At 37.9% G+C, this 56,586-nt stretch carries 68 protein-coding genes, 1 tRNA gene and 5 pseudogenes (2 of these 74 only partly in view); 58 read left to right on the top strand and 16 right to left on the bottom strand.

What is annotated here, in order from left to right:
• Positions 1 to 971: the 5' portion of a PAS domain S-box protein gene (locus MKP09_RS15700; protein WP_240830947.1), read on the bottom strand. The gene continues 340 nt to the left of window position 1, outside the view; 971 of the gene's 1,311 nt are visible here — the first part of the coding sequence; it begins with the start codon at positions 969 to 971; the stop codon falls past the left edge of the window.
• 148 nt (positions 972 to 1,119) lie between these two features.
• Here MKP09_RS15700 and prfB point away from each other — a divergent pair.
• From prfB to tssO, 38 genes and pseudogenes are all read left to right on the top strand, one after another.
• Positions 1,120 to 2,210, top strand: a pseudogene (gene prfB / locus MKP09_RS15695) (peptide chain release factor 2).
• Between the two features lie 111 nt (positions 2,211 to 2,321).
• Complete coding sequence (locus MKP09_RS26360) at positions 2,322 to 3,065, top strand: aldehyde dehydrogenase family protein (protein WP_262915432.1); 744 nt, start codon at positions 2,322 to 2,324, stop codon at positions 3,063 to 3,065.
• Positions 2,951 to 3,952: an aldehyde dehydrogenase family protein gene (locus MKP09_RS15690; protein WP_262915431.1), complete on the top strand. Its 1,002-nt coding sequence runs from the start codon at positions 2,951 to 2,953 to the stop codon at positions 3,950 to 3,952. The genes MKP09_RS26360 and MKP09_RS15690 overlap by 115 nt, the downstream gene beginning before the upstream one ends.
• A 115-nt stretch (positions 3,953 to 4,067) precedes the next feature.
• The gene (gene pyrR, locus MKP09_RS15685) at positions 4,068 to 4,589 is read left to right on the top strand and encodes a bifunctional pyr operon transcriptional regulator/uracil phosphoribosyltransferase PyrR (RefSeq protein ID WP_240830946.1); all 522 of its coding nucleotides are present in this window, start codon (positions 4,068 to 4,070) and stop codon (positions 4,587 to 4,589) included.
• A 273-nt stretch (positions 4,590 to 4,862) separates the two neighbouring features.
• Positions 4,863 to 5,159, top strand: a complete 297-nt coding sequence (locus tag MKP09_RS15680) for a hypothetical protein (RefSeq protein ID WP_240830944.1) — start codon at positions 4,863 to 4,865, stop codon at positions 5,157 to 5,159.
• A complete protein-coding gene (locus MKP09_RS15675) occupies positions 5,111 to 5,311 on the top strand; it encodes a hypothetical protein (RefSeq protein WP_262915468.1) in 201 nt (66 codons plus the stop codon). The genes MKP09_RS15680 and MKP09_RS15675 overlap by 49 nt, the downstream gene beginning before the upstream one ends.
• Positions 5,312 to 5,351: 40 nt before the next feature.
• Positions 5,352 to 6,743: a DUF5458 family protein gene (locus tag MKP09_RS15670; RefSeq protein WP_240830943.1), complete on the top strand. Its 1,392-nt coding sequence runs from the start codon at positions 5,352 to 5,354 to the stop codon at positions 6,741 to 6,743.
• A 180-nt stretch (positions 6,744 to 6,923) separates the two neighbouring features.
• Positions 6,924 to 7,313, top strand: a complete 390-nt coding sequence (gene tssD, locus MKP09_RS15665; protein WP_240830941.1) for a type VI secretion system tube protein TssD — start codon at positions 6,924 to 6,926, stop codon at positions 7,311 to 7,313.
• Positions 7,314 to 7,555: 242 nt separating this feature from the next.
• Positions 7,556 to 7,945, top strand: a complete 390-nt coding sequence (tssD, locus tag MKP09_RS15660; protein ID WP_240830940.1) for a type VI secretion system tube protein TssD — start codon at positions 7,556 to 7,558, stop codon at positions 7,943 to 7,945.
• Between the two features lie 97 nt (positions 7,946 to 8,042).
• Complete coding sequence (locus tag MKP09_RS15655; protein ID WP_240830938.1) at positions 8,043 to 8,267, top strand: hypothetical protein; 225 nt, start codon at positions 8,043 to 8,045, stop codon at positions 8,265 to 8,267.
• A gap of 41 nt (positions 8,268 to 8,308) precedes the next feature.
• Positions 8,309 to 8,698, top strand: a complete 390-nt coding sequence (locus MKP09_RS15650) for a hypothetical protein (RefSeq protein WP_240830937.1) — start codon at positions 8,309 to 8,311, stop codon at positions 8,696 to 8,698.
• Between the two features lie 3 nt (positions 8,699 to 8,701).
• On the top strand, positions 8,702 to 9,049 hold the full coding sequence (locus MKP09_RS15645) for a hypothetical protein (protein ID WP_240830936.1): 348 nt from the start codon (positions 8,702 to 8,704) through the stop codon (positions 9,047 to 9,049).
• 135 nt (positions 9,050 to 9,184) lie between these two features.
• Positions 9,185 to 9,919 (top strand): contractile injection system protein, VgrG/Pvc8 family, encoded by a 735-nt coding sequence (locus MKP09_RS15640; protein ID WP_240830935.1) that lies wholly within the window; start codon positions 9,185 to 9,187, stop codon positions 9,917 to 9,919.
• Positions 9,919 to 10,053, top strand: coding sequence for a hypothetical protein (locus tag MKP09_RS26355; protein WP_262915430.1), 135 nt, complete (start codon positions 9,919 to 9,921; stop codon positions 10,051 to 10,053). Before MKP09_RS15640 ends, MKP09_RS26355 begins: the two co-directional genes overlap by 1 nt.
• A gap of 28 nt (positions 10,054 to 10,081) precedes the next feature.
• The gene (locus MKP09_RS15635; RefSeq protein WP_240830933.1) at positions 10,082 to 11,020 is read left to right on the top strand and encodes a phage baseplate assembly protein V; all 939 of its coding nucleotides are present in this window, start codon (positions 10,082 to 10,084) and stop codon (positions 11,018 to 11,020) included.
• 15 nt (positions 11,021 to 11,035) lie between these two features.
• The gene (locus MKP09_RS15630; RefSeq protein ID WP_240830927.1) at positions 11,036 to 11,323 is read left to right on the top strand and encodes a hypothetical protein; all 288 of its coding nucleotides are present in this window, start codon (positions 11,036 to 11,038) and stop codon (positions 11,321 to 11,323) included.
• 187 nt (positions 11,324 to 11,510) lie between these two features.
• Positions 11,511 to 12,125 carry a hypothetical protein gene (locus tag MKP09_RS15625; RefSeq protein ID WP_240830925.1) on the top strand — a complete coding sequence of 205 codons (615 nt, stop codon included), beginning with the start codon at positions 11,511 to 11,513 and terminating at the stop codon, positions 12,123 to 12,125.
• On the top strand, positions 12,086 to 12,403 hold the full coding sequence (locus MKP09_RS15620; RefSeq protein WP_240830923.1) for a hypothetical protein: 318 nt from the start codon (positions 12,086 to 12,088) through the stop codon (positions 12,401 to 12,403). The genes MKP09_RS15625 and MKP09_RS15620 overlap by 40 nt, the downstream gene beginning before the upstream one ends.
• 51 nt (positions 12,404 to 12,454) lie before the next feature.
• Positions 12,455 to 13,699 (top strand): DUF6531 domain-containing protein, encoded by a 1,245-nt coding sequence (locus MKP09_RS15615; RefSeq protein ID WP_240830922.1) that lies wholly within the window; start codon positions 12,455 to 12,457, stop codon positions 13,697 to 13,699.
• On the top strand, positions 13,630 to 15,450 hold the full coding sequence (locus MKP09_RS15610) for a hypothetical protein (RefSeq protein ID WP_240830919.1): 1,821 nt from the start codon (positions 13,630 to 13,632) through the stop codon (positions 15,448 to 15,450). The genes MKP09_RS15615 and MKP09_RS15610 overlap by 70 nt, the downstream gene beginning before the upstream one ends.
• Positions 15,429 to 16,979: an RHS repeat domain-containing protein gene (locus MKP09_RS27455; protein ID WP_317235361.1), complete on the top strand. Its 1,551-nt coding sequence runs from the start codon at positions 15,429 to 15,431 to the stop codon at positions 16,977 to 16,979. The genes MKP09_RS15610 and MKP09_RS27455 overlap by 22 nt, the downstream gene beginning before the upstream one ends.
• Before the next feature lie 27 nt (positions 16,980 to 17,006).
• Positions 17,007 to 17,561 (top strand): hypothetical protein, encoded by a 555-nt coding sequence (locus tag MKP09_RS15595; RefSeq protein ID WP_240830917.1) that lies wholly within the window; start codon positions 17,007 to 17,009, stop codon positions 17,559 to 17,561.
• Positions 17,562 to 17,631: 70 nt separating this feature from the next.
• Complete coding sequence (locus tag MKP09_RS15590) at positions 17,632 to 17,907, top strand: hypothetical protein (RefSeq protein ID WP_240830916.1); 276 nt, start codon at positions 17,632 to 17,634, stop codon at positions 17,905 to 17,907.
• 597 nt (positions 17,908 to 18,504) lie between these two features.
• Positions 18,505 to 18,867 carry a deaminase gene (locus MKP09_RS15585; RefSeq protein ID WP_240830914.1) on the top strand — a complete coding sequence of 121 codons (363 nt, stop codon included), beginning with the start codon at positions 18,505 to 18,507 and terminating at the stop codon, positions 18,865 to 18,867.
• Between the two features lie 89 nt (positions 18,868 to 18,956).
• Entirely contained in the window at positions 18,957 to 19,394 is a 438-nt protein-coding gene (locus MKP09_RS15580) for a hypothetical protein (RefSeq protein ID WP_240830908.1), read from the top strand.
• A gap of 204 nt (positions 19,395 to 19,598) precedes the next feature.
• A pseudogene (locus MKP09_RS26345) lies at positions 19,599 to 19,880 on the top strand (RHS repeat domain-containing protein); the annotation flags it as partial.
• 142 nt (positions 19,881 to 20,022) lie between these two features.
• Entirely contained in the window at positions 20,023 to 20,313 is a 291-nt protein-coding gene (locus MKP09_RS15570) for a hypothetical protein (protein ID WP_240830906.1), read from the top strand.
• A gap of 387 nt (positions 20,314 to 20,700) precedes the next feature.
• Positions 20,701 to 21,114 carry a hypothetical protein gene (locus MKP09_RS15565; protein ID WP_240830904.1) on the top strand — a complete coding sequence of 138 codons (414 nt, stop codon included), beginning with the start codon at positions 20,701 to 20,703 and terminating at the stop codon, positions 21,112 to 21,114.
• 1 nt (position 21,115) lies between these two features.
• Positions 21,116 to 21,976, top strand: a complete 861-nt coding sequence (locus tag MKP09_RS15560; RefSeq protein ID WP_240830902.1) for a J domain-containing protein — start codon at positions 21,116 to 21,118, stop codon at positions 21,974 to 21,976.
• Positions 21,977 to 22,190: 214 nt separating this feature from the next.
• Entirely contained in the window at positions 22,191 to 22,565 is a 375-nt protein-coding gene (locus tag MKP09_RS15555; protein ID WP_240830900.1) for a GPW/gp25 family protein, read from the top strand.
• A gap of 7 nt (positions 22,566 to 22,572) precedes the next feature.
• Positions 22,573 to 23,373, top strand: coding sequence for a hypothetical protein (locus MKP09_RS15550; protein ID WP_240830898.1), 801 nt, complete (start codon positions 22,573 to 22,575; stop codon positions 23,371 to 23,373).
• Positions 23,374 to 23,423: 50 nt separating this feature from the next.
• Positions 23,424 to 24,449: a hypothetical protein gene (locus tag MKP09_RS15545; RefSeq protein WP_240830897.1), complete on the top strand. Its 1,026-nt coding sequence runs from the start codon at positions 23,424 to 23,426 to the stop codon at positions 24,447 to 24,449.
• Positions 24,446 to 24,790: a hypothetical protein gene (locus MKP09_RS15540; RefSeq protein WP_240830896.1), complete on the top strand. Its 345-nt coding sequence runs from the start codon at positions 24,446 to 24,448 to the stop codon at positions 24,788 to 24,790. The genes MKP09_RS15545 and MKP09_RS15540 overlap by 4 nt, the downstream gene beginning before the upstream one ends.
• A 59-nt stretch (positions 24,791 to 24,849) precedes the next feature.
• Positions 24,850 to 25,146, top strand: a complete 297-nt coding sequence (locus MKP09_RS15535) for a hypothetical protein (RefSeq protein ID WP_240830895.1) — start codon at positions 24,850 to 24,852, stop codon at positions 25,144 to 25,146.
• Entirely contained in the window at positions 25,143 to 25,391 is a 249-nt protein-coding gene (locus MKP09_RS15530) for a hypothetical protein (protein WP_240830893.1), read from the top strand. Before MKP09_RS15535 ends, MKP09_RS15530 begins: the two co-directional genes overlap by 4 nt.
• A 2-nt stretch (positions 25,392 to 25,393) precedes the next feature.
• Positions 25,394 to 26,304: pseudogene (locus MKP09_RS15525) on the top strand (TssN family type VI secretion system protein).
• A gap of 186 nt (positions 26,305 to 26,490) precedes the next feature.
• Positions 26,491 to 27,666, top strand: coding sequence for a hypothetical protein (locus MKP09_RS15515; protein WP_240830889.1), 1,176 nt, complete (start codon positions 26,491 to 26,493; stop codon positions 27,664 to 27,666).
• A 40-nt stretch (positions 27,667 to 27,706) separates the two neighbouring features.
• Complete coding sequence (gene tssO, locus MKP09_RS15510) at positions 27,707 to 28,225, top strand: type VI secretion system TssO (RefSeq protein ID WP_240830888.1); 519 nt, start codon at positions 27,707 to 27,709, stop codon at positions 28,223 to 28,225.
• Positions 28,226 to 28,281: 56 nt separating this feature from the next.
• On the opposite strand, the pseudogene MKP09_RS26340 reads toward tssO, so the two are convergent.
• Positions 28,282 to 28,455, bottom strand: a pseudogene (locus MKP09_RS26340) (C40 family peptidase); the annotation flags it as partial.
• A gap of 53 nt (positions 28,456 to 28,508) precedes the next feature.
• A complete protein-coding gene (locus tag MKP09_RS26335; RefSeq protein WP_262915428.1) occupies positions 28,509 to 28,955 on the bottom strand; it encodes an NlpC/P60 family protein in 447 nt (148 codons plus the stop codon).
• A gap of 72 nt (positions 28,956 to 29,027) precedes the next feature.
• Between MKP09_RS26335 and MKP09_RS15500 the strand changes: the two genes are divergently transcribed.
• The 5 genes and pseudogenes from MKP09_RS15500 to MKP09_RS15480 all read left to right on the top strand — a co-directional run bounded on the left by MKP09_RS15500 (position 29,028) and on the right by MKP09_RS15480 (position 32,469).
• The gene (locus MKP09_RS15500; protein WP_240830887.1) at positions 29,028 to 30,068 is read left to right on the top strand and encodes a PKD domain-containing protein; all 1,041 of its coding nucleotides are present in this window, start codon (positions 29,028 to 29,030) and stop codon (positions 30,066 to 30,068) included.
• A 3-nt stretch (positions 30,069 to 30,071) separates the two neighbouring features.
• Positions 30,072 to 30,815, top strand: coding sequence for a Clp protease N-terminal domain-containing protein (locus MKP09_RS15495; RefSeq protein ID WP_240830886.1), 744 nt, complete (start codon positions 30,072 to 30,074; stop codon positions 30,813 to 30,815).
• A complete protein-coding gene (locus MKP09_RS15490) occupies positions 30,812 to 31,771 on the top strand; it encodes an AAA family ATPase (RefSeq protein ID WP_240830885.1) in 960 nt (319 codons plus the stop codon). The genes MKP09_RS15495 and MKP09_RS15490 overlap by 4 nt, the downstream gene beginning before the upstream one ends.
• Positions 31,772 to 31,815: 44 nt before the next feature.
• Positions 31,816 to 32,175: pseudogene (locus tag MKP09_RS15485) on the top strand (AAA family ATPase); the annotation flags it as partial.
• Between the two features lie 12 nt (positions 32,176 to 32,187).
• The gene (locus MKP09_RS15480; RefSeq protein WP_317235386.1) at positions 32,188 to 32,469 is read left to right on the top strand and encodes a ClpB D2-like domain containing protein; all 282 of its coding nucleotides are present in this window, start codon (positions 32,188 to 32,190) and stop codon (positions 32,467 to 32,469) included.
• Positions 32,470 to 32,539: 70 nt separating this feature from the next.
• On the opposite strand, the gene MKP09_RS26330 is transcribed toward MKP09_RS15480, so the two are convergent.
• Positions 32,540 to 32,689, bottom strand: a complete 150-nt coding sequence (locus MKP09_RS26330; protein ID WP_317235385.1) for a helix-turn-helix domain-containing protein — start codon at positions 32,687 to 32,689, stop codon at positions 32,540 to 32,542.
• A complete protein-coding gene (locus tag MKP09_RS15475; protein WP_262915427.1) occupies positions 32,680 to 33,432 on the bottom strand; it encodes an AraC family transcriptional regulator in 753 nt (250 codons plus the stop codon). Before MKP09_RS15475 ends, MKP09_RS26330 begins: the two co-directional genes overlap by 10 nt.
• A 266-nt stretch (positions 33,433 to 33,698) precedes the next feature.
• Here MKP09_RS15475 and MKP09_RS15470 point away from each other — a divergent pair, with 266 nt between their 5' ends.
• The 7 genes from MKP09_RS15470 (at position 33,699) to MKP09_RS15440 (ending at position 38,113) form a co-directional block, all read left to right on the top strand.
• Entirely contained in the window at positions 33,699 to 34,037 is a 339-nt protein-coding gene (locus MKP09_RS15470; RefSeq protein ID WP_240830884.1) for an alpha/beta hydrolase family protein, read from the top strand.
• A 197-nt stretch (positions 34,038 to 34,234) separates the two neighbouring features.
• Positions 34,235 to 34,783 carry an alpha/beta hydrolase family protein gene (locus MKP09_RS15465; protein WP_240830883.1) on the top strand — a complete coding sequence of 183 codons (549 nt, stop codon included), beginning with the start codon at positions 34,235 to 34,237 and terminating at the stop codon, positions 34,781 to 34,783.
• Positions 34,784 to 35,188: 405 nt separating this feature from the next.
• Positions 35,189 to 35,728, top strand: coding sequence for a flavodoxin (locus tag MKP09_RS15460; protein WP_240830882.1), 540 nt, complete (start codon positions 35,189 to 35,191; stop codon positions 35,726 to 35,728).
• Positions 35,729 to 35,739: 11 nt separating this feature from the next.
• Entirely contained in the window at positions 35,740 to 36,345 is a 606-nt protein-coding gene (locus MKP09_RS15455; RefSeq protein WP_240830881.1) for an alpha/beta hydrolase, read from the top strand.
• 145 nt (positions 36,346 to 36,490) lie between these two features.
• Entirely contained in the window at positions 36,491 to 36,748 is a 258-nt protein-coding gene (locus tag MKP09_RS15450; RefSeq protein WP_240830880.1) for an alpha/beta hydrolase, read from the top strand.
• Positions 36,749 to 36,897: 149 nt separating this feature from the next.
• The gene (locus MKP09_RS15445) at positions 36,898 to 37,356 is read left to right on the top strand and encodes a nuclear transport factor 2 family protein (protein ID WP_240830879.1); all 459 of its coding nucleotides are present in this window, start codon (positions 36,898 to 36,900) and stop codon (positions 37,354 to 37,356) included.
• Positions 37,343 to 38,113, top strand: a complete 771-nt coding sequence (locus MKP09_RS15440; protein ID WP_240830878.1) for a carboxymuconolactone decarboxylase family protein — start codon at positions 37,343 to 37,345, stop codon at positions 38,111 to 38,113. Before MKP09_RS15445 ends, MKP09_RS15440 begins: the two co-directional genes overlap by 14 nt.
• 735 nt (positions 38,114 to 38,848) lie before the next feature.
• Here the strand turns inward: MKP09_RS15440 and MKP09_RS15430 are convergent.
• Genes MKP09_RS15430 through MKP09_RS15420 form a run of 3 tightly spaced genes read right to left on the bottom strand, consistent with a single transcriptional unit; the run spans position 38,849 to position 41,222 of the window.
• The gene (locus MKP09_RS15430) at positions 38,849 to 39,364 is read right to left on the bottom strand and encodes an alpha-L-rhamnosidase C-terminal domain-containing protein (protein ID WP_240830877.1); all 516 of its coding nucleotides are present in this window, start codon (positions 39,362 to 39,364) and stop codon (positions 38,849 to 38,851) included.
• 5 nt (positions 39,365 to 39,369) lie between these two features.
• The gene (locus tag MKP09_RS15425; protein ID WP_240830876.1) at positions 39,370 to 40,326 is read right to left on the bottom strand and encodes an alpha-L-rhamnosidase-related protein; all 957 of its coding nucleotides are present in this window, start codon (positions 40,324 to 40,326) and stop codon (positions 39,370 to 39,372) included.
• Between the two features lie 50 nt (positions 40,327 to 40,376).
• Complete coding sequence (locus tag MKP09_RS15420; RefSeq protein WP_240830875.1) at positions 40,377 to 41,222, bottom strand: alpha-L-rhamnosidase N-terminal domain-containing protein; 846 nt, start codon at positions 41,220 to 41,222, stop codon at positions 40,377 to 40,379.
• 331 nt (positions 41,223 to 41,553) lie between these two features.
• Here MKP09_RS15420 and MKP09_RS15415 point away from each other — a divergent pair, with 331 nt between their 5' ends.
• The gene (locus tag MKP09_RS15415; protein ID WP_240830874.1) at positions 41,554 to 43,944 is read left to right on the top strand and encodes a hypothetical protein; all 2,391 of its coding nucleotides are present in this window, start codon (positions 41,554 to 41,556) and stop codon (positions 43,942 to 43,944) included.
• 281 nt (positions 43,945 to 44,225) lie between these two features.
• Here MKP09_RS15415 and MKP09_RS15410 read toward each other — a convergent pair whose 3' ends face one another.
• Entirely contained in the window at positions 44,226 to 44,477 is a 252-nt protein-coding gene (locus tag MKP09_RS15410; RefSeq protein ID WP_240830873.1) for a hypothetical protein, read from the bottom strand.
• Between the two features lie 126 nt (positions 44,478 to 44,603).
• Here MKP09_RS15410 and MKP09_RS15405 point away from each other — a divergent pair, with 126 nt between their 5' ends.
• Positions 44,604 to 45,737, top strand: a complete 1,134-nt coding sequence (locus tag MKP09_RS15405; RefSeq protein WP_240830872.1) for a peroxiredoxin family protein — start codon at positions 44,604 to 44,606, stop codon at positions 45,735 to 45,737.
• Positions 45,738 to 45,786: 49 nt separating this feature from the next.
• On the opposite strand, the gene MKP09_RS15400 is transcribed toward MKP09_RS15405, so the two are convergent.
• Genes MKP09_RS15400 through MKP09_RS15390 form a run of 3 tightly spaced genes read right to left on the bottom strand, consistent with a single transcriptional unit; the run spans position 45,787 to position 48,026 of the window.
• Positions 45,787 to 46,536, bottom strand: coding sequence for a sialidase family protein (locus MKP09_RS15400; protein WP_240830871.1), 750 nt, complete (start codon positions 46,534 to 46,536; stop codon positions 45,787 to 45,789).
• 23 nt (positions 46,537 to 46,559) lie between these two features.
• Positions 46,560 to 46,955, bottom strand: a complete 396-nt coding sequence (locus MKP09_RS15395) for a glycoside hydrolase (RefSeq protein WP_240830870.1) — start codon at positions 46,953 to 46,955, stop codon at positions 46,560 to 46,562.
• A 33-nt stretch (positions 46,956 to 46,988) separates the two neighbouring features.
• Entirely contained in the window at positions 46,989 to 48,026 is a 1,038-nt protein-coding gene (locus MKP09_RS15390; protein WP_240830869.1) for a nucleoid-associated protein, read from the bottom strand.
• 301 nt (positions 48,027 to 48,327) lie between these two features.
• On the opposite strand from MKP09_RS15390, the gene lepA reads away from it, so the two are divergent.
• From lepA to MKP09_RS15380, 3 genes are all read left to right on the top strand, one after another.
• Positions 48,328 to 50,049 (top strand): translation elongation factor 4, encoded by a 1,722-nt coding sequence (gene lepA, locus MKP09_RS15385; protein WP_317235358.1) that lies wholly within the window; start codon positions 48,328 to 48,330, stop codon positions 50,047 to 50,049.
• A 7-nt stretch (positions 50,050 to 50,056) separates the two neighbouring features.
• A complete protein-coding gene (locus MKP09_RS28670) occupies positions 50,057 to 50,125 on the top strand; it encodes a hypothetical protein (protein WP_449587067.1) in 69 nt (22 codons plus the stop codon).
• A gap of 120 nt (positions 50,126 to 50,245) precedes the next feature.
• Positions 50,246 to 50,331, top strand: a tRNA-Leu gene (locus tag MKP09_RS15380).
• 102 nt (positions 50,332 to 50,433) lie between these two features.
• On the opposite strand, the gene MKP09_RS15375 is transcribed toward MKP09_RS15380, so the two are convergent.
• The 4 genes from MKP09_RS15375 to MKP09_RS15360 all read right to left on the bottom strand — a co-directional run bounded on the left by MKP09_RS15375 (position 50,434) and on the right by MKP09_RS15360 (position 54,835).
• Positions 50,434 to 50,991: a hypothetical protein gene (locus MKP09_RS15375; RefSeq protein WP_240830868.1), complete on the bottom strand. Its 558-nt coding sequence runs from the start codon at positions 50,989 to 50,991 to the stop codon at positions 50,434 to 50,436.
• 23 nt (positions 50,992 to 51,014) lie between these two features.
• On the bottom strand, positions 51,015 to 52,373 hold the full coding sequence (locus MKP09_RS15370) for a toxin-antitoxin system YwqK family antitoxin (RefSeq protein ID WP_240830867.1): 1,359 nt from the start codon (positions 52,371 to 52,373) through the stop codon (positions 51,015 to 51,017).
• Entirely contained in the window at positions 52,322 to 52,720 is a 399-nt protein-coding gene (locus tag MKP09_RS15365) for a hypothetical protein (RefSeq protein WP_240830866.1), read from the bottom strand. Before MKP09_RS15365 ends, MKP09_RS15370 begins: the two co-directional genes overlap by 52 nt.
• A 213-nt stretch (positions 52,721 to 52,933) precedes the next feature.
• The gene (locus tag MKP09_RS15360) at positions 52,934 to 54,835 is read right to left on the bottom strand and encodes a hypothetical protein (protein WP_240830865.1); all 1,902 of its coding nucleotides are present in this window, start codon (positions 54,833 to 54,835) and stop codon (positions 52,934 to 52,936) included.
• A 279-nt stretch (positions 54,836 to 55,114) separates the two neighbouring features.
• Between MKP09_RS15360 and MKP09_RS15355 the strand changes: the two genes are divergently transcribed.
• From MKP09_RS15355 to MKP09_RS15350, 3 genes are all read left to right on the top strand, one after another.
• Entirely contained in the window at positions 55,115 to 55,930 is an 816-nt protein-coding gene (locus tag MKP09_RS15355) for an acyltransferase family protein (protein ID WP_240830864.1), read from the top strand.
• Entirely contained in the window at positions 55,834 to 56,217 is a 384-nt protein-coding gene (locus MKP09_RS28225) for an acyltransferase family protein (RefSeq protein ID WP_394801085.1), read from the top strand. The genes MKP09_RS15355 and MKP09_RS28225 overlap by 97 nt, the downstream gene beginning before the upstream one ends.
• A gap of 334 nt (positions 56,218 to 56,551) precedes the next feature.
• Positions 56,552 to 56,586, top strand: the 5' end (the start) of a protein-coding gene (locus MKP09_RS15350) for a hypothetical protein (RefSeq protein WP_240830863.1). 355 nt of this gene lie beyond the right edge of the window; the window shows 35 of its 390 coding nt (coding positions 1-35); it begins with the start codon at positions 56,552 to 56,554; its stop codon lies beyond the right edge, outside the window.

The following is a 56,586-nucleotide window of genomic DNA, read 5'->3' as shown; positions in this document are numbered from 1 at the left end:
GAAAGGCTTTTAGTAGAAACATCAATGATAGCAAAACCGATTGGAGCGTTTTCGAAAATCGCTTTAAATTCTTTTTCTGTATCAGCAATCTGCTGATCTTTTTGAAGAACGAGGCTTTGCAACATTAAGATTCTTTCTATCCAGCGTTTTATAAAATAACCGATGATTAAAGATGCGATCAGAGAAAAGAGCGAAGGAATTAGGAAGAGCGTATAATCCGTTTGAGCAGAGCAAACATATAATTTCCAATTTATATGCGACATATATTCTTCTACAGTAATGTTATTATGCAAAGATTTGCCACCAACAAAAAAAACTTCTTTGTTGTTCAGGTAACTTATATAAGAGAGGCTGTATTTGTATTTAGAGCCTTTAGAGTTATCAATGCCGCTGGCACGCATAAGTACATCCAGCCGGACAACCGCACTCGAAAACCCCCAAAATTTGCCACTAAGAAAAATGGGTAACCTGGCTGCAATGGTTTCAATTTTTAAAAAATTTCTGATGGGTCCGGCAATTTTTATCTTTTTTGATGTGTACGCTGCCAACGCTGCCGCCGCTTCTTCTCCGCTACCGTCGTAAAGGATGTTACTATTTAGTGCATTTTTATTGCCTTCGGGATAAGTGTACTTGATGATGCCCCCAGGGATAAGAGAAACATTGTTTAGGTGCTTGTTGCTATTTAGAATATCCCGCGCTGCATTATCAAAGTTTAGTACACTGCCGCTGTTATCAATTATCCTGGTGGTTGCGGCTAAACCAGTGTACATGTCATCAAGTACATCGTTAATCTTCTTATTTATCCGCCTCATCTCCGACGAAAGTTCCAGCCTTAATTTGGCCACCTTTATATTGCGCCGTTGTTCAATTATAAATATTGATATAATAAATATTACGGTTGCAGCAAGAATGCTGATGAGCAAGGGTGATTTGCTAATGATGGTTTTGTTGTCAGGTCGGGTGAGTTTCATGTGATCACAATTGGGCTAAAACCAGATTCTATACAATATTAAAATATTCTTTAGCATAAGAAGAATAATCACCGCAACTTTATTTTAAAGTGGCGCAAATATAGCCGCATTATACAAATGTTGTGGTATTCGTTCTATATTTGCAGCCATGACACACGAAAAATTACAGGATATGCGGTCCCGCGTTCTCGGGATAAGGAGGTTTCTTTGACGTCGCTAACCGCGAGCAGAAAATTCAACAAGACAAGCAACTCTCGTTAAGTCCCGGCTTTTGGGATGATAACAAGCGCGCTACTGAAATTCTTAAGACTTTAAAGGTCAATGAATATTGGGTAGAACTTTATCAATCGGCGAAACTGCAGTAGAAGACTTTGCTGTTTTATTTGAGTTTTGGAAAGAGGGAGATGCCACTGAAGAAGAGACCCAGCTTGCCTATGATAAGGCATTGGAAGTTTTAGACGAAGCCGAATTTAAAAGTACACTTAACGAACCCGAAGATGAGCTGCCGGGAGTTCTTCAGATAAATTCTGGAGCAGGCGGAACAGAAAGCCAGGATTGGGCGGAAATGCTTGCACGCATGTATCGTATGTATGGCGAAAAGCAAGGATGGAAAGTGACCGAACTCGACTGGCAATGGGGCGATGGTGCCGGCATTAAAACCGCTACACTTCAGTTTGATGGTGCTTTCGCTTATGGTTTTTTAAAGGCCGAAAGCGGCGTGCACCGGCTGGTGCGCATTTCACCGTTTGACAGTAATGCCAGAAGGCATACATCTTTCGTAAGCGTTTATGCTTATCCTTTAGTAGATGATACTATAAACATAGAAGTCAATCCGGCCGATGTAAAAATGGAGACTTCCCGAAGCGGTGGTGCTGGTGGACAGAATGTAAATAAGGTAGAAACAAAAGTACAGCTCACGCATATTCCTACGGGAATTGTGGTAGTGTGCCAGCAGGATAGAAGCCAGTTGGGTAATAGAGAACTGGCCATGCAAATGCTAAAAAGCCGTTTGTATGAAATGGAACTACAAAAACGCAATGCGTTGAAAGATGCTACTAATGCCAAAAAAAAAAAATAGAGTGGGGCAGCCAGATTCGCAGTTATGTATTTCATCCTTATAAAATGATCAAAGATCATCGTACAGATTATGAAGTTGGTAACGTACAACCTGTAATGGATGGCGAACTCGACGGCTTTATTAAAGCTTATCTGATGGCAGATAAAGAATCGGAAAGTTAGTTTTTGATCCCGGCTTCAATGCTACTATCGTCTTTATTGCGTCGCACCCTTGTACTGCACTGCAAATGGCATCAATACAAATATTAAAATGAACATCTAAAAATATCCAGTATGAACATAGGAACATTTTCATATCCACTACCCGTAAACGAACCGGTATTAAGTTATGCACCTGGTACACGTGAAAGAGAACAGTTGAAGATAACACTCGCAGCGTTAAAAGCTGAAAAGGCTGATGTGCCAATGTATATTGGAGGCGAGGAAGTATATACAAAAACAAAAGTATCTATCCATCCGCCGCATGAGAGAAACTTTGTTTTGGGCCATTTTTCAATGGGCGATAAAAAACATGTACAGCAGGCTATTGATGCGGCCTTGACAGCAAAAGATAAATGGGCTGCTTTAAGCTGGGAAAGCCGTGCTGGTATTTTCTTGAAAGCAGCCGATTTGATTGCAACCAAATACCGTTATCACATGAACGGTACTACAATGTTAGGACAAAGTAAAAATGCTTACCAGGCAGAAATAGATAGTGCATGTGAGCTCATAGATTTTCTTAGATTCAACGTTCATTTTTTAAGTGAGATCTATAAGCAACAACCTATCAGCAGTCCCGGCATGCACAACAGATTAGAATATCGCCCGTTGGAAGGATTTGTACTCGCCGTAACTCCATTTAACTTTACAGCGATTGGCGGCAACCTGCCTACTTCCGCCGCAATGTGTGGTAATGTTGTTGTTTGGAAACCTGCAAATACCCAGGTATATTCAGCACAGATGTTTATGAAGATTTTGAAAGAAGCCGGATTGCCAGATGGTGTGATCAATCTTATTTTGTTGACGGACCGGAGTTAGGCGAAGTTTGTTTCAATCATAAAGATTTTGCCGGCGTACATTTTACAGGTTCAACAGGTGTGTTCAACACCATGTGGGAAACCATTGGAAAAAATATGGGTAAGTATAAAAGTTATCCGCGAATTGTTGGTGAAACAGGTGGCAAAGATTTTGTAATTGCGCATAAAAGCGCTGACCCTGCAGTAGTAGCAACTGCTTTGCTGCGCGGGGCTTTTGAGTTTCAGGGACAAAAATGTTCGGCAGCTTCCAGGGCTTATGTGCCTTCTAATATTGCCAAAGAAGTAAAGAAGAAATTGGTAGAAGGTATCAATTCTTTCAAAATGGGAACGGTAGAAAATTTCAGTAACTTCATCAATGCAGTAATTGATGAAAAGAGTTTTGATAAAATAAAAAATTATATCGACAAAGCCAGGAAAGATAAAGATGCCAGCATATTGGCAGGCGGTGAGTGCAATAAGAAAGAAGGCTATTTTATTCAGCCTACTGTTATTGAAACTACCAACCCGCAATATGTAACCATGTGCGAAGAGATATTTGGGCCTGTATTAACATTGCATGTATATCCTGCTAATGCATTTGAAAAAACTCTTGATGTGGTAAACACAACATCTCCTTATGCGTTAACTGGTGCTATTATTTCTACTGATCGAAGTGCAATAGAATTAGCAACTCGTAAGCTGGAAAATGCAGCCGGTAATTTTTACATTAATGATAAACCGACCGGCGCAGTTGTAGGCCAGCAACCATTTGGCGGAGGCCGCGCATCCGGTACCAATGATAAAGCAGGATTTATTTTGAATCTTTATCGCTGGTTGAGTGCACGCACTATTAAGGAAACGTTCAATCCTCCAACAGATTACAAGTACCCGTTTTTGGCAGAAGATTAAAAAACTGGATGTTCTTTGTTTATAACATTAATAGTATGAAAGCTTTATATTAGTCTTTTAGCAAAATCCAAGCATGAATTAATATTTAAGGGCAGCAGAAAAACAAGACATACAAATGAAATCAATTCTAAATAAAGAACTTATTGATATTACCATCAAACGACTGGCCCAACAGGTTATAGAAAACCATACCGACTTGTCTGATGTAGTAATTATTGGATTGCAACCACGAGGTATTTATTTATCTGACAGGCTTCATCAGGAAGTAAAACAACTGGTAGGAAAAACCATTATCCAATATGGAAAGCTTGACATCACTTTTTACAGAGATGATGTTCGTAACACACTTCATAAGGCTAACGAGACAGATATTCCATTCAGCATAGAAAATAAAACGGTGATCCTGATCGATGATGTATTGTATACCGGACGTACTATACGTGCGGCTTTAGATGCATTGCTTGATTTTGGACGGCCTGCCAAAGTAGAACTTTGTGTGTTGATAGATCGCAGGTTTAGCAGGCAGTTTCCTATTCAGGCAGATTATATTGGTAAGTCGATTGATAGTTTTGAAAACCAAAAAGTATTGGTACGCTGGAAGGAGAATAGTGACAAGGATCAGGTTTATATTGAGTAAGCAAAATTTAAAATATTAATAACATTCGGTCTACGGTCTGAAATTTGAAAGAGTTTAACTATTAAACTCTTTTTTATTTTTAAGTCTATATTGCTTATTATCAAAGCGTTCAATTATAGCACATCACTATAATTAGCTATTTTATGTAATAGACAAACCATTTAATTTTACAAAATACCTTGAAAATTTATAAAAATTAGTAACTTTTCAATCTTTGAGAAGACGTAAATAAAACATACATTCGTTACGATAATCTATTAAAAATTTCAAATTATGCCTCTTGAACCTTATGGAATTGGCGGTACCGAAGTTAAAAACGACGCGTTTGAAGCCTTTGCCGACATACCTCAAAACCGTGTATTGTTAGCTGAAAAACTAACCGATCTCCCACCTGTAAGACCAGAAATTGTTCATGGATTAACTGATGTGAGTGCTGTGTTCAATCATTTCAATCCTTCAGTAGAGATGGAATTTGAAACGGAGGATGGTGCCAGCAAAAAGAAGAACTCAACTTTAAGGGGCTGGAAGATTTTGGCCCCAAAGGTATTACACAACAAAGTCAGTACCTGAGTGAGTTGGATATGAAACGTAACCAGTATCAAAAAATTGTAAAGCAATTAAAAACGAATAAACTTTTGAAACAGGCTTTGTCTGATAAATCAACAAAAGAGAATTTGGTTGCTGCCCTGAAAGTATTGGTACAGGAGCTAGATGGTAAGTAGAAACATTAAATGAACAATTACTAAACCCTTAATAAATCATATGTCAACAGCTCAAAATCAACTTTCTCCGGAAGAACAAAATGTACAGAAAGAGTATAAGCAGCCGGAATCCCTCGAGCTTGGTAGTTTAGATTCCCATTTGCAACCATTGGCTAAACTTGGTGGTTACGATCTTTTGGAATCAGCAATAGACAATGTTCAAAATTTAAACCCTGAAAGAAAAGCACGGAAGAAGATCTTCTTAGAAGAAAGCAGCAAGAAGAAAGAAAGAGACGATCTGAAAAAAATGCTTAGCTGGTGGGTTGATATACTTGAGTCGACAGATGACTTGAGTACCATGGTGGAGAATTGTAACCAGTTGGCTGAAACGGCTGACAGAACGTTAAAGTCAAATGTGAAAAAATCTCTCGAACGCACACAGGAGTTAGAGCGTTCTTATCGTTCAGTTGCATTATTCTTTAAAAATACAGAAAGCCAAAAAATAAAGAATGCATCATTTATGAATGCTGAGCCAGATCAGCTCAAAGATCTTGATAACACTCGTTTCATCGATCATGTACAAGCAGAACTGGTAAATAATTATGACAGGCTTGACCTTCGAAACAATTATGGAATATTAGTATTACCTGGTTATTTAGGCTCCAATAAAGTAGTTGAAAAATGGGCGAAGATCGCTTATGATAACAAGGTGATGCTGGTTACCGATTTTGAAAACCTTGATACGCCTGATGATGTAATGGAATTGTTCGAAGCTGCGAATTTAACTGGTGGAGATCCATACCGCTCCAATGTTGTAATGGCCTGTAACTGGTTAGTAGGGCGTGGCAAAGAAGATGCCGTTGGTGAAGAAGATCATCTTTTTGTACCACCATCTTCATCATTAGGTGGTAAAATTTATTACACCTTAATGTCTCAGGTTACTGCAGGTAAAAAGCATGGTAGCATGAACGAAGTAGATGGTGTAAAATTTGATCTTAAGAAAAGTGAAATTGCCGGATTGGAAAAACTGGGATTAGTACCAATGGCCAAGGAGTATGGCAAGGTTATGGCATTTTCTGCAAAAACTTTGTTTAATGGAGATAACATCGGGTTGCAAACTTATTCGGTAGTGCGTGTGTTTGACTATGTAGCTAAAGTAATGATGGACTTCCTTAACAGGCGCGCCTTTGAAAATTTCAATGCTAATACAAGAAAAGAACTCAATGGACAAATCGTAAAATTTTTAGATAGTATTACCGGCCCTAATAAATTGATTGAAAACTTTACCATTAAAAGATTTGAACAAGATCCGATTCAGAAGGATAGAATTTTCCTTGATATTCATTTGAAACCTTATTTCCCTGCGAAAACATTTCTTATTAAGTTAGATGGACAGAAGGGCGATGATGCAGATGGAATTGAATGGATGTCTAGCTATGAACAAGATAAATAGTTTAATATTTTTTTAATACAGCCCTTGCAATAATTCGAACACCAATACGTTTTTTGAAAGTACTTAATCTATGATGAATTATTATGAAAACCGAAATTGTGTTATTTAGATAAGTATCCATAGCCCTGTTATTTATTTATAGTTTTTATACTTATTTTTTAACATCAAAAATGTACAATTATGTCATTTAAAGCACAACTGGATGTAGCGGGTGCCAAAAGCAACATCCTGGATCTAAGCTATGCCCTTAAACAGGAAACCGACGCCACTGGCCGCCCTTCCTCAATTACCCGCGGTGGTCAAATCACCCTAACCGTTGAATCAACCGGAGACACTAAATTTTTTGAATGGATGTGCAACAACTTTGAAAGAAAGGACGGCACAGTAACATTTACTAAAAGAGATTCAGACGCCACTATGAAGGAACTGAATTTTAAAGAAGGTTATTTGGTTTCTTACCGTGAGAATTTCAACTCTACAGGTGACACTCCTATTACTGAAACATTTACAATTAGCGCCAAGGAAATAACCATGGGCAACGCTTCTCATGTAAATCAGTGGGCAGTTTAGACGTTCAAAATCAACATGATTTATTAAGCATTCAATAATGCAATATATTTAAATCTATAACCCGACCCTTATTAAGAGGGTTGGGTTATTTGTGGTTTATTAAAACATTCACTTTAATAAACGTAAAATAGTCGCATTCAAAAACCTATTTTATGTACCTATTTGAAATGGTCGAAAGATCATGAAAACTAAACATAGAACGAAGTATAGTTAGATTGAGCTGATACCCTAAAAACAACTATATGTCATTTATTTCAAAACTTACATTAGATGGTGAAGACATCAACGTGCTTCATTGTCGCTATCATTTCTCACAAGATACAGATGTTACCAGCAGGCCTTCGTCCATTCCACAAGGAGGTATTATAGATATAACCATAGAAAGCAATGGGAAATCAGATCTTTTTGACTGGATGATCAGCCCTACACAAACCAAGAACGGAGCTATCACGTTCTACAGGCGCGATAATATGAGCCAGCTCAAAACATTAAAATTTACCGACGCTCATTGTATTGATTACACGGAAGAGTACACCCACAATGGCGAATATCCCATGCAGATCACTTTGAGATTGAGCGCGAAAGAAGTGAAATTGAATGATTCAAGTTTCAAGAAAAATTGGCCGGTCTAAAGCGGCTCAGATTGATATTATTGGTTTGGTTATTGTGTAAGGAATAAAAAATATTACTGCATTCGCAATATCAATCGGGTATTGTAAACTTATTTATATGCCGTACAGAACACCCTTTTCACTCGCGCCTGATGAAGTGTGTATAGACTATGAAACAGATATAACAGCAGGCGAGTTGGATGTGAATGATGCCTATGATTTATACCTCATAGCAAAAGGCAAACCTGTGCGAGAGTATAAGTTGATTTGTTTTATGAACCTGCAATTTTTCTTTCAGAACAAAAACGGGAAGTGGACTGATCTGGAAAAAAGAATTTCATAACGCAATGGGAACAAAACGTAAAATCAACCTGGAATAGAAAAGTGATTAAAGTTTTAAGCAGCGGCTTAAATGTGGTTTTAGAACTTCGTTTTAAAACACAGGTAGAAGGATTTTGGTTGCAAGATCATTGGGAGATCTCTGTAATAAAAACCCAAAAATTTGCAAGGAGTTATGTCAATACATTCTCCGGCAACAGTCAGTTAGATGATAAGGACGTTATAGCAACCCCTAAAAATTTCGGTCTTACCCAAAGGGGCGTGGTACATGAGTTCGGGCATATGATCGGACTCAAGGATGAGTATGAAAAACAAAGTGCCTGGTACAAGGATAAAACATCAATAATGAATAATGGTGAAGTTGTTAAGCAAAGACACCTAAGACATTTTTCAAACTGGGTAAGCAGTAAACTTCAAAAACATAAAATAAGTTAGTTTATGAAGTATGTAAAAATCTGTGCCATTGCATTGTTTTTATTTTCCTGTTCGGTAAATCAAAAGAGTATGCTTAATAATTATTGGAATGAACTGGTAAAGGCGGAAAGTGAAAAAGAAGAAACAGAGGTATTAGAAAAACTTGCGGATTACTTACAGGAAAGGCAGGTTTCATTCACGATTTATAAAGATATAAATGGAAAGCTCACGGACCTCGCAAATGTTGCTCCGGCAGATTCTTCCTATCCTGTAACTATTAAATTCCAGGAAGCAGGTAGCTCTGAGGAGATAATAAAAAGTGGCTGGCATCCTAAAAATATAGACAATACCTTTTTTCTATATCGTGAATAATATACACCAGTATATTATCGATTCAGAAAAAGTAAATTATATAAACAAAAATGTAGAATTAAATTGTAACGATCAGTAAGGACTTAATATTTATAACTAAACATATTTAATCCATAAACGACAAAACCTTTATTTATGGCCCAATTAACCAATGCTTCATTTAGCATTAATGGTAACCCCATTCCTGTCTATACTTCTTTCTCTCTTACGCAAAGTATTTTTGATCACCATCATTTCTCACTGGTCTGTCCGGCAGAAGCTATCGATGGCAAAAGCAGTATTTTCAGTTCTTCTAAAGATATGATTGGCGGCACTTTTGGTGCCCGTGTCCAGTCAGAAGGATTTGAAGGCAACCTTTTATTTAAAGGAGTTGTAACAAGTGTTGAAACATCGCGTTTTGCCGGCCATCATGGCAACGTAATTATTAGCGGCTACTCACCAACTATCATGCTGGAAAGTGGGCCTCACTGTCAAAGCTGGGAAAAGAAAGCCATAAAGAATATTGCTAACGATGTTCTAAAATCTTTTCCTCAAAATTTATTAAGCCCTAAAGTTCAGCCCTTATATGGAGAAACACTTGCTTACACAGTACAGTTTAAAGAAACTGCCTGGGAATTTTTACAAAGGCTTACAAGCACTTTTGGAGAATGGTTATTTTGGGATGGACAAAACCTGGTTGTTGGCCAGCCCAAATCAGACAAAGCAGTAAAGCTGACATATGGCAGCCATTTGAGCAGCTTCAACATGTCGCTAAATGCCCGGGTAAAAACTCAAATGATGGGTTGGGATTATATGAATAGCCAGGTGTACACAAGCCAACCTTCAGGGATAGAAGATAAAGCCGGCCTTAATTCTCTTGGAAAAAAGTAATGCAACTCGGTCAAACGGTGTACACAGCACAACCTGTTCTGTGGAATAATCAATTTCTGACCAATAAAAAACAACAGGATGACATAACTAATATGCGCAGCGCTATACAGGGCAGCCGCATGGTTTACGTTTAACGGTAAAAGTGGGCACCCTGGTGTAAATGTGGGCGCAACCGTTGATGTGTCTGGCAGCAATGTTTTTAGCGCACAAACAGAAGGCTACGGAGAATATCTCATTGTAGGCGTTAGTCATTTTGTTGATGCAATGGGCAATTATGACAACAATTTCACAGCAGTTCCAGGCAGTATAAAAGTACCGCCAGTTGAAGCACCCAGAGAACCTAATTGTGAAACCCAAAGCGCTATTGTAACTGATAATAATGACTTCAACGGTTTGGGCCGCATCAGGGTAAAGTTTCACTGGATGAATGGATCTGAAAAGACACCATGGATCAGGGTGACTACGCCACATGCTGGTGGCGGCAAGGGTATGTTCTTTATACCAGAAGTTGGCGAAGAAGTGATCATTGGTTTTGAGGGCGACAGTGCTACCAAGCCTTATGTAATTGGAGCGGTTTATCACGGAAAGGCTAACAATGCTTTTGGCAATGCGGGCAATGATGTAAAAGCTTTGCAAAGCCGTAGTGGTAACAAGGTATTACTTGATGATAATGCAGGAAGTGTATTTGTAGAAGACATGGATGGCAACAGCGTGCTCATGGATGGTGCAGGTAATGTAACAATGAAGAGCAATGAAAGCATTACGCTTACTTGTGGAGAAAGTACATTGAATATGAAGAAAGACGGAACCATAACCGTAAATGGTAAAAATATTTACACAATAGCGAAGGAAGATATTGTGTCGAGCGCTACTAAAAATATGGCAATGGTAGCCGATATTGATTTCTTAGCTTCGGGCAAAACAACGGCAACTGTATCTTCAAAAGCTACAACTGTTGTAGGTTCTAACGAAATGGGACTGTTTTCCAAAAAGCTGGAAGCCGTTGGTTCATCAACTGCGAGCATTAATGGTGGCAAGATAGATATGGGCGCTGGTGGCGATGTAAGTGTGACCGGAGCTATTGTAAAGATCAATTCTTAAATAATCTTCATAACTATGAGTAGCACAACATCTGTAGCGCAGGAGTTTTACAAGATACGGGAAGAATGGGCGCGGGTTGATAAATTAAAAACCTGGAACCTGGCAGTGTGGATAGCCACTTACCAGGATATTGATATTATTGATAAGTTTATTGAAACGGAACGTTTGCCTATTGGCATTTTTGATGATATTTTTTTCGCTTCAACACTGCATACAAAGGTGATCCGACTTCTTTTGAAGAAGCACTCTGGAAAGAGTATGAAAGCTGGTTTCAACCAATACCAGATCCATCGCAAGACCTGATGCTGGCGCTTAAAAATGACGGAATTTTAAATCCTTTATTTACTCCACTAATAAGTATTAACAGCGGTTTCAGCGGTTTGTTAAAAGAAATGCTTCGCCTAAAAGATCATTTGCGAGGATTCGAAAAAATAATTTCTGTCTCTATTTTCCTCCGGCAAAGCCGCACCAATTCATATTAGGTGATTGGTTGAACCAAAAAATAAAGAAAGGCATACCTGCGCATATCAGGCTTGTGACAATTGATCATGCTGCAAGCAGAAAAATTTTTATTAATAATACTGACAAGGTGGTAGAGTTAAAGCCAGATCTTAACATGCTGGCTGCTATTAACAATGAAATGGATAAGGGCGGCGGAAACAGTGATGCTGTAAGCCCGGAGGCACGGCTTACAAAACAAATACGTACCGTAATGGATACGATTGTAAAGAAAGATCCTAAGCTAACAACGCGTGAGGTTGGAAAAATGCTATCTATTGCAAAAGAAACAGGCAACTCATCTACTATCGTTTCTACGTTGCTTGTAGCCTCTCAGGCACATTATAATATTAAAGATCACGAACCCAGTGAGCGGCATGCAGATGAGGCTATCGCTAAAGCTGAAGCCGAAATGGAAAAAGGAGATGCCAGTGGATATCATTCATGGAAAGCCTGCATGATGTTGAAAGGTGCATTGTTAGCCGCTAAAAGAAAATGGGAAGCAGCAATTAAAGCATATGAGGCTATGGCTGCGATGGCATTAAAATTTGGAGATATTTTTTCACAATGGAAGGTTACCGCATTTCGGGACATCTGTATTACTTAAGAGGCAGGCACAAACCTGCTTTTGAAAATAGTTTGCTGGCAATGGTAGCCGGTAGCCAGTTAAGTAAAGAAATGATCAGGCAGAGTACTTTTTTACATGCAGCTTACCTGGCCGTTTTTTTAGGAGAAAAATTAAAACCTAAAGATGAATTGAAAGCGCTGGAGGATCAGCTTGATGTGTGGATCGGAGAAGACTGGAGAGAATTGATCGGCGGTACAGAACTGGAAAAAAGCACTGTTAAGCCTCGTAGCAAATACATGCCACCCGTGCCTTTTTAAATGAAGGATCTGTTGCGTGTTTGAAATTTGAACTTAATAAAATATTAGATAATGGTAACAGCAGGATCAGCGCCTAATAAAGGTTTTGGCGAACTGTTTGGCGAAGCAAAAGGAAAACTGGACGAACTTCAGGCAGGCCTTGCCGGCATATTTCCGGCTATGCCGGGTATGCCTGCTGGTAAATATTTCGACCTGGCAATGGGCATAGATTTCGAACAGACCATTGCTCCACCATGCCCCGTTTTCCCCGTACCACACGTAGGATTGATCTTCGATATTTTTGGTGCTATAATGAATGCCATTGCTTCAGCATTACCGCCGCCACCTGCAGAAGGCGATGGCTTTAGCGTGGCTGGTGTGGCATCGGCTATTGTAAATGCACTAAAGCCTTCGGTAAAAGTGCATAGCCGCTGGATCAATAATGCCGGTACACCTGTAATGCACCTACCAGCAATGTTCTTGCACCTGCTTCCTCTTGCAGTGCCTACCTCATCTTCCGAAATGTGGATGGGAAGCAGTACTGTACTGGCCGATGGAGGCCCCTTCTCCACACAGTTTCACCCGGCATTATCTTGTAATCTCGTTGGTTTTCCTAGTTTGCCACGTATGAATAAAGCACCAAGGCCGGTGCTTGATCTCATGCTTCCTACCTCTTTGTTATTAGGAATCATCAGCAGCGGTGGCCAGGTACTGGTAGGTGGCCCACCAACGATCGATCTTTTTCAATTGATGTTGTCGATGGGTATTAAAGGCCTGAGTAAGGCCTGGAAAAAAATGGGTGATAAGTTTCAGGATGTGATCAATAAGATCAGTAAAAAGAATGAAGGACTTGCCAATGTGTTACAATCCATCAAATGTAAATCGTTCGGAGAGCCCGTCGATGCGGCAACAGGAAGGGTTATTCATAACAATGTTGATTTTGAATTACCCGGCCCTATACCATTTGTTTGGGAAAGAACTTATTACAGTGATGCTGCTGTAGAAACCTCATTGGGTTACAACTGGCATCATAGCTATAATATAGGCCTGTATGATGTGGGCAATGGATTTGCTATCCGACTGAAAGATGGCCGGGAAGCGGCTTTACCTTACTTGCAGAATGGGGAACTGTTTTATCATCGCATTGAGCAACTGTTTTTTGAAAAAGATGAAGCCGGATATTTCGTTACCGATGCTGACAAGCTTGTATATCGCTTTAGCGAAAAAAGAACAGGGATGGCTTTGCCATGCTGGCTTCTATTACCGATCCGCAAGGTTTTTCTATTCGGTTTGATTATGATACAAAAGGAAATCTGACCAGCATTATCGATAGTTGTGGCAGGCTTCTAAAGCTGCAAAATGATGAAATGGGGCGTGTGCAAAGGGTTTATACTATTGCAGATAACAGGCGTATCAATTTTATACAATACCAGTATGATGCTGCCGGCAATATGATTGGAACCGAAGATGTAATGGGTGCCGTGAAAAGGTTTGAATATGAAGATCATTTATTGATAAAGCTAACCAATCAAAGTAACCATAGTTTTTACTGGGAGTATGAAGGCAAAGGTGATGCGGCCCGTTGTATACATACCTGGGGCGATGAAGGTGTGCTGGAGTATTGGTCTGCTTATAAACAGAATGAAGATGGAAGCGGTGTAACAACTGCCCGTGACAGCCTGGGGCATGAAACAGAATATCATTATGACAGCAGCAAGCTGATCTACAAAATTATTGATGCCAATGGTGGCATTACCCGTCAGATATATAACCAATACCAGGAACTGGAAGTGTTGGTGAATCCGGAAGGAGGAACTGTACAATACCAGTATAATCTTTTTGGAAAAATAGGCCGCATTACTAATGAAAATGATGAAGCCAGTACTTATCAATATGATGAACGCCTGAACCTGACATTTGCCGGAAGCCCCGGCGGTATGGCCATTAGCTGGGAGTATGATGAAAGAAGCCGGTTAATAAGCCGCACCGGAATAAGCGGTAATACTGTTCAATATGAATATGAAGGCAAACATGTAAAACGCATTACAGATAATAAGGAACGCAGTTTTGAACTTTGGTATGATAAGCAACATAATCTTACCAGGTTACAGTATCCCAACAGGCTTGAGCAATTATGGGAATATGATGAATTGGGAAATATGCTTTTTCATAAAGATGTGAGAGGCAATATTACCCGTTACACGTATAATGACGCCAGCCAGGTTGTTGAATTAAGAGAACCAGATGGAAATACACACCGGTTTGAATATGATGTAGCAGGAAACCTTCTAACCGCAAGGGATTACAGTCACCTGGTAGAATTTGAATACGGACCATTGGGCATATTACGTGGCCGTAAACAAAATAACCGTAGTGTACGATTTAATTATGATACCGAATTACAGTTGCGCAGCATTGTAAATGAAGGAGGTGAAGTTTATAAGTTTGGATTAGATGCTTTAGGTAATGTGGTAAGCGAGTGGGGCTTTGATGGATTGAATCGCCGCTACCAACGCGATAACAATGGCCGGGTAACTAAAGTGTTACGTCCTCAGGAAAAATGGACCAGCTATGATTATGACAGCGTAGGAAATATTGTAAAAGAGGAGCATAGCGACAGCAGTATGGCTGCTTATAAATATAATGCAGACGCGCTATTGATTGAAGCTATTAATGAAACCAGCCACATTAAACTGCAACGCGACAAAGCCGGACGTGTGGTAAAGGAAATGCAGGACGGCTATGAAGTGACCAAGTTGTATGACAGCGACGGCAATTGTGTATATACCGGAAGCAGCCTTGGTGCCGATATCAACATGCGATATAATGAGTGGGGCATGCTTACAGAAATGAATGGAATGCGTAAAACCACGCCTGATGAAGCGCTGCCACCTTCAGTAGTAGATATAAAATTGAAAGAGATTGAAGAACGAATTGCAAAGATCACAGGTAAGGCCTCACCTCATAATGATAGGATATCCTCATCCACCGGGGAGGCCGGGAGGGGGCTGGGTGGACTGCGCTGTTCCACCGCGATGATACGGGCTTGGAGCTGCATCGCCAGTTAAGTGGTGGTATAGGTGTGCATACCGATCGTGATCAATTGGGCCGTGTAACGCGACGCACCATTGGTGCTAAAAATATAGAGCAAAGCCGTACACGTTATGAATGGGGCCGTGGTAATAAGCTGCATAAAATGGTTAACGAACTTACCCATGCCAAAGCAGATTTTGATTATGATGCATTTGATAATTTAGTAAGCGCTACTTACGAGGAAAAAAGCGGTACTGAAACCATTTACCGTGTGCCTGATAAAATAGGCAACCTGTTTAAGGCCAAAGATAAAAGCGATCGTAAATACAGTGAGGGCGGGCGTTTACAGGAAGATGATAAATATTGTTATTACTATGATGCAGAAGGCAACCTGGTATTTAAAGAATATAAGCGCAATGAAAACCTAAGCGCCATTGATAAAACCGAAACAGCAAAAGAAAAAGGTATCAGTTTGCAGCGTTCCGCTACGGGTTGGGAATACCAATGGGCTGGGAACGGCATGTTGCAAAAAGTAGTAAACCCCGGTGGGCGCGAAATAGAATTTTATTATGATCCTTTAGGAAGAAGAACGGCGAAAATAGTTTGTCGTCCTGAGCCTGACGAAGGACAACCTGAACACACAGTAACAAGATTTATTTGGGATGGCAATGTGCCTTTACATGAGTGGCAATACAACGGTGAATATCCACCAAAAAGATCTGTTACAGAAAATGGTATAGAAGAAGAAAAAGAACCGGTTGAAAATATTATAACCTGGGTGTATGAAGATGGAAGTTTTGTACCTTGCGCCAAGCTCATTGAAGATAAGCAATATAGTATTGTAACTGATTATTTAGGAACACCTACGCACAGTTATGATGAAACAGGCAAGCTGGTATGGGAACGTGAATTGGACATATATGGTGCGGTGAGAAAAGAGAAGGGGGATAAAGGTTTAGTGCCGCAACTTTATCAGGGCCAATATGTAGATGATGAGACCGGGCTGGCGTATAACAGGTTCAGGTATTATGATAATGAAAGTGGGGGTTATATTAGTCAGGATCCAATTGGGTTGATGGGTGGATTACCTAACTTTTATGGCTATGTAACGAATGTCAACTTGTTTGTGGATGTTTTTGGGTTACATCATGGATTATCAGGAGAAATCATAAGAGATGGTGAAAGTGTGTTTAATAATACGTATCAAAGTGGTAGTCCTGGAAGTGGTAGGTTAAATCAACAGGAAGCATTGTTAACCCATACTGAGCGCAAATTTTTAACAAACGATGCGATGGATATGGTTCAGGCTGGGGATCATCTTAAAATGTCAGGTCAACTAAATCCATGTAAACCTGGTTGTCAACCAGCCATTCGAAGATTTGTAAATGATTTCGATGTGAGCGCCGAATATCACGCTACAGATACTGGAAGAAGCTATCATTGGAGTAAATCATCGCCTGGACATATTATTCAAACTGAAATGGAAGGAGGAAGAGTAGTAGCTAAATACGACTATAATTTAAACGGGAAAAAACCTAAAAGAAAAAAACTTAACACGCATTAGTATTACAAGAATCTACAAAATTAGAGTATGGATTTTAAAAAATATACAGAAGCAATTCAGGCGATAGCAATTGTCGCAACAGGTAAGGAACCTCTACTTGAAAATACATTGTATAAATTCTTTCCTCATGGGATTGATTATGCATCAAAGGTGGCTGCTGAAGCTGACCTTGATCATTTTACTTCTATTCAAGACGGAGCAAATGATAAAGGCGGTTTTTTTTCTATTGGTAATAGACATTATAAAATTAAAAAAGAAGATTTACAAAACGAAGACCCTGTAGTTTATTCTGTTGAAGGTGACTTGATATCAAATTCAGCCTATACTTTCGTTTTGATAGAACTGGGCATTTGCTTGTCAGAAATTGCATCAGCGAAATATGAACATCATCGTTTTGATATTTACTATAGCATCAGAAAGAATTTTGATACTTTGATAAAAGATTCTTATTACTCAAATAAACTATGGTTGAAAAAAGGTAATGATGGATATGTTGTTACGATTGCCGACATTAAAATTATCCTTGTAGGAAGCTCCCAAAGCACTATCGCTAATATTGTAGAGTTATTAGGTGCAAATTAGTTTGGAAAGTGGATCTTTTTAATCTTTTAAAGCGTATATGTATATGCAGTCTTTTGAAAACGAAAAAAATATGCATGTTAAAATTGATGATTACAATAAAGTCAATGTTGTTTTCGCCAACGTTTACTCAGAAAAACTGAACGATGGTGCAGAATTCAAACAAACAGAGCAAAAAATTAAAGCTATTGAATCTGCAATCCCATTCATTTTATCTAAATTGGCCAATGAATTAACGACAGCGGCATATTCGCAGCAATCAAGAGAAGTAATCTTTTCAAAAGAAGCTGAAAAATTAAAAAAGAATTGCAGCTACTTGAAGTTGAATTTGGTTTGGAAAATGAAATAATTCTAACCTTTATGGCTCCAACTCAATATCCTGATTATCATATACAGTGTATATTGAATCAGGATTTGGAGGTTGAGGAATGTTCTTTATATTGATTTTGAAAATAGCAATATTTCTTTCCTTTAGGTCATTTCTCCACGCACCTTCCCGTTTCAACTTAAAAAGATGAAATTGATATATACTGGAAGAAACGATTCTGGTAAAGAATATCGTTATACTATTTTGGAGGAGAATTGAAACTGGATAGCAAAAAATAAATTGATGACGAAGAAGAGTGGGAACGCATACTTATAAATGAGTTTTCTATTAGATTTATAATCAATGGCTGGTGTCCTCACGAGCCATTTTTGTTTACTGCGAGGAATCGCTGAAATAAGCTTTCTAGAATTATTGCGTTGATGACGAGACCGGGCTGGCGTATAACAGGTTCAGGTATTATGATAATGAAAGTGGAGCATATATAAGCCAGAGGATCCAATTGTATCGGGGCAAACTAATTTATATGGTTTTGTAAATGATAATAATACCTATATTGACATATTTGGTCTAGCTGGAACTCCATGGGACGCTATAGATTTCTTCAGAGATCAAAATGGCATGCAAGTTTTAGGAAATTCCATACCAAAGATTGGTGATGGCAGAGGGACAGTTGCTTTTGTTGAAGTTAATGGAGAAAAGGTATTTGGCGTAAATTCTACGTTACTTGGAGAAGGTGACAAAGATCTTGGCAGATCTTGGAGAGACAAAATAGGTCTTGGAGCAGGTAAAAGTCAGGTATTTTTTCATGCTGAAGCAAATTCCTTAATGAACGCGCACGCAAAAAATGGAGGACTACCAAGCAAAATGACAATGTATGTTGATAGAGCAACCTGTGCGAATTGTAGAAAATATTTGCCAGATCTGATGAAAGCTCTAGGAGTTAAAGAACTTAATATTATTGATAAAAGTGGAAAAAAATGACATTACACTAAGAATTAGTTTAACTATTCCATGTCAATTTATTTTGAATAAGATTTTAATGAATTTTTAAAGGAGTCAAATTTATTAGTATGTTTAAAATTGCAGTACAGTTTTTAAATGAAGATTTTGTAACAGATTCAAAGATGGATAATTATAAACCCTATTTTTTGGATCATGATATTAATAAAAGTGATATATCAAACTCTGGTTATTTTGAATACAAGCATAAAGATGGAGATATAGTTTTATTATTTATAGCTCACGATGGCAAATTTTCTCTACGGTATGATTACAATATTTTAACAACTACCAACAGTAGTCAACCAAGTTATTACAGTGTGTTTGATCCAAATCATATGAATGAAATAATCGATGCAGGTGATGAGAATATGATTCCATTAGGGTCACTAGTAGAATCCAATCAGGCATGGGCAATTATTTGTGATTTCTATCAAAATCCTGAAGAAAAATCATCGAGAATTCAGTGGCTTGATGCTGAGGAAATCAATTGGGGAGATATAGAATGATTCAGTTGTCAAGCCTGAAAACTATTTAGCTTAATATGATAGATTGGAATACATATCTGAAAATATAAACTCATTGTAAAATCGTCAAGTAATCTAATCTTGACGATTTTTTTATAATAAATGAATGCAAAAGTTGGTCAATCCCTCCCAGCAAAAATGACAGATGATGAAAGGACTTACCTGACCGGTTAAACTGATTATTTAGGAACACCTACGCACGGTTATGATGAAGCAGGAAAGCTGGTATGGGAACGTGAATTGGACATATATGGTGCGGTGAGAAAAGAGAAGGGGGATAAAGGTTTAGTGCCGCAACTTTACCAGGGTCAATATGTAGATGAAGAGACCGGGCTGGCGTATAACAGGTTCAGGTATTATGATAATGAGAGTGGCGGTTATATAAGTCAGGATCCAATTGGGTTGGGCGGGGGTATGAAAAGTTGTCGATTTAAATGTCTATCTTTAAGAGGTGGCAGAAAAAAATGAATCACTTGCTAATTCCATTCTTCTTCTATTGAAAGTGTTCAATCCAGCGTTGATTTAGTTTCGACAACATTTTTTATTCACTTTACTGTTTTTTCTGCTTTGTCCAATAACAAGGAGAGAATGCGGTAGTAAAAACGATTCTATGCAAAAACATAAATTTTCAGAACTTTTCGCTGACAGGATCGTATTGAATAATATTGAGGTTATACCTAATCATGTTTATTTCACTGGCGACGCCATTGCTTTATGGAATAATCGTGAAGACGGCAATGAAATGGAATTAGATGAGTGGGATTGGCACGAAGATATACGGAGCGGTAATAAAAGCTATATTGTAACAGATATTAAGAAAAATAATCCTTTAAGTATAAAAAAAGTCTGTCGGATTAATATAAAAGTTCTGACAAACAATCGTTACTTTCTCAAATCTTAAAAATAGCAAGCTAATAGTGCTTTTGAACGCACTTAATAAAGATGACAATATCCTTATGCGCACTTTTCGTATTAAGTGTAAGATAAGCACCCTCAACAGCTATCACCGTGTATATTTTCTCAGATGAAAAGGGTGGCAGAAGCTTAACCTTATCTCCAATAATAATTGTAGGCATTATACGAAGTTAATTCTTTTTAATTCAGCAGTTGCTCATAATGAAGAAATCAACGTTGCTTGCTTGTTCCAATTCTAAATTGACGGATATTTTTTTAGAAAAAAATCACACCACTTAACATTAGTTTTAAGCAACTTCTATACATAATATTAAAAAAATATTATTTTGCCTGTGATTTTGTTCTCAACTCCTATGTAACTAAGTAGCACTCTATGATCGCCCTTCAAATTATAATCATTATTTTGACGGTAGCATATATTATTTATGTGTGTCATAAACAATCTACAGAACATAATCGACGTCAGCAGGATGAAAAAGATCTTATTCTGGCAAAACAGAGATTAACAGATGCATCTGACGATTTAAAGCATATCGAAGAAGAACTTTTTCCCTTAGTTAACGAGCAATTTGGATTGGAGTATGCTGAAAAGATCAGGAACGGAATTGTTACAATCGGCATGCCTTCAACTTTTTTAACTATGGCTTGGGGCCATCCTCAACGGATTGAAAGGCACGAAAGCAGGAAAGAGGAACATTGGTTTTATAAGGAGCAGGAAAGCAATGACGTTACACAAACCCAGGTAGTCATCCAAAATCAGCAGGTGATAAAATTGAAAGATTTTTGATATGCAAGGAACATTAAAAAACTACTATGAAATACTTGGTGTTCCCCGGTCAGCTAATGCAGATCAGATTCGTACAGCCTACCGGAAGTTATTACTAAAATTTCATCCCGATAAAAATATCGGGGATGTTTATTTTGAAGACTGGTCCAAAAAAATAAATGAAGCGTTTGAAGTCTTAATGAGTTCTGATTTGCGTTCGGAGTATGACAAAGTATATGAAGAAACGAAAGAGGCCTGGAAGCAGGCTGCGCAAACAGCAAAACAAGAAGCGGAAGGCGATGTGCAAAAAGACGGAGCAAGTGAAGTTCTATCAGTTGACACAGAAATAAAAAAGTTGGCGCCTGTATATATTTCCGCAAAACAAGCCCATATTAAAGCAAGCCGTAATGTTTCTGATATTGAATTAAGACTGACCTCCAAAAGGAAGAATGTAAAATGGAGAATAGTAATCAGTAGTGGCATCATCCTGGCTACATTAGTTTGGGCAGGTATTTCCAATTGGAAGGTTTTGAGCCAATGGCGTAGGCCGCAATCTTTACCCATTGGAGTGTCGGCAGTTAGCCCATTGCCACCGCTATCTGAAATGGAGGATGAACTCCATTACCATACTGAAGGAAATATAGTGCCGGTAAACCTTTGGTTAAGAATAACATCTGCCAAAGCCTATTTTTTCGAAGAGCCGGGACAATCTACAAAGACAAGATTTTTGTCAAAAGGTAATAAGTTTCATGCCACAAAGAAGTATGAAAATTATTATTACGGTGTATTTCAAAGTTCTGTAAATGAATCTTATAAAATTGAAGGATGGATCAAAAGAGAAGATGTGGAGATTCTTACAAATCCGACAGGCGCAGATTATTAATGTTTGGTAAAAAATAGCAAAAAGGTTTGCCAAATCTAAAAAAATAAGCATATTTGTTACACGAGATTTTATTGTTTCGCGTTTACCTATCAAGAAAATATCTTTTGACCCTGGCTAATCGCACGTACCTCTAATTTGAAAATGCCGGGAAAATGAATTTCCATAGCTATTATAAATTACCTCTTGATCTGGGTGGCATTGCGGCAAAAAAGAATTGCCTAAGTGCAGCCTTAAAGAATCTGTAGCGCATCATCTGCATCTTATTTTAACAACCTCGTTTGGCGAGTTGTTAAGCGACGCAGGTTATGGCAGCAGCCTATGGGAAGAAGATTTCGATAATGTTTCTTTTAGAAATAAACAAAAGGAGCATATACTCCGGTCCATTTCGGCTACTATAAATGAATACGAAAAAAGAATTGAAAAGGTAAAGGTGGAAATGAATGTGTTGCAGGAAGAAGTGCCTGACAGAAACTCTGACCCCAGAATGAAACGCAAGCTTGATTTTCAAATATCAGGAGTTATTGTTGCTACAAACGAACCTATTGTGTACAAGGATAGCTTTTTCGTTAGCCCTTTAGCATATAATTAAACTTAACATGAGCGAAAGCAGGGAGCATATAAGAAACAGGATGCTGCAAAATGCCGCAAGGATCTGGGGCTATGCAGAAACCGAAGATACGTCCAGCTTTGATCCGCTGGTAAATTTGCTGTTATCTGTTAACGCCTCCGAGTTTGAGCGCCTGTCTAATGAAATTCATCATTCGCGTAGCCGGGTTATGGAGCGCATCATGCAGCTTCTGGCGCCAGATGTGCTTACAGGCCCACACCAGGCATCGGCAATATTAAATGCTAACAGTATTGATAATACCGCAATACTTTCACCAAAAGAACAATTTTTTATAACACAACCTTCGCAATCGCGCAATGAAGGAAATGTAGATATATATTTTACACCGGTCGACTCATTTTTTATAACAGCCTCGTCCATTAAGTATCTGGCTGCTGGTAATAAAATGTTTCGGTATACCACAGATAGCATTACTAAAGAACTTATCGGTTTGGCAGGAGAACAACAGGTGCTGCCAAATGCCACTCTTTGGATAGCCTTAGATAATCCCAATATAAAACTAAACAATACACAGTTTTATTTTCAATACAGAAGTGAGATCAACAAAGAGATTTTTTATAACCAATTAAAGAATACCCATTGGTCTGTAAACGGCCGCCAGCTTATACCACAAAAGGGCTTTAATACTATACCCAATACAAATCCTGATTGGTATGCACAACAAATCATAAATCAGCAATCCAGTATATCTGATAAGTATGTTCAGTTGGTAAAGCAGCAGCACGAAAACTTTTTATCACTGTTGAAGAACCTTCCTATTCAGGATTAATTGGTGACACGGTAGTGCCTTCAGAGTTGAATGAAGTTTTTGGACCTGCTTTGAAAAGCCTTGAATCCGAAAAACTCAAATGGGTTAAGATTGTTTTTCCTGAAAACATTACCAGCGCGATGTTGGAAGAAGTGAGTGTTTTTGCTAATGCATTTCCAGTAGTTAATCGCCGCCTGCATGAAATATCGCATCGCCTGCAGGAAATGATGAATGTAATTCCATTGCTTACAGATGATAACCAGTTTTTTGATATTGATGCGATTGAAGATGAGAATAGCAAAAAATTACACATCAGAGAAACTGAAAGCGGCGATACATCAGCCCTGAGCATAGTAATGCGCAATGGTGGTGCCGGCCGCTTCGACGAGCGTGATGCACAAATGGTAATAGAAAATCTTGTACAATTATTGAGAGATGAAAGTGCTGCATTTTCCAATCTGGGAAAAGATCTTATCTCGCAGGAAGTAAAAAATCTTCAACAATCAATTACCAAAATTGAACAATTGGTAAGCGTTAAAAATAACCAAACCTCTTTTACGCCTTATCTGATGGTTCGCAACAACAAGCAATCAGATTCAAGGTTTTTATATATTTCATATTGGAGTACTAATGGTGCAGCCGCCAATGGCGTAAGGGCCGGTACAAAGTTGCAATCGTATCGGACAAGTTCGGTAAAAGCTTCTTCAGCATATCTTCTTACACCTACGCAGGGAGGTAAAAACCGGCTTAGTCAAACAGATAGTGTGGTTGCATATAAGTATGCATTGCTGTCTAAAGACAGGGTCATGAGCAGGGAAGATATTCGCTTATATTGTCGCCTGGCTTTAGGTAATATAGTGCAGGATGTAGCCATAGGAAAGGGTTTCATGGTGTCAGCTGAAAGTGCAACCGGGTTTATGAAAACAATTGATGTTACCATCAGTATTCCCCGGAAATTTTACGAAGATGCCAAGGACAGCGGCGAATTGGAAAGTTGGGAAAAGGATATCGCATTACAACTGAACGAAAAATCACTTGCTTTTATTCCTTTTAGAGTATTTATAAAATCGATAGTAAGCAATAGCATAGCGGTATGATGCAAGAAGATAAATTATATGAGTTGCTTGAAGTGCTCGGCCAACGAGGTACGGATGTACGCGCTGAAGTGCTGTTAAACCATTTAAGGGAAAATGGACTTATAGACCGGAGCTTTGTTGTGAACCACAACGGATTTTTTTATCGCGAGTTTACTAAAGATATTTATGCGTCTTCTGTGGTTGATGATAAATGGTTCAGGCAATATCTTGAAATAGAATTATCGCGTGCTGGCTTTTATGATATGTTGCCGGAAGCATTATTTCATCAGCCTGAAACCAGTGAGTTCAGGCAACGTTCGGGTGTTGCTGAAATGATCACACGCTATAAAAAAACACGGTAAAAGAAAAAGAAACCCGAAAATTTTTTCAGCCTTTTGAGAATGAGTTTTTCCATCAGCAAATGGAATTGGAAAAGGAAGAAGTGAACATGCTGGATGCACTAAAGAATAAGGCGCTTAGCGATTATTTTTTGAAATTCTGGGGGCTTCCTGCTTCACTTACCATTCACGAAGTAGCATCATTTTTACTGCTATTTCCGTATGCGAATGTTATTAATGGAAATATACCGTTGATGCGGGCTTGCCTGAAAGTATTGTTAAAGGAAGATGTAGACATTATTCGAAAAAGCCCGTTGCCAACAATAGCTGATGTGGAATCTGATGGGGGCTTGGCGAAAAGCCGTTGGGTGACTATATGATTTGTGGTAATGAGTTTATGGAGGAATATCCTAATCTCTCTTATAAGATCGGCCCACTAAAAAATAGTAAGGTAACCGCATATATCGAAGGAGGAAGCAAAGAATTGCTCATAACAACGTTTAATAATTTTTTTGCTCCGGTTGAAGCGGATATTGAGATCGATATAGAAATAGACAGCAAGATTTCGGGAATGAGTTTTGCTGATGAAGAAGGAATTGTGTTGGGTTATTCTTCAGTTATGTAATTATGGTTGATATTTTATTGATTAATAATAATAGTGCATTACAAATGGATAGTTGGTTTTCTCAATCAATGCGGGGTATATTGTCTGTGTTGGGCATTGGCCTTCTTAGCCTTTCAATGGTCGCCGGTATTATTATTTCCCGAATTAGAGGAAGTGTAAAGCCTTTTATTAAGCCATGCCTCCTCTACCTGTTATTTTATGCATTTGTATTTGCTGTCGTAGGGCTTCTCATAGCATTGCATATTTTCCAAAGCTATACACAATATTTTATTTTTTTCCAGTTGCTTTTTATTGGATTAGGTGTGCTTCATGTGCATACGCTTTATAAATACCTGAAATGGGTAAATGAAAAAACCTTTTGGGCTGAAGTTATTTTTACCATTGTAGTTGCTGCTGCTGGCGGTTTGTGTTTTATGATGGTATATCGTTATTTCAGAAGGGATGAAATGGATATTACAATGCTTACTTCAGCAATAGGGTTTATCATCCCACTATTTGTGTATTACACTTATAAGCGCGCCATTGCTATTCCGTTTAAAATTCTTAAACAATGGTTTTATCCATTACAAGCAGAAGCTTCAGAACCCGATGAGAAAAAACTTAAAAATCTGCTCGTCATAAGTTTTGAATTCTTGAAAAAGAAAATGATAAGCATTATACCAACTTCAGAGCGAAAGCCCCTGCGGATATGGACTTTGGCGAATTGTTCTATTATTTTATTAATGATTACAACGAGCGGCATCCGCACGCTACTATTTCTTATTTAAACGGAACAGGCATGTCTTCGGGTTGGATCTTTTTCAAAAAGCCAAAGTGGTACACGCTTTTTACAAAGTATATTGATGCGGAAAGAACCATATTTACGAATCATGTTAGAGAAAATGATATTATTATGTGCATCAGAGTTTCTTGACATGAGCCATAAGAAGCGGAATGCCCCGAATCACAAACAATAAAAGATGAAAAAATTAAACATACAAGAATGAAACTGAAATGATTGAAATTCTTATTTTTTCTCAGGATAATGAAAATTTTAATCATCGAGATTCCATTTGACAAATAATATCAGCGGCGAAGCCGCGAACTAAAAAAATTACGAATGAAAAGATCTGTGGAATATCAGCCAGTAAACTGGATCAATGGGATGAAGATCAATAAAACCCATTTCGTTGCAGAGCGTAATGCCACACTCTACCAGCAAGCGTTGGGCAATACAACATTTCTGAATGATCATAATTACGGAATGTTGCCTTTTACCGGAAACCAGCCGGCATCTAAAATTTGGCTTAGCGTTGACAATGCAAATCATGTTAATATCCGCATTATGTCTTGCCTGGCTATTACAAGAGGTGGATATATTGTAGATTTTAATTCTGACGAAGCTGATGTAGCTAATCCACTTTCAGCAAAGATTCCTGGTTTAAGTATTCCTTTCAGCCAGTTAAAAGGAAAAAGTGAAGCTTTTTATGTTATACTTTCTGTAAATCCATACAACCCCGAGCCTACTGGTTCTGCTAATCCTGAAGAGCAGCCTGTACGCCTGCCTTTTCTTCGTCCAAGATATTCTGTTTTATTGTTGGAAGAAGAGGAAACCAGCGTGAACACATTAGGTGAGTTTCAGCTGCCAATAGGAAAAGTGGAGATTAAAGATCAGACTGTTGTTTTGGTAGAAAATTATATTCCTGCAAGTACTACTGTAAACAGTAATGAGTTATTGCTTCAACATCATGCGCAAACCGAACAGTTTTTCGGGAAGCTCGAACTTGATGCACTTCAGATATTGCAAAAGATATTACAAAAGAATCAACAGAACGATATTACAGAACCAGTAAGAAAATTATGTGAGCAGGTGTTGTCTTACATTTCAAATGTATATGGCACATACAGGCAGACAACGCGCTATTCGGCGCCAATTCACCTTGTAGCGGCTATATCAGGGTTAGCGCGTACCGTCAAAAATGCTATCGATATTTATGTAGGAACTGCAAAAGAAGAAATGATCAATTACTTCACAGAATGGTGTAATGTAAAACAGGGAGAGTTGGAAGATGAGATTGCCGATGTGTGTAATTATAAATATGATCATTTGAACATACATACCGGCGTACAAAAGTGTTCGGATTTTTGTGGCCTTATGCTTAGTCTTTTTGATGCATTGGCTGCGCTTGATTATATCGGCAAGAAAAAAGAAACCGGCATTTTCGTTAAAGAACAGCTTATCGTTCCAGAAGAAGATATCCAGTCAAGAAGAAGAGGTTTTTTCCTGGCAGATTAACATTATTAACGTTCCATATTACTTAAAACATTAAATAAAAATGGCGCAGATAGTTATTAACGCAAAAGAAAGAAGACAGGCTTTCTGGAAATTTTTATTATTTTTTTTACTATCAGTTGGTATCATTTTGCTGGCAGTTTATTTTGATACATTAGTTCCATCAAAGGAAAACAAAATGATGCGTGAGCAATTAGCCAAGTTTAAAATTCGAGAAACCGCCCAGGAGCGCTTTACCAACAGTATGAACGAAGCAAAATCGCTGATCGACTCTTTGCGTAAACCTGGAGCAAATCAGGCATATATTAATTCCCAAATATTAGAAAAGATCCGCGAGCTGACTGCATTACAATACAAAGACAGCAGTATGTATAGCAGGTTAAATTCAAGTGTTATAGATGTTTTTCAGCGTTATCAGGAATCAGTAGGACAGGTTGCCAAGCTGGGCACAATGCCGGAGGAATTTCAGAAACTGAAACAGGATTATGATAATTCGCAAAAAGAATTAATTACCTGTAGGCAGAATTTAAATAATTTATTGAATCCTGCAGGAACATATTAGGATTGAATTTTGTAGCTGGTAGTCACTTATTAAAATTACATTTTAAAGTTCTTTGATTATTCTACACGAACGGATTTATTAACGATCAGTCTTCCTGCTCCAACGTATTTGGAAGACCAATATGGATCGTTAAGGCTGGCTATACTTACACCTTTTGAAGATGAGGAATTTACAAACATGTTGTTGTCAAGATACATACCAACATGCGAAACATAAGTGCCGGGAAGTGTTCTGAAAAAAACGAGATCGCCCTTGGCAAGTTCGGGGCGAACGGTAAAGCGTTCTACATTTTGTGTGAAAAATTGCTGAACGGATGTCTGGGAATTCTTATTTTATATACATCCGAAAATAACCGTTGAATAAATGCAGAACAGTCAATTCCGTTTTTGGTAGTGCCCGCCCATAAATAAGGTGTATAAAGCCATTCATCGATAAATGCATAAAGGTTCACGTCTGTTATTTTATCGGGCCTGGTTTTTAAAAAAGTAGCATATTTATTTTTCAGCCTTGTCTCATCTTTAGCGCTGACGGTCTTTTCTGGTGTGTTACTTTTTTCTTGCACAACCATTTCATCGGGGCTCTTGGTGATGTCGTTAACTACAGCCACATCGGGTGTGTTACCGTTGTCATAAATGAATTGGCTGTAATCTTTTTGGGGCGTCTTTTTTAATGCCGTGCAGCCAGCACTTAATAAAATGATCAGTGAGAAAAATATAGGTTTAACCAGCATGGCTTAAAATTACTAAACAAGATCAAAAGATAATAATTTCTTCAAAAAAGTTACTATGCAAAAAAGCAATATATGGCTTTTCGCCTGGATGATAATGTTACCATTACGTTTTTAGTTATTTGCATATTGGCATCTATGGCTTTTGTAGTGCGATATAAAAACTATGTACCCTGTAAAGAATTCGAAATAAAAACTTTAAACGATAAAATTCTTACCGGTGTACTTATAAGATTTGAAGCCAATGTTGCCGGATATAAAAATTTCGAATGGGATTTTGGAGATAACCAAGGTTCAAGTACGGAAGTGAATTCTGCTGTGCACTCCTATGACAGGCCAGGCGAATATGTTGTTACTTTAAAAGTAGATGACAGATGCATGGAAACCCGTACGATTTTTGTTCAACAAGCAGCTGAGATCGTTGATGTTTCGCAAATGCCTCAGGCCATTATACCAGAAGTTACAGAGGTTGGCAAGCCAACCAGTTTTACTGATACTACAGTTAACGCCAATGCTTGGGAATGGCGCTTTGGCGAGAATGAGAATGTTGATTCTTATGTTAAAAATCCCGTATACACATTCAGGCAGCCTGGATGGAAAACGATCACATTAACGGTTAACGGAAAGAATAACGCAGTGCTTGTTAAAAAGATTTTTGTAAATCCACCAAAGGAAGCGCCGCAGGTATTACAACCCAGGCCTGTTCCATCGCGGAAGCCTGTTAACCAAAGGCCTGAAACAGACCCGTTGGAAGAGCAACTAAATCCGGTACAGGAAAGTCAACCAGCGCCAGCGCCTGTTGTTAAGGCACCGGATATTTCAATAGCCGATTTCAGGAATATGTTATATGGCGTTGCCGATAAAAGAGTGAACGCCGGAAGTTTTGCCAAATACTTTTGTGATGGCAATCTCAATACTTTTACCAATATTAATGGTAAGCCTTCAACCTTTAATGAATTATGTGCGAAGCTGTCAAAGCTTAAAAAATCGGGCGATATTAAAAGTATGACAGTAACGCCCAGAAAGAATCAGGAGACCAATTGCATTTCTTCAGTTGATATTGTAATAAGAATAAAAACAGGTATATTTGGTTTGTCTAAAACCTCTGACTTTTAAACCATGCAACTATCAAAAACACTGGAAAAAGCAATGGCTATAGCCAAAGCAATTGCTAAAGAAAATTTACATGCGCAATACGCAGCACCTCACTTATTAAAAGCATTATTACATGACGATGTAGAATTGGATCCGCTCCTGGTAAAGGCTGACGTAGATATGTACTATCTCGCAGATTGGGCTGATGTTAGAATGGAAGCGTTACCTAAAAATACTACACCTAAAGATGACATGCCGCCGCATAGTGAAATTGCAACGATTCTTGATGATGCAGATAATATAAGGCTTAAAGTGAATGCTGATGAAGTGCAGCCTTTGCATGTTCTGGCTTCCATAAGTACACCCGGTATTGTTTTTTCTTTTGATCAGTTAAAAACCTTTCCTGTAAAAAGAGAAGATTTAATAGGACTGGCTGAAGTAGGAAGTGATGTTGCAGAGCTATTGGGAGATATACAAAACAACAATGGTGCTTCTGCCAAAAATAATGACATGGCTTCTAAAAAAGCCTTGCTAAAATATTGTATAGACAAGACAAAACTGGCGGTAGAAGAAAAACTTGATCCGATTATTGGCCGTGAGCAGGAAGTGCGTATGATGGCTGAAATACTTTGCCGCCGAAGCAAACCAAATGTAATTTTAACCGGCGAGCCTGGGGTAGGAAAAACTGCTTTGGTTGATGGCTTTGCACTGGCAATTGCAGCGGGCAAGGTTCCTGCTTTTTTAAAAATGCAAAGCTGTTCGAATTGAACAATGGTGCGATGGCTGCTGGGGCATCTTATAAAGGTGAAACAGAAGAGCGATTGAAATCTGTTATTACAGAAATAAAAGAATTTGATAAGGCTGTACTTTTTATAGATGAAATACATGTGTTGCTTGATAAGAACGGGCCTTTTGCTGGTGCTGCAAATTTGTTGAAGCCAGAACTGGCAAGAGGAACGATCACCATCATTGGCGCTACAACAATTGATGAATACAGAAAAAACATTGAACGGGATGAGGCGTTTGCGCGCCGCTTTGAAATATTGAATGTAGATGAACCTTCACCAACAGTGGCTTTTAGAATGATGAAAGTGGTAATGCCATTGTATGAACAGCATCATAAAATTGAAGTAAGCGATGATACCATTCATGAAGCAATCCGCCTGGCGAAAAGATATATTAAAGACAGGCGCTTGCCAGATGCAGCAATTGATCTGGCTGATCGGTCAATGGCGGCATTACGATTATTGACCGACACGGGATCGACTACGCTGGCTACTCAAAAGAGTGAATACCAAAAACTAAATGAACAGGAAGATACAGATATAGCAGAATATCAATGGCATTATCACCAATTAAAAAGTGGTATGAGTCCTATAGTATGGAGTTCGGTGCCGACGGCTGATGATCCTATGGAAATGAAAGAAACGGCCCAGGTGAAAGAATATATGGAAGTAGTTTACGAAGTATTGGAGCCTTTAGTTGAGGAAAGCCGGACGGAACTTCAGAAGCATGATGTTATATCGATCGTGGCTGATAAAACAGGTATTCCACTTGGGAAAATTCAGGCCCAGGAAAAAGAACGATTGCTGAATATAAAAGACATTTTATCACAGCGAGTTGTTGGACAGGATCATGCGGTAAAAGTGATCAGCGAATCAATTCTCGAATCGCGTTCAGGGCTTGGTAAGCCGGGACAACCAATTGGCTCTTTCTTTTTTTAGGGCCAACAGGAACAGGTAAGACAGAATTAGCTAAATCTTTAGCCGATTTTCTTTTTCAGGATGCAAGCAATATTATTCGCTTTGATATGAGCGAATTTAAAGAAGAACATTCCGCCGCATTGTTATATGGAGCGCCTCCCGGTTATGTAGGATATGAAGAAGGAGGATTACTCGTAAACAAAATAAGGCAGCAGCCATATGCAGTTGTTTTATTTGACGAAATAGAAAAAGCACATGCTTCGGTTTTTGATCTGTTCCTGCAAATATTGGATGAAGGTAAGCTGCACGATAAGCTGGGTAAAGAAGGTGACTTCTCTAATGCGCTTGTTATATTTACATCGAATATCGGTAGCAAGTATGTAGTGGATTCATTTAATAAAGGTGAAGTGCCAGACCATGCCCAATTGCTCACCACCATGTCCAATCATTTTAGGCCTGAGTTTTTAGGTCGCCTTACGGAGATTGTACCATTTGCTCCAATGACACAACAAATGGTAGAGCGTATTTTAGAAATAAATCTGAAAGATCTTTATGCGGCACTTGAAAAGCAGCAAATAACATTAACAATAACACCGGAGGCGAAAAGTAAAATAGCTGTGCTTGGCTTTACACCGGAATATGGCGCACGTCCTTTGCATGGAGCAATTCGTTCCCAGGTGCGCAGGCCATTATCAAAAAAATTATTGCAGGCGAATTAGCTCCGGGAAGTAATATTGTCCTGGATGTTGCGGATGGCGAGTTTGACTGGAAAGTTGGCGCTTAATCTGCTCAATTCAGGTTTCTGTATTCATTCGGTGATACTCCTACTTTATTTTTAAACAATCTTGTGAAATGCTGAGGATATTTAAACCCTAATTCAGAAGCAATTTCACTTATTGATTTATCAACATCAAAAATTCTTTCTTTAGCTACATCAATAACTTTTGATTGAATATATTCCTGTGCTGATTTTCCGGTTTCTTTTTTATAAGATCACCAAAATAATTGGCTGATAAATGTAATTCATCAGCAAAGTAAGTAACAGATGGTAATCCCCAATCCTGAGGTTTGTCAGAAGAAAAGTAGTTGTTTAACGCCTTTTCAAATTTTTCCAAAATGCCTTTATGCGCATTGTCTCTGGTTATGAATTGGCGGTCATAAAAACGAGTGCAATAGTTTAAGAAAAGCTCGATGTTGGATACAATTAATTGCTTACTGTGCTTGTCAATTGCATGCTTCAGCTCGTATTCAATTTTAGAAAAACAATCTAAAATAATTTTCCTTTCTTGTTCTGACAAGTGCAATGCTTCGTTTACTGCGTAAGAAAAGAAATGATAATCTTCCATTTTTCTGGCAAGTGAAGTGCCATGCAATAAATCCGAATGGAATACCAATGCTGTACCTTGCGGCTGATAATATTCATCACTGTGTTGGCCAATCACCTGTCCCGGAGCTAAAAATATCAGCGTTCCTTCTTCGTAATCATAATTGTTCAAACCATATCGAAGATCGCCGCAATGTATCTTCTTTAAAAAAATAGTATAAAACTCGTAACGTAAACGCCTGTTCTGTCGGGGATCAGCTTTTTCCAGGTGCACAACATTGACCAAAGGATGTCGTGTTTCGTTATTGTTGAAAGTGTTATACTCTTTTACGGTATTGAAGTTTATAATATTGTCCATTTCTTCAGTGTTTTAAATTGACAATACAAAACTACAGAATCAATCCCTCTACTGTACCCGATTTCCGGCAAATCAGTGATTTTGGTAGGTAATAAAGTATTTGATGTAAGTAACATCCTGAAATAAACAGCAACTTTGTGCTATTAAAAAATTATTGACGCAGGTTTCAACCGAAAGTATTCGCAGAAAATAATCTGCATAAATCAGCGTAGTATATCCGCGCAAATAGCAGGGAAAATTATTCCCACTTATGAAAAAATGAAAAAATGAAAAAACATAAAGTGAAATACTTTGGAATTTTAATCCCGACAATTATGATGTCACTGTCATTATTTGCTCAGTCAAAACTGAAACCATTAATAATTGAGCAGCAAGGCAGCTTTGCTGTTGGAGGGTCAAAAATATCAGAGCCGGGAAACTTTGATGTAGCCAATGCACTAAAGCCTCAAGGTCAAACTTTTCATGGCGACCATGCCTATGTGTTTTATCAAATTCCGTTGAAGTCTCGTAAGTATCCTTTGGTATTTTTGCACGGAGCAGGTCAATCTAAGAAAACATGGGAAAGCACACCCGACGGTAGACAAGGTTTTCAAAACATTTTTTAAGAAGAAATTTTAGCGTTTATCTGCTTGATCAACCCAGACGTGGCGATGCAGGAAAAAGTACCGTTGCAGCAACAATAACACCGATCCCTGACGAGCAATTCTGGTTCACACAATTCAGAATTGGTAATTATCCTAATTATTTTCCGGGTGTTCAATTTCCAAAAGACACTGCTTCTTTAGAACAGTTTTATAGACAAATGACTCCAAACACGGGAAGTTTTGACGGTAGTATTATTGCCGATGCTATATCGCAACTGTTCAATAAGATCGGAGAAGGCATTCTTGTTACGCACTCCCAAGGTGGTGGTCCTGGCTGGTTTACGGCCATCAAAAATGAAAAGGTTAAAGCTGTTGTCGCTTACGAACCTTACAGCAGTTTTCTTTTTCCTGAAGGGGAGTTGCCACAACCTATAAAATCCACCGGTCTTTTTGGAGCCCTGAAAGGCGTTGAAATTCCTTTGGCAGATTTTATGAAACTGACCAAAATGCCCATCATTATTTATTATGGAGACAATATTGCTAAAGAACCAACTAATGTCTGGAATAAAGATCATTGGCGATCGGGACTTGAAATGGCAAGGATTTGGGCGGCAGCCATCAATAAACACGGAGGCGATGCAACCGTCATACATCTTCCTGAAATTGGAATAAAAGGCAATACTCATTTTCCATTTTCTGATTTGAATAATAATGAAATAGCTAATCTATTAAGCAAATGGTTAAAAGAAAAAGGATTGGATAAGTAATATTGGTAATAAACTCCGTAATCTGTCTACCTGCAAGTCGTGCGCTTATGTTGAACTTTGTATAAGCAATTTCGACAAAATAACTAACCACATAGGGACATAGCATTTGCTACGCTTGAGGGTATATAGATTCCGCCAAAGGCGGATCATAGTATCCAAGTTATTAAATGATTATGTGTTTTTATGTTTCCTTTTTCATTCCTGATGTTTTATGTTCCTATGTGGTTAAAATGGGGAAATTATTTTGTTAATCGTACTGAGCAAAAACAACACAATGCAATTATTAAACAAAAATAAATTATGGCTATGTGCAACATTATTCATGCTTTGTTCCTATTCGCAGGCACAAAAACCTGCGCCACTAAACAAGGAATCTTTAAAAGATAAAAAATATTGATTGTTTATTTGTCCCGCACAAAAAACACTAAGGCTGTTGCAGAAATCATTCATCAAAAAGTGGGTGGCGATATGATTGCATTAGAATTGGTAACGCCTTATCCCGATCATTATCAGACAACAGTTGATCAGGTTGCCAAAGAAAACGCCAATGGTTTTTTACCAATATTAAAAACAAAAATAGATAGCATTCAAAAATATGATATTGTTTTTGTGGGGTTTCCAACATGGGGAATGCAACTCCCTCCGCCTATGAAAAGCTTTTTGAAGCAATATGACTTAAGTGGAAAAATAGTTGTGCCTTTTAACACCAATGGCGGTTATGGAATTGGCAGCAGCTTTGAAACAGTAAAACAATTATGTCCGAAAAGTAATATACCGGAAGGCTTCTCAACCAAAGGCGGTTTAGAGCGCGATGGAATTTTATTCGTGATGGAAGGCAAAAAGGAAAAACAGGTGCAAGCTGAAGTGCAAGCCTGGTTGAAAAAATCGGATTGCTTAATCAATAACAATTTAACATGCAAAAATATTTTAAAAATTATCTTTTAATCATTCTGTCTGTGTCTACAATTATCAACACATCAGCTCAAAATAAAATCAGTAATCCTTTTACGTTGGTTTATGAAGGAGCGATTACTCAAAATATTCCCGGCAAAATCAATATTCATCCTGTAAGTTATAAACTGAACGGTATTGATATTGCAGCTAATATTTACACGCCGGCAAATTATGATGCAACGAAAAAATATCCCGCAATTGTTATAGCTCATCCAAATGGTGGTATTAAAGAACAGACAGCCGGATTATATGCGCAACGCCTGGCAGAAGCGGGTTATATTACCATTGCTGCGGATGCCGCGTATCAGGGCGCAAGTGGCGGAGTACCACGTCATACTGATAAACCTGCTAATCGTATTGAAGATATCCATGGAATGGCCGATTTTATTTCTCAATATGCAGGTGTGAATGCAGGTCGGTTGGGCGTTTTGGGAATTTGCGGTGGCGGCGGTTATACTTTAAAAGCAGCTCAATCGGACAAAAGGTTTAAAGCAGTAGCCACTTTGAGCATGTTTAACTCAGGTGAAGTAAGGCGCAATGGTTTTCAGAATTCCGAATTAGCTACAATTCAGGATCGCTTAAAAAAGCGTCTGATGCTCGTGCTTTGAAACCGCAGGCGGTGAAATTATATATGCTGGCGTCGCTAATCCGACTGACGAAGAAATTGCCAAAATCAACACTGATCTCTATCGTGAAGGATATGTGTATTATTACAGAACTCATGCTCATCCAAATTCTACTTTTAAATATACCATGAGTAGCCTGCTTGACTTGATGACTTTTGATGCTGCTACAAATATGGATCTGATCAATCAGCCGTTATTGATGATTGCCGGAAGCAAGGCCGATACAAAATATATGACTGACGAAGCATTTAACAAAGCCACCAATACAAAAAACAAAGAACTTTTTCTTATTGAAGGAGCGACGCATATACAAACTTATTGGAAACCTGAATATGTGGATCAGGCAGTAAAAAAACTTACAGGCTTCTTCGGGGAAAATTTGTGAGAGAATATTTCCCGCAAATGAACGCAGATTCCAACCGCAGATATTTGAAGAAATGAAATTTGCGTAGATCAGCGAAAGTTATCAGCGTAGATCAGCGGGAGAAAATGTTCCCGCAGGTAATCACGGAAATCATAATAAAAAATAAACAAATGAAACAACTACTTTTCGGACTACTAATCATGTTAAGTTCACAATGGTTATTGGCTCAAAATGCTACAGACCAGGAAATCATTAATCTTTCTAAAGAAAAATGGCAGTGGATGGCAGATAAAAATACTGATAAGCTGAACAGCCTTTTTCACGAAAAATCTATGTTTGTTCACATGGGTGGATCCTGGGGAAAGAAACGAGAAATGGATGTAATTAAAAGCGGAGGCATCTGGTACAAGAAAGCAGACATTCATGAAGTAACTGTGAATATTATTGAGAATACTGCTATTCTTTTAAACAGGATTGATTTGTTAGCTGTAGTTGGCGGGAATGAAGTAACAAATCCTTTTATGGTTACAGAAGTTTATGTGAAAGAAAACGGAAGCTGGAAATTAGGATCGCTATCATTTAGTAAATTATTGGTGCGTTCTAATAATAATAACAATGAAAAGAAATAAACTATTTATAGGATTGGTTGTTGCATTAAGCTTCGTTTGTTTTGTGGTAACTGCTCAAAATAAACCAACATTGAATTCTAAAGAACAAAGCATGATCCGCATTGCAGCAGTTACAGCAAAAGGTGATTTATCAAAACTAAAAACAGAACTAAATGGAGGGCTGGATGCAGGTTTAACAATTAATCAAATCAAAGAGTCGCTTATTCATGTTTATGCTTATGCCGGGTTTCCCCGAAGTATCCGCGGGCTTCAAACTTTTATGACTGTGTTGGACGAGCGCAAAGCAAAAGGAATTAATGATGTAATGGGCACTGGAGCATCTATTATAAAAGACGAGCGCAGCAAATATGATAGAGGTAAAGCCATTTTAGATTCGCTTTTAGGTACTCCACAAAATGGCCCGAGAACCGGTTATTCAGCCTTTGCTCCGGAAATTGAAATTTTTCTTAAAGAACACCTTTTCGCTGATATTTTTGAACGTGATGTTTTGAATTATGCAGAACGTGAATTGGTGACGATATCAGTACTTAGTAGCATTGGTGGTGTGGAACCGATGTTACAATCGCATTTGAAAATATGCCTGAATGTAGGGGTGACGCCAACTCAACTACAACAGTTCGTGAATATTATCAGATCAACAATTGGTAAAAAAGAAGCAAAGGCTGCCAGGAAGGTTTTGAGCAAGGTTGATAAGGAAGTAGCAAGTAGGGAATACCAAGTGGGATGGACATTTCAAAGATCGAATATTGGGCATTGATTGTTGAACATTGATTTTGTTTATTATTCCAAGTTCAGACAATAGCGAAGAATATGTAGGATGATATATATTCTACAGCACAAGGGAGTGACACAAGGAAGATGATACATATTTATTGATGACTGAAAAAAATGTTTATGCTAAAAATAAGTTTTAAAAAAGCGTTTTAAGAATTTGTATTTCCTGCATTGCGATTGGAATATTATCGTGCAATAATGCGGAACAACACGCGGCAAATAACGAAGCAGTTTTTCCAAAAGGTGAAAAAATAACGAATAGCAATTTTACGGGAGCAGCTTATCTGCAATCGCTTATTGCAGCCGACAGCCTCAACCAGACATCAGTAGGAAACGTAACTTTCGAGCCTGGTGCAAGAAGTAATTGGCATTCGCATCCGGCGGGGCAAATCTTGTTAGTGATTGATGGTGTTGGCTATTACCAGGAAAAAGATCAGCGCAAAAAATACTTCGCAAAGGAGATGTTATTAAATGTCCTCCAAATGTTCCGCATTGGCACGGCGCAAGTTTAGATACAGCTTTTGTTCAGGTGGCTATAACTGGCAGAGAAAAAGGAGAAACGGTTTGGTTGGAGGTTGTAACGGATGAAGTATATAATTCAAAATAAGCAACCAGCTTTCCTTATTTTTTAGATCGTTATTTTAAGGGTATTTATATGGCTAAATCAATAAAATGATCCCACATTAAAAATATTAGTATGATAAAGAATTGATTATTCTCATTCATTGATGACAAGTTCAGTCTTTTGTTTATTGAGTTCATACTCTTTCCCTTCCCATTTTAAAACCGCTGATGTATTCGCTGGCAGATCAATAGAGATTTTCCATTTTCCATTTGTAAGGGTGTAAGCAACATTAACTTTTCCGTTTGGATGTGGTATTTCACCACTTGCTTTTTTCAGTTCACCTAAGTGTGGTTCTATTTTTATTTTTTTGAATCCGGGCGCATCGCTATCAATTCCAAGAACCGTTCTGAAGAATTCAATATTAGGACTGCTTCCCCACGCATGACAGTCTGATCTTGTAGTAGACAGGTCAGATATTTCGGCCCAGGTTGTAAGTCCTGTTTTTATATTGTTGTGCCACACATCTAACCAGTTCAGGTAATCATTTCCTTTGCCGCCTTTTGCTAATGCCATGTGTAAATAATACTTGAAGTAAATGGTGCATTGAGTGAGCGATTTATCCTTCAATAAATTAGCACAAACAGTTGAGAGGTCTTTTTGGTCTACCAAGCCTGTTAATATAGCCAGGGCATTGGCATGTTGTGAAAAATGTGTTTTATCTTCTGTGTCGGCAAATAATTTTTTTCTGCATCCCAGTATTTTCTTTTGATCGTTGCTTCAAGCTGTCTTATTTTTTGAAGATATGTATCGGCATAATATTTTACACCCAGTTGAGACTCCATTTGCATTGCCCATTGATAAGCCCATAGTAATTGCATATCAATAATTGAAGAGCTTCCATCTTTACCTTTCGGCGGAGAACCGACAAACCAGTCTTTTCCATCAGCCCAATCAACAAAGGTCCAGTAAGGCGTGTTCGACAATGATCCGTCCTTATTTTGATACTTTGTAAAGAAGTCTAATATGGCCCTGGTTCCTGAAAGTTTTTCTTTAATAAAATTTTCGTCATTACGATAATACCAGTAATCGTGCAACATGCCGATATACCATAACGAAAAAGTAGAAATTATTTGAGTGCTATGTGTGGGATAGCGGCTTAATGTAATGCCTTCCGGCAAGCGTGAATGATCCATCAGATCAAGTGCATGCCGCGCCAATCGGTCATCTCCACTATAATAATATGAAACCATCGCCTGGATTCTGGTGTCACCGATATATTGTAATTGCTCATAATAAGGACAATCAGTATAGGTATCATAAGCATTTAGGCGACAGGTGCGCCAGCCAATGTCTAATATTTTTTGAAGATCAGGATTGCCACCATTAAAAACAGCTGCTTGTTTAAACGGATATCCGGTAAACATTCCATACACATCTTCGATCACTAAAGGTTCTGATTGTGTATGCACCAATAAACGAATATAACGATAGGTACGAAAGTTAAGCGTTGTAAATGTTTGCTGATTCGAGCCGTTGGAGACCAGGCTATCTCTTCTGCCCGAAAAATCTTTGCCTTCAACATCATTTCTATTGCCCTTGCGCATACCATATTTTGCGATGTTATCATACAATGATTCTGCATAGCTTACAGAAATGCCAGCATTTTTTCCTCTACTGAAAACTAACGTGAAATATGCATTCGTAAGGTAAGACTGATCAAGTAGTAAAACAGCGGTTGTATTAGCCGGGATGATTTGAGGTTTTTATGTGCTGGAAAGTCTTTAACAGGACTGATGCCTTCTGCGCTCCTTAATAGTGGGATTCTTTCATAAGTCATTTCCCGCGCTGGAAGCGGCGATGGAACAAGCATCCATCCGAATCCGTCAGACATGCCTTTAAGTTTGCCTTCAAAAAGATTAGCTGCTGCTTTCCAGTTAGTATCGTCAAAGTTGCTGCTTGTCCATGTGCCGATTGTTTTGTTCATATCAACCAGCTGCCCCTTACTTGCAGCAAAGTAAAACTCTGGTATGGGGAGATAAGCCTCGTCTTTAAAGCATTTCCAGGTTTTATCAGTATTCAATATTTCTTCTGTTTTCGTATTGCCCTGTAGTATGAAAGCCGTTCTCAATGTTATCTGTGCTTCTGGCCTGTGCTGCGCTTCATTGAATACCATCGCCGCAATTATATTTTTTCCTTTTTGAAGATAGGGTGACAGGTCAATCGTCTCGTAATACCAATATCTAAGGTCTCCTCTTATTGGTCCAACTGAAATTAATGAATCGTTGATGAATAATTTATATCGATTGTCTGCAGATAAATGTATAATAAACGAGCCAGGCTTTTCATTAAGATTGAATTCTTTCCGAAAGTAATAAACGCCGTAGTTGGAGCCGTCATCGTTAGCTGATGCTATCCAATGGGCATTCCAATGACTAGGATTCTTTATTTGACCAGCTTCCTGGGAATGGACTGCGCCCGCAAACAGTGAAAAAGCTATTATTAAAAAAAGGCTGATCGTTACTTTCATAAATATATTATTGAGTCAATATTGTTGTGACTGCTTATTTTAAATGCACGTTATGGCTCGCATTACAAACTAATCTATTGTAATACAGAGTATCTGTTATGTATGTAGTAACTTTTACTTCGTACAACCGCTACTTTAGTTTAGTTAAAAATTATGAGCAATAAAGAAGCGATGATTAAAAGCTACTTTTCTTATCTTCAATAACCTTTTTCGTTATAAAAATGCGCTTCAAATAAATTATTCATAAAATTGCGATAAATATTTACAAACATTTTGTTGTAAGGCAATACAATTTTAATTTTCGTGTTTCTGCGAAATGAATCATAAACAGATGAAATACAGAACTTTCATGATCCGTTATTTATTAGCTACTTCTTTCTTGGTTTTTGTGTATGGTGCAAGCACAGCACAGGACATGACTGCAAAGCTTGAAAATTATGCAACTGCATATAGCCCGGAGCGGGCCTATCTTCACTATGATAAGTCATCTTATTCGGCAGGTGAAACAATTTGGTTTAAAGCTTACTTACTTAATGAAATTACGGCTGCAATTGAAAGCAAAAACTTTTATGTTGATTGGATAGATGACAAAGGAAGGATACTAAAACATACCGTTGCACCGCTGGTGCAGGGCTTAACTAACGGACAGTTTGATATACCTGCAGATTATAAAGGAAGATATATTGCAGTAAGAGCCTATACTGGCTGGATGCTTAATTTTGATTCGTCCTTCATTTATAAAAAAGCCATCAATATTCTTAATAAGGATTCTTTAAAAGCACCGCAAAAGATCGTCGTAAAACCTGTGTTGGAGTTTTTCCCAGAGAGCGGTGACTTAGTTGCTAAATTTCCAAACAAAGTTGCTTTTAAGGCAACTGATCAATGGGGCCGGCCTGTAAAAATCAAGGGTGCTGTTTTTGGAAGTAACGGAAAAGTGATTGACAGTCTGCGTGTGCAGCACGACGGAATGGGTTTCGTTTTACTGAATCCAGAACCTGGCGCTACTTTTTCAGCAAAATGGAAAGATGAACAAGATAACGAGCACACCACTACACTGCCTGCTGTTAAAACGAGCGGGGCAAATCTTCAGGTTAAGGTTGAGCCTGGTAAGAGGGCGTTTCGTGTAAGCCTTTCGTCTGATCTGGCAACTGCATCAGATAGTGTATATTTAATGGGTAGCATGTTTCAGCATCCGGTCTTTACCATTGCAAAATCAACAAAGGACGAAATTGTGGGAATTGTTCCTACAACCAATCTGCCTTACGGGGTGCTAACTATAACCTTGTTCGATAAAAGCTGGAAGCCACTTGCAGAACGAATCACTTACATTGACAATAATGCGCCTTATATTTTTAAGCCTGAAATGGAAGTGCAACGCTGGGGTTTAAGCTATCGTGCCAGAGATGAGGTTAAAATTACAGTACCTGAAAATATGGCTTCGTCATTATCTGTATCTGTTACAGATCTAAGTATCGACTCTGATAGTTCGGATAATATTTTATCCACGTTAATGTTAACCAGCGAACTGAAGGGCAAGGTGCATAATGCGGCTTATTATTTTACAAATCCTTCCGACGCAAAGCAGCAACAGCTGGATCTGGTAATGCTGACGAATGGTTGGCGAAGAATAAACTGGCAGCAAATTGCAGTTGGGAATTTGCCCAAAATAAACTATCCGAAAGACACCTCTTATTTGTCGCTGTCTGGAACGGTACAAGGTCTGATGCCGGGGTCTCTTGGCGATGCATCTGCTGCGATGATGATCGTTACACAAAAAGATCAGCAAAATAAAATGCTATTGGTTCCTATTGAGCGCAATGGTTCGTTTAATGATCCTTCTACAATTATTTTCGATACAGCTCAGATATATTATCAGTTCCAGGATAAAAACCTTAAAGGAGCTTCCATATTATTTCAGCCTAATAAATTGCGTACGCCGCAAGTAGGAAAAGCATATAACAACCTGCTTTGGCCTGATACCACCGGCGCCTGGAGACATTTGATGTTAGCGGGAGAGCTGAATGATAATATTCAAAAATCGAAATATAAAGAATTAGAGGCTGTTACGGTTAAAGCAAAAGCCAAACCGCTTATTGACCAAATGGATGAAAAATATTCATCAGGTTTATTTAGTGGTGGCGATGCAATAAAGTTTGATGTAGTGAACGACAAGTTTGCAAATGTCGGGGATATCTTCACCTATCTTCAAGGTAAAGTAGCGGGTTTGCAAATTAATGGCCAGGGCAGCAATGCATCGTTAAGCTGGCGTGGTGGCAGTCCACAACTTTATGTAGATGAGGTCCCTTCTGACATTAGTATGATATCGTCTATAAATATAACCGATGTGGCGTTCATTAAAGCTTTTCGTCCGCCATTTATGGGCGGCTTTAATGGCGGTAACGGAGCTATCGCAATTTATACCCGCCGTGGTGATGATGTAAAGCGAGATCCTGATTCTGGCATACCTAGTGGTAAAATAGAAGGATATACAAATATTCGTGAGTTTTATTCTCCCAAATATTTAACAGCAGAACCTGCGCCAGGTGGGGACAGAGACGTAAGGACTACATTATATTGGAACCCTAACTTAACGATTGACCCCCGTACAAAACAAGTAGTTATATCTTTTTATAATAATGATGTAACTGATGCTTTCAGGGTAATCATTGAAGGGATGACAGCAGATGGTAAACTCGCTCATCTTGAAGAAAAAATGGAATAGGTTGTTGATTGAACCAAAAAATACCCGGCACAAATATGCCGGGTATTTTTTATATAAGTTTCTCAATTTAAGGTAACAATTCTACGCCATCTATAACAATGGCTTCTGCATTGATGCCCAGATTTACAGAGCCGGAGTAATCATAATTATACGGTGAATATGATTCAGAAATATTGGAGATCAATGCTTTTTTAGGAGGGTTTCTTTTTTCGCTTCTTTACCGTAGGTATCTGTCAGGGTAATTGAAATATCGTATGTGGCTTTCTTATCTTTAATAGCCATTAATAAATCCTTATCGAGCTTAACTGGTGTAGCTGAATAGTAGATATATTTTTTTGCGGGTATAAGCTGTCTATTTCAGACACTTCTCTGTTGAGGCTGTAACTGGCGGCAGCCAAAGCGGTTTTTATAGTTTTTCCGTTGTGCGTAAAACTCATTTCAATATTATAGCGCTTTTCGTTTTGCGCTGATACGGTAGAAACCCAAAGGGTTAGCATTAGCATAAAGCTGCTGAGGGCGATCTGTTTTTTCATCGTTTTGTTTTTGTGTGTTTTTTGCGGTTATTTAATCCAACCGGGAGCGGGTAATTGCGAAATTATATTTTTCCATTTAAATGTGAGCAATCTGTTTAACTTTGATACTTCACTTATTATTTGTATATGAAGAGAATTTTGTTATACCTATGTGTTTGCCTGCCCCTGGCGGTATTGGGCCAAACAAAAAATGCGGCTATTAACGGTAGTTTGAAAAATATTAGCGCAAATATTCCCAATATTTATTTTACATACCGTAGTGGTGATGAAATGATTCGTGATAGTGTAAAAGTTGCTGATAATAGTTATGTAATTAACATCGAGGAAGAGATGCCTTTAATGATCACGCTTTTATCGGTTGATCCGCAGGGAGAAATAAGGCCGGTAAAGAAGGATGTAGCGCAGGTTTACTTACAGGCGGGTACCAATACAATTATTTCAACCGATTCTTTCTCAAACGTTCAAGTGAAAGAGTCGAAAGCTCATGCAGAATATGTAAAGCTTAAAACCGCGTCAGAGTTTTTTAATAATCAGATGCGGGAACTGGGAAGTAAGTACCCCGCTTTAAAAGCTAATAATGACACGGCCGGGATAAAAAAACTGGAAGCAGATTATGAAGCGCTTAATAATAAAATGCAGGAAGATGTGTATGGCGCTTATGTAAAACAAAATAATCATTCACCAATCGCATTGTATGCATTAAGCCAATATGCAGGTTATGATATTGACCCCGTAAAAATTGAACCATTATTTAATGCTTTGCCGGCAACTGCAAAAGAGAGTGGAGCTGGAAAACGTTTTGCTAAAAAGTTGGCGATTGCTAAGGCAACAGCAATCGGTGCCATGGCTCCAGAATTTTCTCAGGCTGATACAACAGGAAAGCAAGTGTCGCTTGCATCATTTAAGGGTAAATATGTGTTAGTAGATTTTTGGGCAAGCTGGTGTGGCCCTTGCCGTGCTGAGAATCCTAATGTTGTAGCGGCATTTAATAAATACAAAAACAAGAATTTTACTGTATTAGGTGTTTCGCTGGATGATGCGGAAGATGATGGTAAAGTTAGTTGGTTGAAGGCTATTGCTAAGGATCAGCTAACATGGACGCAGGTTTCAGATCTTAAAGGATGGCAAAATTCTGTTGCCCAGCAATATGGCATTCAGGCAATACCTCAGAATTTACTGCTTGATCCAACCGGTAAAATTATTGCCAAAAATGTTCGTGGTGAAGAACTGCATCAAAAGCTTGAAGAATTGATAAAATAAAGCCGGTGAAAGCCTGCATAAAAAACGGAATATTGCATTCCGTTTTTTATTACCATTTGATGACGTGAAATGCAATTGTTCTGTAGTCATCTTTTTCATAAAGCACACCAATGCTTCGTTTTTCAACTTTTACAATATCAGAATATGCAGCAACATCACCTTTTTTGTTGGCCGAGTAAATGGGAATACTTTTATTCCAGGTTTTCCCATCGTCATAACTAATTCTCAATGTTAAATGATTTCTTTGGATAGTATCAGCACCATTACAAAACGCAAGTATATTTTTGTCTTTGTATATTCCTATTGTGAGTAAAGAACCCTGGCAAACAGGATCCGGAAGTTGGGTGTCAAAGTGCTGCTGCCGCCAATTAACACCTCCGTCATTACTGATGGCAATATAACGTGCTTTAATATGTCCTTGCTGATTACGCAGGTTTAGCATCAGCCTGCCACCACTTAGTTCAGCAGCCATATTCTCATTCCCGCCTTCCAGATCCACATTTTCGCTGATCTTAAAAGTTTTACCATGATCGTCTGTATAAAAGCCGTGCGCTCTATAATCTTTGAAGTGTGGTTTCGGTGCACCTTCCGAATGATTGGCCGCAATATAGATTCGCCCTTTGTATTTACCTGAAGTGAACTGCATAGCATGGCCTGGTGTGTTAGCGTAACTTCGCCAATCTTCTTTAAAATTATACGCTGCATTAAATTCTGGCTGATTAGGGCGATGAACTTGTGTTGTAATATTAATACCCTCACTCCAGCTTTTGCCACCGTCAGTGGAAGTTGTGTACCACACTTCTCTTACACCATGACCTTTTCTTACTTCGCCTTCGTGATTATTACCCGTGTTATAAAAAGAAAAATCCGCCCATTGGGATAGGCGGGATCGGTAAGATCCACAACTGGCGCTGGATTGCCGGCTTGTAACTCTTTTGCATCCACTGCTACTTGCAAGGCATACCAGCTTTTGCCATTGTCGGAACTACTACGCATCACGATATCAATATTACCAAAGTCGCCTGCATTATTCACTCGTCCCTCTGCGAAAGCTAACAGTGATCCGTCTTTAAGAGATATAATGGCAGGAATTCTAAAACTTTTATATCCATCTTTTCCTGAAGCAAAAACAGTTGTAGGTTCTTGTGCCAGCAATGTACCCACAAGAGTGGTATAAAAGAGGGCAATGAAAGAAACACTTTTGAATGTAATACTCATAAGCTTCATTGTTTGTTTTACGGATATTGTAAATCAACTTTCCGTATTAAAATACAATTTATAAAATCTACCTTTATCGTCTTCACCATGTTCTATCCGGCTTCTATCGCCGTGGATATAGATGTGGAAATTTTTGTCAAGCTTTATAATGCTTTTGTAGCTTCGGTTCTGGCGTTTTACTGCCGCTGGCGAAATGGAAAAATTATCTGCAATTTCAAGATCGCGTTCATTAGCATATTCTTGTTTAAACCGGCCAAAACTGTCGATATATTCTTTATGATGTAACACTTCTTCATTAAAGCTTTCCTGATCGAAATGTTGCTTTTCCTTAAAGAAACTTAATGTTCTGTTCAACAGATCGGCCTGATCTGCCTTGGTAACATTATATTCTTCCGGCAGCTGCTTTACAACATAATTCTTGTATAAAGCCATGGTATTATCTGTATTGTAATACTGATCCTGTCTTTGCCGGATGTGTAAAAATTCGTCTGTCCAATAACGAGCTTCCGCCGATTTGTTGGTATTGTCCACAACTGAAACAACGTAGCCCTGCTCTCTCTCTTTGTTATAAATGATACAGCCTTTATCTAATTTATTAATATTGATACCTTCTTCGCTTTCGATATCAAATGCATCTTCCTGTAATAAAATCTTTAAAAAAGTTTCTTTGTTTTCCGATTTAAAAAGACCAACGGCATCAAGTGTTTCACCATCCAGAATGCAATCTTTAAAATAGACTACGTAAAATTCGCCACCTTTAATGTTGGGATGAGTGCTTTGATTATAGAGGTGTTGCGCCAGATGTTTTGATTGAGTAAGTGTTTGTTCCGGTTTATCAAAAATGGCGGAAATATAGGTGTATACTTCGTTTAAAGCCAGATCGCTGTCATGGAATAATTGAAAATATTCCTCCGATTTGAAAGGCTTTATAAAATAGGCGGCTAACAAATCCTTCACTTCCGGATCAATGGCCAGTTCCTTTTTTGATAGTGTTAAATACTCTTCCTCTGATTGATTTCCAACCTTATGTACACAAATATGGGTAATAGATGCCCCTTCGAAATACTGCATGGATGCTGCGTTTAATAAGTGTGTAAAGTAAATGTAAAATTGTTAAGGATTTTAAATAACAGTGTGTAAGATTTTTATGCTGAACCCGAAGGGGTTCAATAATAATAACCGGATACGCAGTTTCCGGAAAACCGATAGCTTAGTTTAGGAAAGATGATAATTGTACTGAAGATGAAGTGATTGCGACGCAATTTCGATGCCATTTGTACTGAAGCTGGTATTAAAAAAGCCAATTCGTACATCGCACTTCTTACATCGTAATTTATTGTACCTTTGCACGCCCAAAAGCGGGTTTTAGAAAATGAAGAATATTAGGAATTTTTGCATCATTGCGCATATCGACCACGGTAAAAGTACCTTGGCCGACAGGCTTTTGCAGTCTACAAATACCATAAGCGATCGTGACATGATGGATCAGGTGCTGGACGATATGGACCTGGAGCGAGAGAAAGGTATTACGATTAAAAGCCATGCGATCCAAATTAATTACAAGTCAAAGGCGGGGGATGACTATACATTAAATCTGATTGACACGCCTGGCCACGTAGATTTTAGTTACGAAGTTAGCCGTGCGCTAGCCGCCTGCGAAGGTGCGCTGTTGCTGGTTGATGCAACGCAGGGTATTCAGGCACAAACCATCAGCAATTTGTATCTGGCAATTGAAAATAATCTGGAAATCATTCCCGTTATCAACAAAATTGATATGGATGGGGCGATGATAGAAGAAGTGAAAGATCAGATCATTGAGTTGATAGGTTGCAAGTCTGAAGAAATTTTATTGGCGAGCGGAAGAACCGGATTAGGTATTGAAGAAGTATTGGAAGCAATTGTAGAAAGAATTCCATCGCCTAAAGGCGACGAAAGCGCACCATTACAGGCTTTGATTTTTGATAGTGTTTTCAATAGTTTCAGAGGAATTATAGTTTATTATAGAATTTTAAACGGTGCGATTAAGAAAGGAGATAAAGTAAAATTTGTAAGTACCGGGCAAGAATATGAAGCAGACGAGATCGGCATTTTAAAGTTGAAAATGACCGAGAAGAAAGAGATAAAAGCGGGTGATGTTGGTTATATTATTACGGGTATTAAAAATGCTAAGGAGGTGAAAGTGGGTGATACCATTACACTGGCAAATAATCCCAATCCCACGCTGATAAAGGGTTTTGAAGAAGTAAAGCCAATGGTATTTGCAGGTATTTATCCGGTAAATACAGATGAGTTTGAAGAACTGCGCGACTGTATGGACAAGTTACAGTTAAATGATGCTTCTTTAACCTTTGAGCTTGAAACCTCTCAGGCGCTGGGTTTTGGTTTCCGTTGCGGATTTTTAGGAATGCTGCATATGGAAATTATCCAGGAACGCCTGGAACGTGAGTTTAACCAAACTGTTATTACTACCGTTCCCAACGTGAGTTTTATAGGCCACACTACGAAGGGTGAGAAAATAATTGTAAATAATCCTTCTGAATTTCCCGATCCCGTAAAAACAGATAGGATAGAAGAGCCATTTATCAAAGCGCAAATTATTACCAAGCCTGAATATATTGGTAATATCATGACCTTGTGTTTGGGTAAACGTGGTATATTGGTAAACCAAAGTTATTTAACTACAACCCGCGTGGAGCTTGTGTTTGAGATGCCATTGACGGAAATCGTATTTGATTTTTATGATAAGTTGAAATCGCAAACGCGTGGGTATGCATCTTTCGATTATCACCCGATGGGTTACCGCGATAGTGATATTGCAAAAATGGATATACTGCTTAATAACGAAAAAGTGGATGCGTTAAGTGCATTAATACATCGTAGCCGTGCTCATGAATTTGGTCGTAAGCTTTGCGAAAAGCTAAAAGAATTATTACCACGTCAACAGTTCCAGATTGCTATTCAGGCTGCTATTGGCGCTAAGATAGTGGCGCGCGAAAATATTTCTGCGATGCGTAAAGACGTTACAGCAAAATGTTATGGTGGTGATATTAGCCGTAAACGTAAGTTATTAGAAAAGCAGAAAGAAAGAAGGTAAAAAACGTATGCGCCAAATAGGCAATGTTGAAGTTCCTCAGGAAGCGTTTTTAGCGGTGTTGAAACTTGATGATTAGAGGATGAAAAGGTTAATATAATTGAATATTGTAAAACAATTTTTCGACCAATTTCAACAATATTCAAAGGTTCTTTACCTAACTTCGCAAGCCTCTAGTTCTTACATATATTGAATAAAAGCCCGGGTGGCGAAATTGGTAGACGCACTACCTTGAGGTGGTAGCGCTGTTAACACGGCGTGCTGGTTCGAATCCAGTCTCGGGCACTAAAATGGAGAAATCAAATTAACTGGTTTCTCCATTTTTGCTTTCACAATCATATTTTTATTGGCATCAATCAAAATAATAAAAATCAACCCAATCCGCATTTATTCATTCAGTAATCTATGCATAAAATCTTCAAGTACTTTTTTATTATTTGCAGTTAAATCGGCAATCGATTTTACTTTCATTGATTTTTTAACTTGGCTATCTTCCACTCCTTCCAATAAAATTTCGCCGTTTTTTTCTTGTGAGATTTTAATACCGAAACCTGCATTTCCTTTTTCATCATATTCTAGTGAACTTAAATAATCATGCTTCGAAAATGGAAAAAACGTTCCTTGATTGAGTTCAGTAAAATGATCAAAATTTCCTGACTTTCCGACATCTATAAATTTATTCATTACAGCATCTAATGAGTTTATCATAATGGGAAATATAGAAAATATCTGAAAACTCAAATCGTTTGTATCAACACCTTCTAATTCCATTTCGGGGTTTCGCGTAATTGAAAAAGTGTTTACCTGGTTATTTTTAAGGTAATAATGCGTACTGGAATTAGGTGATTTTTCTTTCACTTCTGAAACTGCTACTTTAGTTTTGATCCATTTTTCATTTTCATACAAACTTGCCGTGATTATGCTGTCTTTCGGAAAAATCTTCACTTTGTAAGGCGATTGTAGCTCGGTTACCAAAATTTCATTCTCATTGCGGATTGGTTGATTCTATTAAAATAATGCATTGCAAAGAGATTAATTTCCAGCGCATCTGCAACACCATTCTTATAATTTATTTTCAGGAAACCATTTTTGGTGGGAGGTATAAATTCCGCTCCGTTTAGGACTTTGCCATTTTCAAATTCAGCTTTATGGTTATAAATGTAATGACGATAACCCTCCAGTTGTTCAAGGATGTCAAACGAATATTGATATTTGATTTTTCCGTTTTCAAAATAATCAATCAAATAAATCTTATCAACGATTATCTGATTTGCAAAATATCCGTGAAAAGGATTGCCGTTTTTATATTTTCCCTTATAGCTTTCCTGGGGCTTTTCTTTAATTGTAAAATTGAAATATTCAACAGAACTGATTTCTCCATTTTCAAACTTTTCAATGATCGAAATTCCTCTGTCATAATCAGATCCTAATACAATTCTTTCCATCAGTTGTCCATCAACGTATGTTAATTCATCTTCACCCTCCCAGATTTTACCTGAGAAGATTTCATCGTTTTTATACACGCTTTCGTATTTCAATTTTCCGTCTTCATAAATTTTTCTGAAGCCATTCCGTTTTCCGGCTTTCATTTCATATTCTTCTTTTAGTTCATCATTCCAATTGGTAAATTCTTTTTGAATGCCTTCCTGTTTCCCATTTTTATATTGCAATAATTTTACGGGCTCTTCATCGAAATAAAATGAACCTTCAATCGGCAAACCGTTTTTATAAATTCCTTGCGCAAAGAGTGTGTTAGTCTTTGTATTTTGGGTTATTACTTTTCCTTCTTTTTTACCTTTTACGAGTGTGTAAGTTGTCAATTTATCGCTACTTACGTTAGTGAAAATACCTTCATAAGGCTCGCCATTTTGGTAATACGACATTGTTGACTTCCCATTTTCAAATGAAGTTTCTTCTGATATTGTACCGTGAATATATTTTACCGTTTTTTGAATTTTGCCATCAGCATTATAATAAGTTGAAATGCCATCAAATTCTTGATTGCTTAATTCTCTTTTTTGTTTAAGTTGTACTGCAAAATTGTTTCTTGTGTAATATTCTATTTGAAGATACTTCTTGTCTTTTGGTATATTTTTGAAATTAATTTCACTGATTAGCTTTCCGTTTTCATCCCAATATTTTTCTTCGTTCATTGCCCTATTGCCGTATTCAGTCAATTCAAATTTTGATTCTTTTGCTTTCGTTCCGTTTGTCCAATAAACTACTTCAAAATAATATTCCTTTGGTTTTGTTTGATAAGCTTTTTCAGAAGATTCTATTCCCGCGATAGGAGGAACGGGAGTATAAGTTGGTATCTTTTCATCCATTTCCGATCGATCATAATAAGAGTCCGGAATTTTCGGACTAAATACTCCTTTGTATCGATCAGAATTTGTGATACTTCCCGAAAAAGTTCTTTTCCGTTTAGATATGTAGTGATTTTTGATTTCTCTCCCTCTTTGTTGTATTCAATCTTTTGCCAAATGGTTCCATCTTTATTGTAATAAATCAATTCGTTAAGTGAAGATTTGTTGATGCTTTGTTTCATTCCGTTATCAAATCCATTTTCGTCATACCAATAAGCATCCCCAATATATGTATCTTCATTTTCAGGTTTCATGTATCCCTGAAATTGAATAATTCCATTTTTATAATAATCTCTTAGTAATAACATTTCGCCTTCTTTTTGCAAAGGCATCAGCCGATAAAAAGAATGATGCTCTTTGTTGTCTGTTTCCAGTCTTTGTCAAAATAAATCGTATCCTGAGCCTGGATTAGAGTTGTAAATTGCAGACACAAAAGGAAGAAAAAAATGTTTTTGCAGTCATTGCGATAGATTGTTGTTTTCATCAGGTTTAATCCGTCAATAAATTTAAACAAAAGGATATTAATAATACATTTCATAATCCTGATTTGGAATTTCTACACGATTGTCTCCGGGTGTAAACATATCCATTTTGGGCAATGGTATTTTTCTTTTAAAAGTTTCTTTCCATTCTTTTAATGCTCTTTCGTCTGGGTTTTCATCGTCACAAATTTCCTGTGCATAATCCGCAACTATGTTTCCTGTTGATAAATTATAATCCAATCCTACAAAGTAATCGCAAGGTGCACCAAAATGTACGCCCGCACCAATCAAATACCAATCATTGTTTTGGTAGCGGTATATATGTGTGTAGTTCCATTTTTGCCGACTGCCGCCAAAATGATGAATGATAATAGTTCGGTTGGAAATAGATATACTTTCAAATGGATTTCCCATCATGCCGCCATTTTGCGTACCCAAAACAGGAGAAAAAGATTGATGCCAAAGCTTCCATTTGTTTTCTGTTTTTTTGAAAATAGCCAAAGCCTGTGCGAAACCTAAGTCGCCGGGAACGGGCGTTTCATAAACGATTGCCGCTTCATCGCCGGGCTGATTGTCCAAATCGCCTAAGGCTGTTTGTTTAAGTTTCCAAAATTTTGGCGTGAAATCTTCTAACGATGTTGCTTCCGTTTTTGTAATCTTCGAGTCGTAGTTTCCTGCTTCAACAGCTTCATTAAATTCATTAATAGATTGTTGCTTTTGTTGGGCAAGTTTGGGAATGTCTGCACGTACTTCATCAATCTTTTTTGAAAATTGTGGCAATTTCAGTTCACGGATTTTGGAATCATTTCCGAAATAAATTATCTCGCGTATTTCATGCTGTAGCAACTCTTTCTTATTTTCTTCTTTTAAGTTGATGCTGAATTTTTTCTTTTCAATCCAATTGTCGTTTTCATCATAAACGTATTCATAAACATAAGGATTGAGTTGGTTCCCTGTATATTCAATGATCTGCTCGGAAATCAAGTCGCCATGCTTATTATATTTTTTGATATGTTTAGTTGACTTTTCAGTTCCACGCATGTGATAATCCTGCTCAATTCTTTCGGTATAATCTTCGTTATATTCATATTCTGTTTTGTTTTCCAAAGCTCCATTTTTGATCCAGGTTTCTGATTTTATAAATCCTTTTTCATCATATTCGTAATCAACATCCCGATCATCAAATACGTAACCTTCTGTTTTGAAAGGATGATACTTTGATGCGATCCATTTGAAATATTGTTTTTTGGATTGATAAAGCGGCTTTGTTTTGATGAGCATTGTATCGATGAAAGTGTAGATGTCTTCCGGGTCGGGGATGGTATCGTAGCCAATTTCTTTAACTTTAATTACAATCGAATCTTTTATTTTTTGAAAGTCGTATGTAGCAAACCCTTCAAAGTCAAAATCTGTTCCTTTGTAAGTCCGGTAATAAATATCTTCTTTCAATATTTTGTTGGGGTGATAATTTAAGATGTTGTAATAATTTCTTTCATTTTCAGGATTGGGCTCAATCCTATGCAATAGAATCAGGTTTGCGAAATGCTCATCGTAATGAAAATTCTCAATTCGTTTGATATGATCATAAATGTATTCTTTATAACGTTTGCGCCCGTCTTTTAAATATTCTGTATAAGACTGTAGGTAAAAATCTTTGCCATTTATTTTTTTGACTTCTTTTGGATTGTTTTTGGAGTCTTCGATTTTATAATATTTGATGGAATAAACAGGTTTTTTCAAACGGAAGTTTTCTAAATCTTCTTCTGAATTTCTGATCGTATAATTATCCAGATTATTATTTATTTTTTGATAATCTTTTTCTTCTGGTATCATTTCAGTATGATGGTCCGTTAAAGAAGATTTGTTTTCATCTTTCTTTTGAGAACATCCTGTTTGCAATAATTGAACGAAAGCAATTAGAATTAAGAAGAAATATTTCATTACTTGATTTTTTCTTTATCAGTTTATGGTTTTTGAGTTACGATCTTTGTCAAGATAATAAATCACATTTGTTTTCTTTGAAAATTAATTTCTCTGTAGCTGCTGATTTTTATTTCGAAGTGAATAAAAGTATTATTAATTCCAATTTATATAATGTTTGCTTTTTTAGTGATGCAATTTTGAGACGATTTGTATTATTATTGAATCAAAATAGAATATCAAAGTTATTTAGCTAAACTATGTTTGCGTCTATATTTAGATTGCTTAAATAAACAAAAAATGTCTCAAGATTTGTCCCCGCAACTCATGGCCACAAAGCAGCATTTCAAAGTATTGGATGGAATGCGCGGAATAGCTGCAATATGTGTAGTTGTCTATCATTTCATGGAGTTTGTAGTTCCTGATTATCATGATAATTTTATCGCTCATGGCCATCTGGCTGTAGATTTTTTCTTTTGTTTGTCAGGATTTGTTATAGCCTACGCTTACGACAGCAGGGTTAAAAAGATTGGTATTTTGGCTTTCCTGAAATTAAGATTAATAAGGCTTCATCCGCTTGTTATGATAGGTTCCATATTGGGGTTGGTTACTTTTATTTTTGATCCTTTCAGCGATCTCTCCAGTATGTATAGCAATGGAAAGACAGCGCTTATGTTTATAGCATCCTGTTTCCTTATACCATTTCCAACTGTCCCCGAACGCTACTTTAATTTCTTCCATCTCAATCCGCCCACTTGGTCCTTGTTTTGGGAGTATATCGCAAATGTTTTTTATGCCATCATTCTATTTAGGCTAAAGAATAAAATACTTTGGATACTCACAGGTATTGCAGCTATCCTGCTTTGTATTGAATCGTATCAATCCGGTTATTTGGGCGTTGGTTGGGGAGGAGATAACTTTTGGGGAGGTGGTACTCGTATTTTTTATTCCTTTCTTGCTGGCATGCTGGTTTACCGTTTGGGCTATATTATTAAATCAAAGATCGCCTTTCCGGTGATGTGTATTTTACTGGCAGCAGTTTTTTTATTCCTTTTTCAGAAGCCACTAACTTTATCGTTGACCCGGTTATTGTTATATTTTATTTTCCTTTATTAGTTGCGCTTGGTGCTGGATCTTATCTTTCAAAACAACAGGATAAACTGTGCAAATTTTTAGGCGATATTTCTTATCCGCTATATATGATACATTATCCGATCCTTTGGATGGTTTTAAGCTATATCGAAAAGGAAAAGCCTGGCATGCAACAAATGTCTACAATAGTTATCGCTGGAGCTCTATTTCTTATCCTGTTATCGTATGGAGTTGTCGTATTTATTGACACGCCAATTCGTAAGTTTTTAAAAACAAAACTCATTAAAGAAACAACAAGTGTCAAGAAATGAGCAGCGGAAAATTAATACTGAATTTTGGATCGGTCAGTAAATATATGGCATCTTCGTTGCCACGCCCGCCTGAATGAATTCTTTCGGGCAGGCTCGGTTTATCGTCCCGATTATAATTAAGCTCCATTTCCGCTTCCTTCTCCTTCAGTAGAAGGTGTCCACCTATCGCAGACGGATGAGGCACAAAATCGTGGCAGTTTATCCTAAGCCCGTCCTGATGGGCGGTCGGACGGGCTTTTTGAAGGATCGCACTCTTCAACTTTCAATTATAATTCGGCCTGCATACACACCCGATACTTGTCAATGTTAACTAAAAAAATCGGGCGAACATAAAATGCTTTTGTCTGAAAGTTTAAACAACCTTAAATT

The sequence above is a fragment of the Paraniabella ginsengisoli genome (assembly GCF_022513635.1).
GTDB classification, from domain to species: Bacteria; Bacteroidota; Bacteroidia; order Chitinophagales; family Chitinophagaceae; genus Niabella; species Niabella ginsengisoli.
This window is presented reverse-complemented; position numbering and strand designations above follow the sequence as displayed.

Excerpts from the sequence above, each read along its gene's own strand:
- MKP09_RS26335 (WP_262915428.1), bottom strand. The coding sequence starts at position 28,955 with ATGCTGGTTAAACCTATATTTTTCTCACTGATCATTTTATTAAGTGCT.
- MKP09_RS15465 (WP_240830883.1), top strand. The coding sequence starts at position 34,235 with ATGACTCCAAACACGGGAAGTTTTGACGGTAGTATTATTGCCGATGCT.
- MKP09_RS15565 (WP_240830904.1), top strand. The coding sequence starts at position 20,701 with ATGATCGCCCTTCAAATTATAATCATTATTTTGACGGTAGCATATATT.
- MKP09_RS15595 (WP_240830917.1), top strand. The coding sequence starts at position 17,007 with ATGGATTTTAAAAAATATACAGAAGCAATTCAGGCGATAGCAATTGTC.
- MKP09_RS15470 (WP_240830884.1), top strand. The coding sequence starts at position 33,699 with ATGAAAAAACATAAAGTGAAATACTTTGGAATTTTAATCCCGACAATT.
- tssD (WP_240830941.1), top strand. The coding sequence starts at position 6,924 with ATGTCATTTAAAGCACAACTGGATGTAGCGGGTGCCAAAAGCAACATC.
- MKP09_RS15590 (WP_240830916.1), top strand. The coding sequence starts at position 17,632 with ATGCATGTTAAAATTGATGATTACAATAAAGTCAATGTTGTTTTCGCC.
- tssD (WP_240830940.1), top strand. The coding sequence starts at position 7,556 with ATGTCATTTATTTCAAAACTTACATTAGATGGTGAAGACATCAACGTG.
- MKP09_RS15500 (WP_240830887.1), top strand. The coding sequence starts at position 29,028 with ATGGCTTTTCGCCTGGATGATAATGTTACCATTACGTTTTTAGTTATT.
- MKP09_RS15440 (WP_240830878.1), top strand. The coding sequence starts at position 37,343 with ATGAAAAGAAATAAACTATTTATAGGATTGGTTGTTGCATTAAGCTTC.
- MKP09_RS15630 (WP_240830927.1), top strand. The coding sequence starts at position 11,036 with ATGAGTAGCACAACATCTGTAGCGCAGGAGTTTTACAAGATACGGGAA.
- MKP09_RS15610 (WP_240830919.1), top strand. The coding sequence starts at position 13,630 with ATGCTGGCTTCTATTACCGATCCGCAAGGTTTTTCTATTCGGTTTGAT.
- MKP09_RS15355 (WP_240830864.1), top strand. The coding sequence starts at position 55,115 with ATGTCTCAAGATTTGTCCCCGCAACTCATGGCCACAAAGCAGCATTTC.
- MKP09_RS15475 (WP_262915427.1), bottom strand. The coding sequence starts at position 33,432 with ATGGACAATATTATAAACTTCAATACCGTAAAAGAGTATAACACTTTC.
- MKP09_RS15585 (WP_240830914.1), top strand. The coding sequence starts at position 18,505 with ATGCAAGTTTTAGGAAATTCCATACCAAAGATTGGTGATGGCAGAGGG.
- MKP09_RS15390 (WP_240830869.1), bottom strand. The coding sequence starts at position 48,026 with ATGCAGTATTTCGAAGGGGCATCTATTACCCATATTTGTGTACATAAG.
- MKP09_RS15495 (WP_240830886.1), top strand. The coding sequence starts at position 30,072 with ATGCAACTATCAAAAACACTGGAAAAAGCAATGGCTATAGCCAAAGCA.
- tssO (WP_240830888.1), top strand. The coding sequence starts at position 27,707 with ATGGCGCAGATAGTTATTAACGCAAAAGAAAGAAGACAGGCTTTCTGG.
- MKP09_RS15620 (WP_240830923.1), top strand. The coding sequence starts at position 12,086 with ATGGAAGGTTACCGCATTTCGGGACATCTGTATTACTTAAGAGGCAGG.
- MKP09_RS15480 (WP_317235386.1), top strand. The coding sequence starts at position 32,188 with ATGTCCAATCATTTTAGGCCTGAGTTTTTAGGTCGCCTTACGGAGATT.
- MKP09_RS26355 (WP_262915430.1), top strand. The coding sequence starts at position 9,919 with ATGCAACTCGGTCAAACGGTGTACACAGCACAACCTGTTCTGTGGAAT.
- MKP09_RS15395 (WP_240830870.1), bottom strand. The coding sequence starts at position 46,955 with ATGAGTATTACATTCAAAAGTGTTTCTTTCATTGCCCTCTTTTATACC.
- MKP09_RS15515 (WP_240830889.1), top strand. The coding sequence starts at position 26,491 with ATGAAAAGATCTGTGGAATATCAGCCAGTAAACTGGATCAATGGGATG.
- MKP09_RS15570 (WP_240830906.1), top strand. The coding sequence starts at position 20,023 with ATGCAAAAACATAAATTTTCAGAACTTTTCGCTGACAGGATCGTATTG.
- lepA (WP_317235358.1), top strand. The coding sequence starts at position 48,328 with ATGAAGAATATTAGGAATTTTTGCATCATTGCGCATATCGACCACGGT.
- MKP09_RS15530 (WP_240830893.1), top strand. The coding sequence starts at position 25,143 with ATGATTTGTGGTAATGAGTTTATGGAGGAATATCCTAATCTCTCTTAT.
- MKP09_RS15640 (WP_240830935.1), top strand. The coding sequence starts at position 9,185 with ATGGCCCAATTAACCAATGCTTCATTTAGCATTAATGGTAACCCCATT.
- MKP09_RS15535 (WP_240830895.1), top strand. The coding sequence starts at position 24,850 with ATGGAATTGGAAAAGGAAGAAGTGAACATGCTGGATGCACTAAAGAAT.
- MKP09_RS26360 (WP_262915432.1), top strand. The coding sequence starts at position 2,322 with ATGAACATAGGAACATTTTCATATCCACTACCCGTAAACGAACCGGTA.
- MKP09_RS15540 (WP_240830896.1), top strand. The coding sequence starts at position 24,446 with ATGATGCAAGAAGATAAATTATATGAGTTGCTTGAAGTGCTCGGCCAA.
- pyrR (WP_240830946.1), top strand. The coding sequence starts at position 4,068 with ATGAAATCAATTCTAAATAAAGAACTTATTGATATTACCATCAAACGA.
- MKP09_RS15415 (WP_240830874.1), top strand. The coding sequence starts at position 41,554 with ATGAAATACAGAACTTTCATGATCCGTTATTTATTAGCTACTTCTTTC.
- MKP09_RS15670 (WP_240830943.1), top strand. The coding sequence starts at position 5,352 with ATGTCAACAGCTCAAAATCAACTTTCTCCGGAAGAACAAAATGTACAG.
- MKP09_RS15580 (WP_240830908.1), top strand. The coding sequence starts at position 18,957 with ATGTTTAAAATTGCAGTACAGTTTTTAAATGAAGATTTTGTAACAGAT.
- MKP09_RS15360 (WP_240830865.1), bottom strand. The coding sequence starts at position 54,835 with ATGAAATATTTCTTCTTAATTCTAATTGCTTTCGTTCAATTATTGCAA.
- MKP09_RS15410 (WP_240830873.1), bottom strand. The coding sequence starts at position 44,477 with ATGAAAAAACAGATCGCCCTCAGCAGCTTTATGCTAATGCTAACCCTT.
- MKP09_RS15655 (WP_240830938.1), top strand. The coding sequence starts at position 8,043 with ATGCCGTACAGAACACCCTTTTCACTCGCGCCTGATGAAGTGTGTATA.
- MKP09_RS15365 (WP_240830866.1), bottom strand. The coding sequence starts at position 52,720 with ATGTTATTACTAAGAGATTATTATAAAAATGGAATTATTCAATTTCAG.
- MKP09_RS15560 (WP_240830902.1), top strand. The coding sequence starts at position 21,116 with ATGCAAGGAACATTAAAAAACTACTATGAAATACTTGGTGTTCCCCGG.
- MKP09_RS15550 (WP_240830898.1), top strand. The coding sequence starts at position 22,573 with ATGAGCGAAAGCAGGGAGCATATAAGAAACAGGATGCTGCAAAATGCC.
- MKP09_RS15445 (WP_240830879.1), top strand. The coding sequence starts at position 36,898 with ATGAAACAACTACTTTTCGGACTACTAATCATGTTAAGTTCACAATGG.
- MKP09_RS15450 (WP_240830880.1), top strand. The coding sequence starts at position 36,491 with ATGAGTAGCCTGCTTGACTTGATGACTTTTGATGCTGCTACAAATATG.
- MKP09_RS15420 (WP_240830875.1), bottom strand. The coding sequence starts at position 41,222 with ATGAAAGTAACGATCAGCCTTTTTTTAATAATAGCTTTTTCACTGTTT.
- MKP09_RS15370 (WP_240830867.1), bottom strand. The coding sequence starts at position 52,373 with ATGGATGAAAAGATACCAACTTATACTCCCGTTCCTCCTATCGCGGGA.
- MKP09_RS15645 (WP_240830936.1), top strand. The coding sequence starts at position 8,702 with ATGAAGTATGTAAAAATCTGTGCCATTGCATTGTTTTTATTTTCCTGT.
- MKP09_RS15615 (WP_240830922.1), top strand. The coding sequence starts at position 12,455 with ATGGTAACAGCAGGATCAGCGCCTAATAAAGGTTTTGGCGAACTGTTT.
- MKP09_RS15680 (WP_240830944.1), top strand. The coding sequence starts at position 4,863 with ATGCCTCTTGAACCTTATGGAATTGGCGGTACCGAAGTTAAAAACGAC.
- MKP09_RS15405 (WP_240830872.1), top strand. The coding sequence starts at position 44,604 with ATGAAGAGAATTTTGTTATACCTATGTGTTTGCCTGCCCCTGGCGGTA.